The sequence below is a fragment of the Streptomyces sp. NPDC014676 genome (genome assembly GCF_043084105.1).
Taxonomy (GTDB): domain Bacteria; phylum Actinomycetota; class Actinomycetes; order Streptomycetales; family Streptomycetaceae; genus Streptomyces.
In genome coordinates this window covers 747,755-802,666 of record NZ_JBIBZI010000002.1, presented here as the reverse complement: position 1 = coordinate 802,666, position 54,912 = coordinate 747,755, and the positions used below count along the sequence as shown (strand labels likewise).

The following is a 54,912-nucleotide window of genomic DNA, read 5'->3' as shown; positions in this document are numbered from 1 at the left end:
AGTCAGACACAGGAGGTGCCGCGCGCATGGCGCTCGACCAGTCCTTCGTGGGGCGGAGCTACCCGCCCACCGAGCCCTACGAGGTGGGCCGGGAGAAGATCCGCGAGTTCGCCGAGGCGGTGGGGGACACCAACCCGGCGTACACGGACGCGGAGGCCGCCAAGGCGCTCGGCCACCCCGATGTGATCGCCCCGCCCACCTTCGTGTTCTCGATCACCTTCAAGGCCGCCGGACAGGTCGTCGCCGACCCGCAGCTCGGCCTCGACTACAGCCGGGTGGTGCACGGCGACCAGAGGTTCGCCTACGTCCGTCCCGTGCGCGCCGGTGACCGGCTCACGGTCACCTCGACCATCGAGGCGGTCAAGTCGATGGCGGGCAACGACATACTGGACATCCGGGGCGAGGTGCACGACCAGGACGGCGAGCACGTCGTGACCGCCTGGACCAAGCTGGTGGCCCGCGCGGCCGAGGAGGCGTGAGCAACACCATGACGGCGAAGATCTCCTACGCCGACGTCGAGGTCGGCACCGAACTGCCCGCGCAGACGTTCCCCGTGACCCGGGCCACCCTCGTCCAGTACGCGGGCGCCTCCGGCGACTTCAACCCCATCCACTGGAACGAGAAGTTCGCCAAGGAGGTCGGCCTCCCCGACGTCATCGCGCACGGCATGTTCACCATGGCCGAGGCGATCCGCGTGGTGACCGACTGGACGGGCGACCCGGGCGCGGTCGTCGAGTACGGCGTCCGCTTCACCCGGCCGGTCGTCGTCCCCGACGACGACCAGGGCGCCACCATCGAGGTCAGCGGCAAGGTCGTCGCCAAGCTCGACGACCACACGGTCCGCGTCGACCTCACCGCGACCAGCGCCGGACAGAAGGTGCTGGGCATGTCACGGGCGGTCGTCCGGCTGGGCTGAGCCGAGCCGGACACGGCGGGGACGGGGGCTTGTCGGTGCCGTCTCGTAGTCTTGGGCCCGTGCAGGAACTCCACGACGCCCCCCTGGCCCCGCTGACCACCTTCCGGCTGGGCGGCCCCGCGACCCGGCTGGTCACCGCGACGACCGACGACGAGGTGATCGCCGCCGTCCGCGAGGCCGACGACAGCGGTACGCCGCTGCTGGTCATCGGCGGCGGCTCCAACCTGGTCATCGGCGACAAGGGCTTCGACGGCACCGCCCTCGTCGTCGCCACCCGGGGCTTCACCCTGGACGGCGCGCACCTGGAGCTGGCCGCCGGCGAGGTGTGGACCGACGCCGTCGCCCGCACCGTGGAGGCGGGTCTCGCCGGCGTCGAGTGCCTGGCCGGCATCCCCGGCTCGGCGGGCGCCACCCCGATCCAGAACGTCGGGGCGTACGGCCAGGAGGTCTCCTCCACCCTCACCGAGGTCGTCGCCTACGACCGCCGCACCCGCGAGACCGTCACCCTCGGCAACGAGGAGTGCGCCTTCTCCTACCGCCACAGCCGCTTCAAGGCCGACCCCGAGCGCTACGTCGTCCTGCGGGTGCGCTTCCGGCTGGAGGACGCCGGCGGACTGTCCGGCCCGGTCAAGTACGCGGAGACGGCCCGCGTGCTCGGCGTGGTGCCCGGCGAGCGGGTCCCGCTGGCCACCGCCCGTGACACGGTGCTGAAGCTCCGCGCGGGCAAGGGCATGGTGCTGGACCCCGAGGACCACGACACCTGGTCGGCCGGCTCCTTCTTCACCAACCCGATCCTCGACGACGAGACGTTCGCCGCATTTCGTACGCGTGTACGGGAGCGGTTGGGGGAAGGCGTCGAGCCGCCCGCCTATCCCGCCGGCGAGGGACGGACCAAGACCTCCGCGGCCTGGCTGATCGACAAGGCCGGCTTCACCAAGGGGTACGGCAGCGGGCCCGCCCGCATCTCCACGAAGCACACCCTCGCGCTCACCAACCGCGGCGACGCCACCACGGAGGACCTGCTGGCCCTGGCCCGCGAGGTCGTGGCGGGCGTCCGGGAGGCGTTCGGGATCACCCTGGTGAACGAGCCCGTCATGGTCGGCGTCGGCCTCTGAACGGCACGGACCCCGCCGGGACCGCGTCATTCCGTTGCCGCGCCCGGCCCGTCGCGCGTATCCCTGACGTCATGAGGGAGCCTCCGTGCGGCTGAGGGTGGACGAGTTCCGGCCGCGCGCCGGCCGGTACGCCTTCCGGGTCGTCCAGCCGCGCCCCGCGCTGCGGCACACCACGCTCAGCGACCCGATGCGCGGCTGGGGCCACCTGGTCGGGGACCACGACGGACTGGCGCGCCTCGCCGGGCTGTTCTCCTTCGCGGCGTACTCCCCGCACACGGTCGTCCACGTCCCCCTCCGGCGGAGTGTGCCCCGGGACCACGCCCCGGGCGTGCCCGTCGACCTGGTGCTCGCCCACCAGTCGCTCGGGCTGCGGCCCTCCGTGTGGCCCGCCCTGCGCCGCGGACTCACTCAGGGCGTCCCGCGGACCGTCCGCACCGACGAACGGCGCACCGCGCGCCACGGCTCGGCCTGGGAGGAGCGCTGGGAGCGGCGCTGGGACCGCCTGCCCCGGGCCGACCGCATCCAGCTCGCCGTCCACGCCCGGACGCTGTTCCTGTCCGGCGCGCGGGACACCTTCGCCGCCGCGTCCCTGCAACTCGGCCGGGCGGCCGGCCACGGCCCGCTCGACAAGGGGGCGGGCAAGGGGTACGACGTGCTCGGCGCCTCGCTCACCACGCTGCTGCCCCTGTCCGGGGGACGGGGGACGGGGGACGGAGCTGGACATCGGCTTCCGGGCGTACTCGCCCCTGGCCCACTTCAGGCGGCCGGGGCGGCCAGCCAGGCGTCGACGCCCGACAGCAGCTTCTCCTTGACGTCCTGAGGCGCCGCCGACCCCCGTACGGACTGCCGGGCCAGCTCGGCGAGCTCCGCATCGGTGAAGCCGTGGTGCCGGCGGGCGATCTCGTACTGTGCCGCCAGCCGGGAACCGAACAGCAGCGGGTCGTCCGCGCCCAGCGCCATCGGCACGCCCGCCTCGAACAGCGTGCGCAGCGGCACGTCCTCCGGCTTGTCGTACACGCCGAGGGCGACGTTCGACGCCGGGCACACCTCGCAGGTGACGCCCCGGTCCGCGAGGCGCTTCAGCAGCCGCGGGTCCTCGGCCGCCCGCACACCGTGCCCGATCCGGTGCGCCTCCAGGTCGTCCAGGCAGTCCCGCACCGACGCGGGGCCCGTCAGCTCGCCCCCGTGCGGGGCCGACAGCAGCCCGCCCTCGCGCGCGATGGCGAACGCCCGGTCGAAGTCGCGGGCCATCCCGCGCCGTTCGTCGTTGGAGAGCCCGAAGCCGACGATCCCCCGGTCGGCGTAGCGCACGGCCAGCCGGGCCAGCGTGCGGGCGTCCAGGGGGTGCTTCATACGGTTGGCGGCCACCAGCACCCGCATGCCGAGCCCGGTGTCGCGGGACGCCGAGTCCACCGCGTCGAGGATGATCTCCAGCGCCGGGATCAGCCCGCCCAGCCGGGGCGCGTACGACGTCGGGTCGACCTGGATCTCCAGCCAGCCGGAGCCGTCCCGTACGTCCTCCTCCGCCGCCTCCCGCACCAGCCGCTGGATGTCCTCGGGCTCCCTCAGGCACGAGCGCGCCGCGTCGTACAGCCGCTGGAAGCGGAACCAGCCGCGCTCGTCCGTGGCCCGCAGTTTCGGCGATTCCCCACTGGTCAGCGCGTCGGTGAGCGCCTCGGGCAGGCGCACGCCGTACTTGTCGGCCAGTTCCAGCAGAGTGGTGGGCCGCATGGACCCGGTGAAGTGCAGGTGCAGATGGGCTTTCGGCAGTTCAGAGAGATCACGTACACGCTCCATTCGCCGATCCTGCCGCACGTCCGCGCCGTCCCGGTAGGGCTTTCCCCTTTCGTGGTCTTGCTCGCACAAACAAACAGGGGCGCACGGGAAGAGACCCGGGCGCCCCTGGGGCGGAAGGACGACGTCAGTCGCGCGCCTCCGCCAGCAGCTTCTGGATCCGGCTCACGCCCTCGACGAGGTCCTCGTCGCCCAGCGCGTACGACAGCCGCAGGTAGCCCGGCGTGCCGAACGCCTCACCCGGCACCACCGCGACCTCGGCCTCCTCCAGGATGAGCGCGGCCAGCTCGACCGAGCTCTGCGGCCGCTTGCCCCGGATCTCCTTGCCGATCAGCGCCTTCACCGAGGGGTAGGCGTAGAACGCGCCCTCGGGCTCCGGGCAGACCACGCCGTCGATCTCGTCGAGCATCCGGACGATGGTCTTGCGCCGCCGGTCGAACGCCTCCCGCATCGTCGCGACCGCGTCCAGGTCGCCCGAGACGGCGGCCAGTGCGGCCACCTGGGCGACGTTGGACACGTTCGACGTGGCGTGCGACTGGAGGTTGGTCGCGGCCTTCACCACGTCCTTCGGGCCGATGATCCAGCCGACCCGCCAGCCCGTCATCGCGTACGTCTTCGCCACACCGTTGACCACGATGCACTTGTCGCGCAGCTCGGGCAGGAGCGCGGGCAGCGACACGGACACGGCGTCGCCGTAGACCAGGTGCTCGTAGATCTCGTCGGTCAGCACCCACAGGCCGTGCTCGACGGCCCACTTGCCGATCGCCTCGGTCTCGGCCTCGCCGTAGACCGCGCCGGTCGGGTTCGACGGGGAGACGAACAGGACGACCTTCGTCTTCTCGGTGCGGGCCGCCTCCAGCTGCTCCACGCTCACCCGGTAGCCGGTCGTCTCGTCGGCGACCACCTCGACCGGGACACCGCCGGCCAGCCGGATCGACTCCGGGTACGTCGTCCAGTACGGCGCCGGGACGATGACCTCGTCGCCCGGGTCGAGGATCGCGGCGAAGGCCTCGTAGATGGCCTGCTTGCCGCCGTTGGTGACCAGGATCTGCGACGGGTCGACCTCGTAGCCGGAGTCGCGCAGCGTCTTGGCGGCGATCGCGGCCTTCAGCTCCGGCAGACCGCCGGCCGGCGTGTACCGGTGGTACTTCGGGTTCTTGCAGGCCTCGATCGCGGCCTCGACGATGTAGTCCGGCGTCGGGAAGTCGGGCTCACCGGCGCCGAAGCCGATCACCGGTCGCCCGGCGGCCTTGAGGGCCTTGGCCTTGGCGTCCACGGCGAGGGTGGCGGACTCGGAGATCGCGCCGACTCGGGCGGAGACCCGGCGCTCGGTGGGAGGGGTTGCAGCGCTCATGGAGCCCATCGTTCCAGACCGGAAACCCACGCGGCACGGGGGTTTCACGTACTGAACAACACCGGGCAAACCCCTGAACACCAGTCCGGATCGACGCCGCCGGTCCGCCGCGGGCGGGACGATCTCCAGCCGGAGCGGTGACCGCCGGATACTTTCTGTTCGACGCCCGGCCCAGGAACACGTACACTCTCACCTCGTTGGCCTTCAGCGGCCCGCACTCAGCCGGTGCACACCAAGCATCCGGTCGGATGCGGTACGTTGGGGGACACACAAAGGGTCGTAGCTCAATTGGTAGAGCACTGGTCTCCAAAACCAGCGGTTGGGGGTTCAAGTCCCTCCGGCCCTGCTACACACACCTTCGCCAGGATGTGTGCGCATGTACGTACAGCAATGCACCGCCGTGCGGGCTCTGACCGGGCGCGGCACGGCCACGACCCGGAATCAGGTGAGGACGAGTGACGGACGCCGTGGGCTCCATCGACATGCCTGATGCCCAGGACGAGGCGCCGGACTCCAAGAAGACCCGCAAGGGCGGCAAGCGGGCCAAGAAGGGTCCGCTGAAGCGTCTCGCGCTCTTCTACCGCCAGATCATCGCGGAGCTCCGCAAGGTCGTCTGGCCGACCCGCAACCAGCTGACGTCGTACACGACCGCCGTGATCGTCTTCGTCGTCGTGATGATCGGTCTGGTCACCCTGATCGACTATGGTCTCAGCCACGCCGCCAAGTACGTCTTCGGCTGAGCCGAGAGCGAAGAGCGCCGAGGTATCCGGCGCTCCTTTTCGCATGTTCCACCCCTTGTATCCAGGAAGAAGCAGCCACCGTGTCTGACCCGAACGTGAACGACGCCGTTGAGCCTTACGGCGAAGGGGCCGAGTCCGCCGAGGACGCGCTCGCCGCCGTCGAGGGCGCGGACGTCGAGGACACCGAGGCCTTCGACGAGGCCGAGGCTGCCGACACCACCGCGGACGAGAGCGCCGAGGCGGACGAGACCACCGAGGCCGAGGAAGCGGCCGAGGAGGCCGAAGAGCCCGAGGACGACCGCGACCCCGTCGAGAAGCTCCGCGACGAACTGCGGACGCTGCCCGGCGAGTGGTACGTCATCCACACGTACGCGGGTTACGAGAACCGGGTGAAGACCAACCTGGAGCAGCGCGCCGTCTCGCTGAACGTCGAGGACTACATCTTCCAGGCCGAGGTGCCGCAGGAAGAGGTCGTCCAGATCAAGAACGGCGACCGCAAGACGATCAAGCAGAACAAGCTCCCGGGCTACGTCCTGGTCCGTATGGACCTGACGAACGAGTCCTGGGGCGTCGTCCGCAACACCCCCGGTGTCACCGGTTTCGTGGGCAACGCCTACGACCCGTACCCGCTGACGCTGGACGAGATCGTCAAGATGCTCGCCCCGGAGGCCGAGGAGAAGGCCGCCCGCGAGGCCGCCGAGGCCGAGGGCAAGCCGGCCCCGCAGCGCAAGGTCGAGGTCCAGGTGCTGGACTTCGAGGTCGGCGACTCGGTCACCGTCACCGACGGCCCGTTCGCCACGCTGCAGGCGACCATCAACGAGATCAACCCCGACTCCAAGAAGGTCAAGGGCCTGGTGGAGATCTTCGGCCGGGAGACGCCGGTCGAGCTCTCCTTCGACCAGATCCAGAAGAACTAGTCCAGGACAGTCCTTCTGGCACACAGCTTCCGAACAGGTCAGGCGGGCGTGCGAGCGTCCGCCTGACCTGCTCGGTTTTCAGCCGCGCATCTATACCCGTTATCGTTGTGCGGTATGCCTGCGTCCGGGTTGTCCCATGACGCGGGCAGGACCCGAACCGAAAGGACCCGGAGAGTCATGCCTCCCAAGAAGAAGAAGGTCACGGGGCTCATCAAGCTCCAGATCCAGGCCGGTGCCGCGAACCCGGCCCCGCCGGTCGGCCCCGCGCTGGGTCAGCACGGCGTGAACATCATGGAGTTCTGCAAGGCCTACAACGCCGCGACCGAGTCGCAGCGCGGCTGGGTCATCCCGGTGGAGATCACGGTCTACGAGGACCGTTCCTTCACCTTCGTCACCAAGACCCCGCCGGCAGCCAAGATGATCCTCAAGGCCGCGGGTGTGGAGAAGGGCTCCGGCGAGCCGCACAAGACCAAGGTCGCGAAGATCACCGCCGACCAGGTCCGTGAGATCGCCACGACCAAGATGCCCGACCTCAACGCCAACGACCTGGACGCCGCGTCGAAGATCATCGCCGGCACCGCCCGTTCCATGGGCATCACGGTCGAGGGCTGACCTCCACCCCCGTAAGCCAAGCAGTAGTGGAAGGGCCTGCTCGGCCCGGACCACGACTCCTCGACAATTCACAGGAGCTTTCAGTGAGCAAGCGCAGCAAGTCTCTCCGCGCTGCGGACGCCAAGATCGACCGGGAGAAGCTGTACGCCCCGCTCGAGGCCGTCCGTCTCGCCAAGGAGACGTCCACGACCAAGTTCGACGGCACCGTCGAGGTCGCCTTCCGTCTGGGTGTCGACCCGCGCAAGGCCGACCAGATGGTCCGTGGCACCGTGAACCTCCCGCACGGCACCGGTAAGACCGCCCGGGTCCTGGTCTTCGCGACCGGTGACCGTGCCGAGGCCGCGCGTGCCGCGGGCGCCGACATCGTCGGCGCCGACGAGCTGATCGACGAGGTGTCGAAGGGCCGTCTGGACTTCGACGCCGTCGTCGCCACCCCGGACCTCATGGGCAAGGTCGGCCGCCTCGGCCGCGTGCTCGGTCCCCGTGGCCTGATGCCGAACCCGAAGACCGGCACCGTGACCCCGGACGTCACCAAGGCCGTCAACGACATCAAGGGCGGCAAGATCGAGTTCCGCGTCGACAAGCACTCGAACCTGCACTTCATCATCGGCAAGACGTCGTTCGACGACACCAAGCTGGTGGAGAACTACGCCGCGGCGCTGGAGGAGATCCTCCGTCTGAAGCCGTCCGCCGCCAAGGGTCGCTACATCAAGAAGGCCGCCATCACCACCACGATGGGCCCCGGCATTCCGCTCGACTCCAACCGCACCCGCAACCTCCTCGTCGAGGAGGACCCGGCCGCCGTCTGAGCCGGGCGGGCCGGGTGACCGGCCCGTGCACACCGCGGAAAACCCGTCCCCGCGTCTCGTCCGAGGCGCGGGGACGGGTTTTTTCGTACGACAGTGTCAGTGGCGTGGGCTACCTTTTTTCTGACTTCACAGGTGTGACACAGCGAAACAACCAGGGGTGGGATTCATGGGCATGGCCGCATGGAAGCGCGCGGGTGTCTGTCTGACGGCCGCGGCCGTCGTCGTGGGCGTCGCGGGCTGTCAGGACGGTGACGGGGGCGGGACGAAGAAGAAGGCCGCCGACTCGGCGAAGACCGAGGTCCAGACGCAGAACGAGATGACGGAGGTCCTCCAGGCGGCCTTCAGGAACACCTCGGAGGCCAAGTCCTCCAAGGTCCGGATGACCATGGAGATGCCGGCCGGTCTGGACGGCGGCGGCACCATGGAGATGTCCGGTGTGCAGGGCTGGGACCCGGCCGTCATGGACGTCACCATGAAGGGCTCCGCGCTCACGGCGGACGACCCGGAGGCCCCCGAGCAGGTCCGCATGATCATGCTGGACCAGGCCATGTACATGGACATGGGCACGGAGCAGGCTGCCGAGATGGACGGCAAGCGCTGGATGAAGATGGACTTCGGTGCCATCGCCGAGGCGTCCGGCGATCCGGAGATCCAGAAGCAGATGACCGGCGGCATGGAGAACATGAACCAGGACCCGGCGCAGCAGCTCGCCCTGCTGCTCGGGTCGGAGAACCTGAAGCACGTGGGTCCTGAGAAGGTCGACGGAGTCCAGACGCAGCACTACAAGGGCACGCTGACCATCGAGGAGATGCTCGACGCCAACAAGGCGCTCGACGGCGTGTTCACCGCGCAGGAGCGCGAGCAGCTCGTCGCCAACATGAAGAAGACGGGCCTGAAGGGGTACGACACCGAGGTCTGGGTCAACGAGGACAACTACCCGGCCAAGATGGTCGTCGGCATGCAGATGGACGCCGGCGCGATGAAGATGACGGCGCACTACTCCGACTACGGCGCCGCCGCCGACGTCGAGGCGCCGCCGGCGAAGGACACCTTCGACTTCATGGAGATGATGAAGGAGCTGGAGGGCCTGGAGGCGGACCCCGAGGCCGGCCTCGACGCCTGATGCCCCCGATCGGCCGATTTGCTTGACGCCGATCCGTTCGCGTACTCTTCCACAGAAGCCAAAGACCGCTGGTCGTTGCCGTGCGCTCGTCAGAGTTCACGGTGGCCGAAGGATCCGCTGAACTGCGGACGACCCGCGCAGGTGTCAGTGGAAGAGTTCCCGGAGCTCGCTGCCGCGAGGACGCGAGTGACCGGTCGAGCTACGCCCCGTGCGCCTGCGCCGGGGCGTTTCGTTTTCCCCAGTCCTCCTTCGGGTCCGCGCGGTCCGAATCACCCGGAAGGAGGCCGAGGCTCTATGGCGAGGCCCGACAAGGCTGCCGCGGTTGCCGAGCTGACGGACAAGTTCCGCAGCTCCAACGCCGCCGTGCTGACCGAGTACCGCGGTCTCACCGTGGCGCAGCTCAAGACGCTGCGTCGTTCGCTCGGTGAGAACGCCCAGTACGCCGTGGTGAAGAACACGCTGACCAAGATTGCGGCCAACGAGGCTGGGATCACGCTCGACGACCAGCTCTTCGCTGGCCCGACGGCAGTCGCCTTCGTCACCGGTGACCCGGTGGAGTCGGCGAAGGGTCTTCGTGACTTCGCCAAGGACAACCCGAATCTCGTCATCAAGGGCGGTGTCCTTGACGGCAAGGCGCTGTCCGCCGACGAGATCAAGAAGCTTGCGGACCTCGAGTCCCGCGAGGTTCTGCTCGCCAAGCTGGCGGGCGCTTTCAAGGGCAAGCAGACGCAGACTGCTCAGCTCTTCCAGGCGCTCCCCTCGAAGCTCGTCCGCACCGTGGACGCGCTCCGTGCCAAGCAGGACGAGCAGGGCGGTGCCGAGTAATTCGGCTCGCTTTCCGATCCTCGCCGCACGCACCGCGTGAGGTGAGGGTCGACGCGGGCCCGACGTACGCCCGCCTCACCCCGTACATCCGGCACCTGCCGAATTAGTGGAAGGACCGCCATCATGGCGAAGCTCAGCCAGGAAGACCTGCTCGCGCAGTTCGAGGAGATGACCCTCATCGAGCTCTCCGAGTTCGTGAAGGCCTTCGAGGAGAAGTTCGACGTCACCGCCGCCGCGGCCGTCGCCGTCGCCGCGGGCCCGGCCCAGGGTGGCCCGGCCGCCCCGGCCGAGGAGGAGAAGGACGAGTTCGACGTCATCCTCACCGGTGCCGGCGACAAGAAGATCCAGGTCATCAAGGTCGTGCGTGAGCTGACCTCCCTGGGTCTGAAGGAGGCCAAGGACCTCGTGGACGGCGCCCCGAAGCCCGTCCTCGAGAAGGTCGCCAAGGACGCCGCCGAGAAGGCCGCCGAGTCCCTCAAGGGCGCCGGCGCCTCCGTCGAGGTCAAGTAACACCTCCGGGGTCCCCACGGGTCCCCTGCGCGTCCCCAGGGACGTGTAACGCTCAAGCGCTGAGGAGCGATCATCCATCCGGGTGGTCGCTCCTCGGCGTATGAGGGGTCCGGCGGCGGCTGCCTTGCACCTGTGACGGCGGGGAGTAAGGTGATCTTCGTTGTGCCTCCGGGGACCTCGAAGATCTGCCTGGTGGCGGGCGGTTCCGGCAAGGGGGCCTTGACGAACCGCACGCAGCGCGCAATTCTCAGGACGCGTCGCCACAAGGATCCGGATCCGAGGCATGGATCGGCGGCAAAGAGGGCAGTATGAACGTGCGTTGAGGGCAGCGCCTTGTCGCAGGAGTTGAGAAGAACGAGGGCCTCCACCGGTTCCGTAAACCGGCATTGGACATCAGTGTGCCAAATGGCTACACTGACCCTTTGCGCTGCCTGTTAGCTGTCCCCTGCCCGTCACCAGGGGCATGCCCTCGCTCGAGCACCGACGACTAGATCATCTCTGACCTGGGATGTCTGTCTCTCTGCCCAGTGGGGGGCCGGTACGCGCGTAGTGAGTCCGAGCCCTCGGAAGGACCCCCTCTTGGCCGCCTCGCGCAACGCCTCGACCGCGAATACGAACAACGGTGCCAGCACCGCCCCGCTGCGCATCTCCTTTGCAAAGATCAAGGAGCCTCTCGAGGTTCCGAACCTGCTCGCGCTGCAGACCGAAAGCTTCGACTGGCTGCTCGGGAACACCGCTTGGCAGAGTCGGGTCGAGGAGGCTCTCGAGAGCGGGCACGACGTCCCCACCAAGTCCGGTCTGGAGGAGATCTTCGAAGAGATCTCCCCGATCGAGGACTTCTCCGGGTCGATGTCGCTGACCTTCCGCGACCACCGCTTCGAGCCGCCGAAGAACTCCATCGACGAGTGCAAGGAGCGCGACTTCACGTACGCGGCCCCGCTCTTCGTCACCGCCGAGTTCACCAACAACGAGACCGGCGAGATCAAGTCCCAGACCGTCTTCATGGGCGACTTCCCGCTCATGACGAACAAGGGCACCTTCGTCATCAACGGCACCGAGCGTGTCGTGGTGTCGCAGCTCGTCCGTTCGCCGGGTGTCTACTTCGACTCCTCCATCGACAAGACGTCCGACAAGGACATCTTCTCCGCCAAGATCATCCCGTCCCGGGGTGCCTGGCTGGAGATGGAGATCGACAAGCGCGACATGGTCGGTGTCCGCATCGACCGCAAGCGCAAGCAGTCCGTCACCGTCCTCCTGAAGGCGCTCGGCTGGACCACCGAGCAGATCCTCGAGGAGTTCGGCGAGTACGAGTCCATGCGCGCCACCCTGGAGAAGGACCACACCCAGGGCCAGGACGACGCGCTGCTCGACATCTACCGCAAGCTGCGTCCGGGCGAGCCCCCCACGCGTGAGGCCGCGCAGACGCTGCTCGAGAACCTCTACTTCAACCCCAAGCGCTACGACCTCGCCAAGGTCGGCCGCTACAAGGTGAACAAGAAGCTCGGCGGGGACGAGCCGCTGGACGCCGGCGTGCTCACCACCGACGACATCATCGCCACCATCAAGTACCTGGTGAAGCTGCACGCCGGTGAGACCGAGACGGTCGGCGAGTCCGGTCGCTCGATCATGGTCGAGACCGACGACATCGACCACTTCGGCAACCGCCGTATCCGCAACGTCGGCGAGCTGATCCAGAACCAGGTCCGTACGGGTCTCGCCCGTATGGAGCGCGTCGTGCGCGAGCGCATGACCACCCAGGACGTCGAGGCGATCACGCCGCAGACCCTGATCAACATCCGGCCGGTCGTCGCCTCCATCAAGGAGTTCTTCGGCACCAGCCAGCTGTCGCAGTTCATGGACCAGAACAACCCGCTGTCGGGGCTGACGCACAAGCGTCGTCTGAACGCCCTCGGCCCGGGTGGTCTCTCCCGTGAGCGGGCCGGCTTCGAGGTCCGTGACGTGCACCCGTCGCACTACGGCCGCATGTGCCCGATCGAGACGCCCGAAGGCCCGAACATCGGTCTGATCGGTTCGCTCGCCTCGTACGGCCGGATCAACCCGTTCGGCTTCATCGAGACGCCGTACCGCAAGGTCGTCGAGGGCCAGGTCACCGACGAGGTCGACTACCTGACCGCCGACGAGGAGGACCGCTTCGTCATCGCGCAGGCCAACGCCCCGCTCAACGACGACATGCGGTTCGTGGAGAACCGGATCCTGGTCCGCCGCCGTGGCGGCGAGGTCGACTACGTCCCCGGTGACGACGTCGACTACATGGACGTCTCGCCGCGCCAGATGGTGTCGGTCGCGACCGCCATGATCCCGTTCCTCGAGCACGACGACGCCAACCGCGCCCTCATGGGCGCGAACATGATGCGCCAGGCCGTGCCGCTGATCAAAAGCGAGTCCCCGCTCGTCGGCACCGGCATGGAGTACCGCTCCGCCGTCGACGCCGGCGACGTGGTCAAGGCCGAGAAGGACGGTGTGGTCCAGGAGGTCTCCGCGGACTACATCACCACCGCCAACGACGACGGCACGTACATCACGTACCGCCTGGCCAAGTTCTCCCGGTCCAACCAGGGCACCTCGGTCAACCAGAAGGTCATCGTCAACGAGGGCGACCGGATCATCACCGGCCAGGTCCTCGCCGACGGCCCGGCCACCGAGAACGGCGAGATGGCGCTCGGCAAGAACCTGCTGGTCGCGTTCATGCCGTGGGAGGGTCACAACTACGAGGACGCGATCATCCTGTCGCAGCGCCTCGTGCAGGACGACGTCCTCTCCTCGATCCACATCGAGGAGCACGAGGTCGACGCCCGTGACACCAAGCTCGGCCCCGAGGAGATCACCCGGGACATCCCGAACGTCTCCGAGGAGGTCCTCGCCGACCTCGACGAGCGCGGCATCATCCGCATCGGCGCCGAGGTCATCGCCGGTGACATCCTCGTCGGCAAGGTCACGCCCAAGGGTGAGACCGAGCTGACCCCCGAGGAGCGCCTGCTCCGCGCGATCTTCGGTGAGAAGGCCCGTGAGGTCCGTGACACCTCGCTGAAGGTGCCGCACGGCGAGACCGGCAAGGTCATCGGCGTGCGCGTCTTCGACCGCGAGGAGGGCGACGAGCTTCCCCCCGGTGTCAACCAGCTGGTGCGCGTCTACGTCGCGCAGAAGCGCAAGATCACCGACGGTGACAAGCTCGCCGGCCGTCACGGCAACAAGGGTGTCATCTCCAAGATCAACCCGATCGAGGACATGCCGTTCCTGGAGGACGGCACCCCGGTCGACATCATCCTCAACCCGCTGGGTGTCCCGTCCCGAATGAACCCGGGACAGGTCCTGGAGATCCACCTCGGCTGGCTCGCCAGCCGCGGCTGGGACGTCTCCGGCCTCGCGGAGGAGTGGGCCGAGCGGCTCCAGGCCATCGGCGCCGACAAGGTCGAGCCCGGCACCAACGTCGCCACCCCGGTCTTCGACGGTGCGCGTGAGGACGAGCTCGCGGGTCTGCTCCAGCACACCATCCCGAACCGCGACGGCGAGCGCATGGTGCTCCCGTCCGGCAAGGCACGGCTGTACGACGGCCGCTCGGGCGAGCCGTTCCCGGAGCCGATCTCGGTCGGCTACATGTACATCCTGAAGCTGCACCACCTGGTCGACGACAAGCTGCACGCGCGTTCGACCGGTCCGTACTCCATGATCACCCAGCAGCCGCTGGGCGGTAAGGCTCAGTTCGGTGGCCAGCGGTTCGGCGAGATGGAGGTGTGGGCACTCGAGGCGTACGGCGCCGCCTACGCGCTCCAGGAGCTGCTGACCATCAAGTCCGACGACGTGACCGGCCGCGTGAAGGTCTACGAGGCCATCGTCAAGGGCGAGAACATCCCCGAGCCCGGCATCCCCGAGTCCTTCAAGGTGCTCATCAAGGAGATGCAGTCCCTGTGCCTGAACGTGGAGGTGCTGTCCAGCGACGGTATGTCCATCGAGATGCGTGACACCGACGAGGACGTCTTCCGCGCTGCGGAGGAGCTCGGCATCGACCTGTCCCGGCGCGAGCCGAGCAGCGTCGAAGAGGTCTGACGGGAGTGGGGCGGCCTTCCCCGTGAAGGCCGCCCGCCCCAGGACCCCCGTTTCAGACCCCAAGACTTACAACCCTGAGAGGGATTGACGCATAGTGCTCGACGTCAACTTCTTCGACGAGCTCCGGATCGGCCTGGCCACCGCTGACGACATCCGTCAGTGGAGCCACGGCGAGGTCAAGAAGCCCGAGACCATCAACTACCGCACCCTCAAGCCCGAGAAGGACGGACTCTTCTGCGAGAAGATCTTCGGTCCGACCCGGGACTGGGAGTGCTACTGCGGCAAGTACAAGCGCGTCCGCTTCAAGGGCATCATCTGTGAGCGCTGTGGCGTCGAGGTCACGCGCGCCAAGGTGCGCCGCGAGCGGATGGGCCACATCGAACTGGCCGCGCCCGTCACGCACATCTGGTACTTCAAGGGCGTCCCGTCGCGTCTGGGCTACCTGCTCGACCTCGCCCCGAAGGACCTGGAGAAGGTCATCTACTTCGCGGCGTACATGATCACGTACGTCGACGAGGAGCGCCGCACCCGCGACCTGCCCTCGCTGGAGGCCCACGTCTCCGTCGAGCGCCAGCAGATCGAGAACCGCCGCGACGCCGACCTCGAGGCCCGTGCCAAGAAGCTCGAGACCGACCTGGCCGAGCTGGAGGCCGAGGGCGCCAAGGCCGACGTGCGCCGCAAGGTGCGCGAGGGTGCCGAGCGCGAGATGAAGCAGCTGCGCGACCGCGCGCAGCGCGAGATCGACCGTCTCGACGAGGTGTGGACCCGGTTCAAGAACCTCAAGGTCCAGGACCTCGAGGGCGACGAGCTGCTCTACCGCGAGCTGCGCGACCGCTTCGGCACGTACTTCGACGGCTCGATGGGTGCCGCGGCGCTGCAGAAGCGCCTGGAGTCCTTCGACCTCGAGGAGGAGGCCGAGCGCCTCCGCGAGATCATCCGCACCGGCAAGGGCCAGAAGAAGACCCGTGCGCTCAAGCGGCTGAAGGTCGTCTCCGCGTTCCTGCAGACGTCCAACAGCCCCAAGGGCATGGTGCTCGACTGCGTGCCGGTCATCCCGCCGGACCTGCGTCCGATGGTGCAGCTGGACGGTGGCCGCTTCGCGACCTCCGACCTCAACGACCTGTACCGCCGCGTCATCAACCGCAACAACCGCCTGAAGCGGCTTCTCGACCTCGGCGCGCCCGAGATCATCGTGAACAACGAGAAGCGCATGCTCCAGGAGGCCGTCGACGCGCTCTTCGACAACGGCCGCCGCGGCCGCCCGGTGACGGGCCCCGGCAACCGTCCGCTGAAGTCGCTGTCCGACATGCTCAAGGGCAAGCAGGGCCGCTTCCGTCAGAACCTGCTCGGCAAGCGGGTCGACTACTCGGCGCGTTCCGTCATCGTCGTCGGCCCGCAGCTCAAGCTGCACCAGTGCGGTCTGCCGAAGGCCATGGCGCTGGAGCTCTTCAAGCCGTTCGTGATGAAGCGCCTGGTCGACCTGAACCACGCGCAGAACATCAAGTCGGCCAAGCGCATGGTCGAGCGCGGCCGCACGGTCGTGTACGACGTGCTCGAAGAGGTCATCGCGGAGCACCCGGTCCTGCTGAACCGCGCTCCCACCCTGCACCGCCTCGGCATCCAGGCCTTCGAGCCGCAGCTGGTCGAGGGCAAGGCCATCCAGATCCACCCGCTCGTCTGCACCGCGTTCAACGCGGACTTCGACGGTGACCAGATGGCCGTGCACCTGCCGCTGTCCGCGGAGGCGCAGGCCGAGGCCCGCATCCTGATGCTGTCCTCGAACAACATCCTCAAGCCGGCCGACGGCCGTCCGGTGACGATGCCGACCCAGGACATGGTCCTCGGTCTGTTCTTCCTCACCACCGACGGCGAGATGCGCGACCTCAAGGGCGAGGGCCGTTCCTTCGCCTCGGTCGCGGAGGCGATCATGGCCTTCGACGCGGGCGAGCTGTCGCTCCAGTCGAGGATCGACATCCGCTTCCCGGTCGGCACCATCCCGCCGCGTGGCTGGACCCCGCCGGCGCGCGAGGAGGGTGAGCCCGAGTGGCAGCAGGGTGACAGCTTCCGGCTGAACACCACCCTGGGCCGCGCGCTCTTCAACGAGCTGCTGCCCGAGGACTACCCGTTCGTCGACTACGAGGTCGGCAAGAAGCAGCTCTCCGAGATCGTCAACGACCTCGCCGAGCGCTACCCGAAGGTCATCGTGGCGGCGACGCTCGACAACCTGAAGGCGTCCGGCTTCTTCTGGGCCACCCGCTCCGGCGTCACCGTCGCCATCTCCGACGTCGTCGTCCCCGAGGCGAAGAAGGAGATCGTCAAGGGCTACGAGGCGCAGGACGAGAAGGTCCAGAAGCAGTACGAGCGCGGTCTGATCACCAAGGACGAGCGCACGCAGGAGCTCATCAACATCTGGACCAAGGCGACCAACGAGGTCGCCGAGGCGATGAACGACAACTTCCCGAAGACCAACCCGATCTTCATGATGGTGAACTCGGGCGCACGAGGCAACATGATGCAGATGCGTCAGATCGCCGGTATGCGTGGTCTGGTGTCGAACGCGAAGAACGAGACGATCCCGCGTCCGATCAAGGCGTCGTTCCGTGAGGGCCTGTCCGTGCTGGAGTACTTCATCTCCACGCACGGTGCCCGTAAGGGTCTGGCGGACACCGCTCTGCGTACCGCCGACTCGGGTTACCTCACCCGTCGTCTGGTCGACGTCTCCCAGGACGTCATCATCCGCGAGGAGGACTGCGGCACCGACCGCGGTCTGCGTCTCAAGATCGCGAGCCGGGACGAGACGGGCGTGCTCCGCAAGGAGGGCGACGTCGAGACCTCCGTGTACGCGCGCTGCCTCGCCGAGGACATCGTGGTCGACGGACAGGTGCTGGCCCCGGCCGGCACCGACCTGGGCGACGTCCTCATCGAGGAGCTCGTCTCCCGCGGCGTCGAGGAGGTCAAGACCCGTTCGGTCCTGACCTGCGAGTCCGCCGTCGGCACCTGCGCGATGTGCTACGGCCGTTCGCTGGCCACCGGCAAGCTGGTCGACATCGGTGAGGCGGTCGGCATCATCGCCGCCCAGTCCATCGGTGAGCCCGGTACCCAGCTCACGATGCGTACCTTCCACACCGGTGGTGTGGCCGGTGACGACATCACCCAGGGTCTGCCCCGTGTCGTCGAGCTCTTCGAGGCCCGTACGCCGAAGGGTGTCGCCCCGATCTCCGAGGCCTCCGGCCGCGTGCGGATCGAGGAGACCGAGAAGACCAAGAAGATCGTCGTCACCCCGGACGACGGCAGCGACGAGACGGCGTTCCCGATCTCGAAGCGCGCCAAGGTCCTGGTCGGCGAGGGCGACCACGTCGAGGTGGGCCAGCAGCTCACCGTGGGTGCCACCAACCCGCACGACGTGCTGCGCATCCTGGGTCAGCGTGCCGTCCAGGTCCACCTGGTCGGCGAGGTCCAGAAGGTCTACAACTCGCAGGGTGTGTCGATCCACGACAAGCACATCGAGATCATCATCCGGCAGATGCTCCGCCGTGTGACGATCATCGAGTCGGGCGACGCGGAGCTGCTGCCCGGCGAGCTGGTCGAGCGCTCGAAGTTCGAGACCGAGAACCGTCGTGTGGTCCAGGAGGGCGGTCACCCGGCCTCCGGTCGTCCGCAGCTGATGGGTATCACCAAGGCCTCGCTGGCGACGGAGTCCTGGCTGTCGGCCGCCTCCTTCCAGGAGACGACCCGAGTGCTGACGGACGCGGCGATCAACGCCAAGTCCGACAGCCTCATCGGCCTCAAGGAGAACGTCATCATCGGTAAGCTCATCCCGGCCGGTACGGGTCTGTCCCGCTACCGCAACATCCGGGTCGAGCCGACCGAGGAGGCCAAGGCCGCGATGTACTCGGCCGTCGGCTACGACGACATCGACTACTCGCCGTTCGGCACGGGCTCCGGCCAGGCCGTTCCGCTGGAGGACTACGACTACGGTCCGTACAACCAGTAAGGCGTACGTCTGAAGCGCTGAGGGGCGGTCACTCCGTACGGGGTGGCCGCCCCTCGGCGTCGTGTGCCGAAGCCGTGCCGGAACGGCCGCCCGGGCGCATCATGGAGGGACCCGGTATGACGGGGGAGGTGGCGCCCGGTGTCGTATTCGCCGTATCCGCAGGGGCAGCCCTGGCAGCAGGGGCACGGTGTGCCGCAGCCGTGGGCCGGGCAGCCGTGGGCCGGCCGGGCCGCTCCGCCGATGCTCGCCTCGCACGCCGACCGGGAGCGGGCCGTGGACGTCCTCAGGGCCGGGTACGGGGAGGGACGGCTGGAGAAGCCCGAGTTCGACCGGAGGGTCGCGCGGGCGTACGCCGCCCGTACGGTGGGGGAGCTGGCGCTGCTGGTGGCCGACCTGCCGCAGGGGCCCGTACCGCATGCGGTGCCCGCCGTGCCGGCGGTGTTCCGGCCGGTGCCCCGGGCGCGGGTGAACGGCAAGGCGGTCGCCTCCGCCGTCTGCGGCGGGCTCTGCCTGGTCACCTTCGGGCTCACCGGCATCCCGGCGGTGATCCTGGGGCACGCGGCGCGGGCCGAGATCGCGCGCACGGGGGAGGAGGGCGACGGACTGGCGCTGACCGGTCTGGCGCTCGGCTGGCTGGCGAACGGGGCGTGGGTGGTCCTGATGCTGCTGTCGTTCGCGCTCGCGCTGGCCTCCGGTTGACAAGCGAGGACCGGCGTGTTCCGCCTGGCGGCGCGGGTCGGCCCCATTTGTTTTGACCGCAGCGAATGCGATAGGTACGCTCAGACCTTGTGCCTGGGGTGTGCCCTGGCCTTCGTGCGTGCCATCACACCGCACCGGGGGCCGCTGAACGGCCACCGCAATCCACACGTTCTTTCCGCCTCGCGGCGGGAGTTCGCGGGATTCGACACACCCGACCGCGTGGGTCGGTGACGTTCCAGGTTAGCTTCACCATTCGGCACACAGAAACCGGAGAAGTAGTGCCTACGATCCAGCAGCTGGTCCGCAAGGGCCGGCAGGACAAGGTCGAGAAGAACAAGACGCCCGCACTCGAGGGTTCCCCTCAGCGTCGTGGCGTCTGCACGCGTGTGTTCACGACCACCCCGAAGAAGCCGAACTCGGCCCTGCGTAAGGTCGCGCGTGTGCGTCTGACCAGCGGGATCGAGGTCACTGCTTACATTCCGGGTGAGGGACACAACCTGCAGGAGCACTCCATCGTGCTCGTGCGCGGCGGCCGTGTGAAGGACCTGCCGGGTGTTCGCTACAAGATCATCCGCGGTTCCCTCGACACCCAGGGTGTCAAGAACCGCAAGCAGGCTCGCAGCCGTTACGGCGCCAAGAAGGAGAAGTAAGAATGCCTCGTAAGGGCCCCGCCCCGAAGCGCCCGGTCATCATCGACCCGGTCTACGGTTCTCCTCTGGTGACCTCCCTGATCAACAAGGTGCTGCTCAACGGCAAGCGCTCCACCGCCGAGCGCATCGTCTACGGCGCCATGGAGGGTCTGCGTGAGAAGACGGGCAACGACCCGATCATCACGCTGAAGCGCGCGCTGGAGAACATCAAGCCGACCCTCGAGGTCAAGTCCCGCCGTGTCGGTGGTGCGACGTACCAGGTTCCGATCGAGGTCAAGCCCGGTCGTGCCAACACGCTCGCGCTGCGCTGGCTGGTCGGTTACTCCCGCGCCCGTCGCGAGAAGACCATGACCGAGCGTCTGCTCAACGAGCTTCTCGACGCCTCCAACGGCCTGGGTGCCGCTGTGAAGAAGCGCGAGGACACGCACAAGATGGCCGAGTCCAACAAGGCCTTCGCGCACTACCGCTGGTAGTCGCTACCCACATCGAGACCGAGAGAAGACTGAAGCCTTATGGCTACCACTTCACTTGACCTGGCCAGGGTCCGCAACATCGGGATCATGGCCCACATCGACGCGGGCAAGACGACCACCACCGAGCGGATCCTGTTCTACACCGGTGTGTCGTACAAGATCGGTGAGGTCCACGACGGCGCCGCCACCATGGACTGGATGGAGCAGGAGCAGGAGCGTGGCATCACGATCACGTCCGCTGCCACCACCTGCCACTGGCCGCTCGAGGACAACGACTACACGATCAACATCATCGACACCCCGGGGCACGTCGACTTCACCGTCGAGGTGGAGCGCTCCCTGCGCGTGCTCGACGGTGCCGTGACCGTGTTCGACGGTGTCGCCGGTGTCGAGCCGCAGTCCGAGACGGTGTGGCGTCAGGCCGACCGTTACGGCGTCCCGCGCATCTGCTTCGTCAACAAGCTGGACCGTACCGGCGCCGAGTTCCACCGCTGCGTGGACATGATCTCGGACCGCCTGGGCGCCCAGCCGCTCGTCATGCAGCTCCCGATCGGTGCCGAGGCCGACTTCCAGGGCGTCGTGGACCTGGTCCGCATGAAGGCGCTCGTGTGGTCCGCCGAGGCCGCCAAGGGCGAGATGTACGACATCGTCGACATCCCGGCCACGCACACCGAGGCCGCCGAGGAGTGGCGCGGCAAGCTGGTCGAGGCCGTCGCCGAGAACGACGAAGAGATCATGGAGCTGTACCTGGAGGGCCAGGAGCCCACCGAGGAGCAGCTGTACGCCGCGATCCGTCGCATCACCATCGCGTCCGGCAAGTCCAGCGACACCACGGTCACCCCGGTGTTCTGCGGCACCGCGTTCAAGAACAAGGGCGTCCAGCCCCTGCTCGACGCGGTCGTGCGCTACCTGCCGACCCCGCTCGACGTCGAGGCCATCGAGGGTCACGACCCGAAGGACGCCGAGGTCGTCGTCAAGCGCAAGCCGTCCGAGGACGAGCCGCTGGCCGCGCTCGCGTTCAAGATCATGAGCGACCCGCACCTCGGCAAGCTCACCTTCGTCCGGGTCTACTCGGGCCGCCTGGAGTCCGGCACCGCCGTGCTGAACTCCGTCAAGGGCAAGAAGGAGCGCATCGGCAAGATCTACCGCATGCACGCCAACAAGCGTGAGGAGATCGAGTCGGTGGGCGCCGGCGACATCGTCGCCGTCATGGGCCTGAAGCAGACCACCACCGGTGAGACGCTGTCCGACGACAAGAACCCGGTCATCCTGGAGTCCATGGACTTCCCGGCGCCGGTCATCCAGGTCGCCATCGAGCCCAAGTCGAAGGGCGACCAGGAGAAGCTGGGCGTCGCGATCCAGCGTCTGGCCGAGGAGGACCCGTCCTTCCAGGTCCACTCGGACGAGGAGACGGGCCAGACCATCATCGGTGGTATGGGCGAGCTGCACCTCGAGGTGCTGGTCGACCGTATGCGCCGTGAGTTCAAGGTCGAGGCCAACGTCGGCAAGCCCCAGGTCGCCTACCGCGAGACGATCCGCAAGGCCGTCGAGCGCGTGGACTACACCCACAAGAAGCAGACCGGTGGTACCGGTCAGTTCGCCAAGGTGCAGATCGCGATCGAGCCGATCGAGGGCGGCGACGCCAGTTACGAGTTCGTGAACAAGGTGACCGGTGGCCGCATCCCGAAGGAGTACATCCCTTCGGTGGACGCCGGCGCCCAGGAGGCCATGCAGTTCGGCATCCTGGCCGGCTACGAGATGACGGGCGTCCGCGTCACGCTCATCGACGGTGGCTACCACGAGGTCGACTCCTCCGAGCTCGCGTTCAAGATCGCCGGTTCGCAGGCCTTCAAGGAGGCCGCGCGCAAGGCTTCGCCCGTGCTCCTGGAGCCGATGATGGCCGTCGAGGTCACCACGCCCGAGGACTACATGGGTGAGGTCATCGGCGACATCAACTCCCGCCGTGGCCAGATCCAGGCCATGGAGGAGCGGGCCGGTGCCCGCGTCGTGAAGGGGCTCGTGCCCCTTTCGGAGATGTTCGGCTACGTCGGCGACCTGCGCAGCAAGACGTCCGGCCGTGCCAGCTACTCCATGCAGTTCGACTCCTACGCCGAGGTTCCGCGGAACGTCGCCGAGGAGATCATCGCGAAGGCCAAGGGCGAGTAACGGACTCCGTTTAACGGACCCCGTATCCACGCTTTAGGCTTGACCCCGGAGCCTGCAAGGGGCATTCCGCCGTCAACCCGGTGGAATGCCCCGGGCCCGGGTTTCCCAGCAAAGATCACCTGGCGCCGATGAAGTAAGGCGTACAGAACCACTCCACAGGAGGACCCCAGTGGCGAAGGCGAAGTTCGAGCGGACTAAGCCGCACGTCAACATCGGCACCATCGGTCACATCGACCACGGTAAGACGACCCTCACGGCCGCCATTACCAAGGTGCTGCACGACGCGTACCCGGACCTGAACGAGGCCTCGGCCTTCGACCAGATCGACAAGGCTCCCGAAGAGCGCCAGCGCGGTATCACCATCTCCATCGCGCACGTCGAGTACCAGACCGAGACGCGTCACTACGCCCACGTCGACTGCCCCGGTCACGCGGACTACATCAAGAACATGATCACGGGTGCGGCGCAGATGGACGGCGCCATCCTCGTGGTCGCCGCCACCGACGGCCCGATGCCGCAGACCAAGGAGCACGTGCTCCTGGCCCGCCAGGTCGGCGTCCCGTACATCGTCGTCGCCCTGAACAAGGCCGACATGGTGGACGACGAGGAGATCCTGGAGCTCGTCGAGCTCGAGGTCCGTGAGCTGCTCTCCGAGTACGAGTTCCCGGGCGACGACCTGCCGGTCGTCAAGGTCTCGGCGCTCAAGGCCCTCGAGGGCGACAAGGAGTGGGGCCAGACCGTCCTCGACCTGATGAAGGCCGTCGACGAGAACATCCCGCAGCCCGAGCGCGACGTCGACAAGCCGTTCCTGATGCCGATCGAGGACGTCTTCACGATCACCGGTCGTGGCACCGTCGTCACCGGTCGTATCGAGCGTGGTGTCCTCAAGGTCAACGAGACCGTCGACATCGTGGGCATCAAGCCGGAGAAGACCACCACCACGGTCACCGGCATCGAGATGTTCCGCAAGCTGCTCGACGAGGGCCAGGCCGGTGAGAACGTCGGTCTGCTGCTCCGCGGCATCAAGCGCGAGGACGTCGAGCGCGGCCAGGTCATCATCAAGCCCGGTTCGGTCACCCCGCACACCGAGTTCGAGGCCCAGGCCTACATCCTGTCGAAGGACGAGGGTGGCCGTCACACCCCCTTCTTCAACAACTACCGCCCGCAGTTCTACTTCCGTACGACGGACGTGACCGGCGTCGTGACCCTCCCCGAGGGCACCGAGATGGTCATGCCGGGTGACAACACCGAGATGAAGGTGGAGCTCATCCAGCCCGTCGCCATGGAGGAGGGCCTGAAGTTCGCCATCCGTGAGGGTGGCCGGACCGTGGGCGCCGGCCAGGTCACCAAGATCAACAAATGAGCTTGCTGATCTGACCTGGTAGCTCCTGCCGCGAGCACCTGAGAGGGCCCGTACGACTTCGGTCGTACGGGCCCTTTCGTCTGCGCGGCGCTTTGGGGCGTCAACGCGGCGCCGGGCAGGTCGCTCGGTCGCGTGAACAGTGCCGCATATGTACGCGGCGTATGCCATCACGCCCATAGGTTCGCCGCATGGTCAGCTCATCCCATGAGGCCCTGCACCGGATCTTCCAGCAGGAACCGGGTCTCTTCGCACGCGTCGCCAGGAACCTCGGCGTCGCCTTCCCTCCACCCGTGTCCGCCTCCGAACTCTCCACCGACCTCACGGAGACCCGGCCGCTGGAGCGGCGGGTGGACACGTTGCTGCGCATGGACACCGAGGACGGCAGTTTCGTCCTGGCCGTGGAGTCGCAGAGCCAGCCGAGCCCGCACAAGCCGGCCAGCTGGGCCTACTACTTGTCCCACGTGTACGCCAAGTACCGCGTCCCGCCGGTACTGCTCGTCGTGTGCCCGGACCGGAAGACGGCGGCCTGGGCGGCCCAGCAGTTCGACATCGGCCCACGCCAGTGGCCCTCGCTCACGCTGCGGCCGCTGGTCCTGGGGCCCGACGACCTGCCGGTGATCGACAGTCCCGACGAAGCGGCCCGTGACATCCCGCTCACGATCCTGTCGGCGGCTCTCCACCGCTGCGAGCCGGAAGCCGATGCCATACTGAATGCGCTGGCAAAGGCGCTGAAAGGCCTGTCGGCCGACGACGAGAACACCGCAGGCACCTTCATCGAACTCATGGAACAAGGCCTCGGCACGACGCAGGCCGCGGATCTCTGGAGGCATCTCATGGCCGTCGACCTCTCGTTCTTCCAGTCGCAGACCGCCCAGCAGCTCCGGGCCGAGGGCGAGGCGAGGGGCGAGGCGAGGGGCCAGGCGAAGGCCGTTCTGGTTCTGCTGGGTCACCGGGGTGTCGAGGTCAGCGAGGAGGACCGGGAGCGGATCATCGGCTGCGGTGACCCTGACGTACTGGACCTGTGGCTCACGAGGGCCCTCACCGCGACGTCGACGGCGGAGATCTTCGCGTCGGCCGGTGAGGCGGGGCTCGCGGACTGATGGACCTTTCCTGGTTCCAGTCGCGGACCGCCCAGCAGCTCCGGGCCGAGGGCGAGGCGAGGGGCGAGGCGAGGGGCGAGGCGAGGGGCCAGGCGAGGGGCCAGGCGAAGGCCGTTCTGGTTCTGCTGGGTCACCGGGGTGTCGAGGTCGGCGAGGAGGACCGGGAACGCATCGCAGGCTGCTGGGACCTCGACACACTGAACGTCTGGTTCATCCGGGCCATCACGGCGACGTCGGCCGCCGAACTCTTCGACGGCGAGGCGGACTGAGCCTGCTCAGTGGGGCAGCGCCGTCCCGAGGGCATCGCCGTCGCTCCCCGCCGCGAAACCCGGCCGTCCCTCGGTGAGAGGCCAGGCCGGCTCCCGCTCGGACCAGGAGGCGCAGGTCGTCACCCGGGCGTCGGGTGTCACGTCCGCCGGCCGGTCCACCAAGGGCGCCCGGCAGGGCGCCGTGGGTGCCGCCCAGCCGGAAGCACGCTGTCGCGTGCGGGGTGCGGGCGAACCGGCCGCCTCCTGCCACGACTCGGTTACCGCCGGCAGCGCGATCCGGCTGCGTTCCAGCACCGGTTCGCCCAGTGCGATGGCCCGCACTCCGTGCCGGCCACGCTCGAACGGTTCACCGCCCAGGGCACGTTCGATCCGCTCGAGCCGCGGGCCGGCGCGGGTCGCGCCGGCCCTAACATCGTCGCCGCCCTGGTGGGACTGCCGGCGTCGACGACCGCCCGAATGGTCTTCAGGCGCCGCAACTCCAGCTCCATGAAGGGAGCCTGCGGCGTGAGAGGGGCGGGGCGGGAGTGTTGGTACGGACCTGATGCCCTGTCGGCCGTCGGCGCGGACATGACCTGTGCACGGGTATTGACGCGCGGCTCGGCCAGACCTTAGCGTCCGCCCATCCCTAATGTTTCGGATTCGACTTCGAAACATTCGAGAACGACGATGGGAATGAGACTCCCCGCATGAGATCCATTCGTTTCGCCACCGTGGCCCTCGCCACCGCCGCCCTGGCCCTGCCGCTCATGGCGGGCTCGGCCGCCGCCGACCCGTCCGCCGGCGAGAAGGCCGCGCCGCACTCCCACGCCACGTCCGACCGGCTGCGTGAAGCCGCTCCCGAGGGCTTCGTCGTGGGCACCGCGGTGGCGGGCGGCGGCCACCACCTGGAGCAGGACTACCCGGACCCCTTCACGCACGACAAGGAGTACCGGAAGATCCTGGGACGCCAGTTCAGCTCGGTCTCCCCCGAGAACCAGATGAAGTGGGACTACATCCACCCCGAACGGGACCGCTACGACTTCGCGCAGGCCGACGCCATCGTCGCGTTCGCCAAGCGGAACCACCAGGTCGTACGCGGCCACACCCTGCTGTGGCACAGCCAGAACCCGGCATGGCTGGAGGAGGGCGACTTCTCGAAGGAGGAGCTGCGCACCATCCTGCGCGAGCACGTCACCACCGTCGTCGGCCGCTACGCCGGCAAGATCCAGCAGTGGGACGTCGCCAACGAGATATTCGACGACCAGGGCAACCTGCGCACCCAGGACAACATCTGGATCCGCGAGCTGGGCCCGGGCATCGTCGCGGACGTCTTCCGGTGGGTCCACGAGATCGACCCGAAGGCGAAGCTGTTCTTCAACGACTACAACGTCGAGAGCGTCAACGCCAAGAGCGACGCCTACTACGCCCTCATCCAGGACCTGCTCGACCAGGGCGTCCCCGTTCACGGCTTCTCCGTCCAGGGCCACCTGAGCACGCGGTACGGCTTCCCGGGCGACCTGGAGGACAACCTGCGCCGGTTCGACGCGCTCGGCCTGGAGACCGCCGTCACCGAGCTGGACGTCCGCATGGACGTCCCCGAGGGCGGCGCGCCCACCGAGGCGCAGGAGCGGCAGCAGGCCGACTACTACCAGCGGACCCTGGAGGCGTGCCTGGCCGTCGACGGCTGCAACTCGTTCACCATCTGGGGCTTCACCGACAAGTACTCGTGGGTTCCGGTGTTCTTCGAGGGCGAGGGCTTCGCGAACGTCATGACCGCCGACTTCGAGCGCAAGCCCGCCTTCTACGCCCTGCGGGACACGCTGAAGGAGGCGGCCCGGGAGGACGACTGCAAGAAGGGCCACAAGCACCGGAAGGGCTGAGTACACCCACCGGACACCCCCGGACCGGACACCCCCGGACCGGACACCCCCGGACCGGACACCCCCGGACCGGACACCCCCGGACCGGCCGCGCGCGGCCGGTCCGGGGGCGGTCCCCCTCCTGACGCCCGACGGGGCTCACCCCTTGCGGGCCACCGCCACGTACGCCCCGCTGTGGACACCCTCCTGCCCGGGAACCGGCTCACCGAGCTCCGGGTGCCACTCCTCGGCCGCCACGATGCCGGGGTCGACGATCTCCAGCCCCTCGAAGAAGCGGGCGAACCGGTCCCGGCTGCGCATGTCCATGGTGAGCCCGCCCGCCCGGTACAGGTCGGTCACCTTCTTCGACGCCTCCTCCGGGTGGAAGTCGGGCGTCAGGTGGGACATGACCAGGTAACTGCCCGGCGCCAGCGCCTCCTTGAGCCGCTCCACCAGCTCGTACGCCCCGTCCTCGTCGCCGATGAAGTGCAGCAGCGCGATCAGGGAGAGCGCGACCGGCCGCTCGAAGTCCAGCGTCTTCCGGGCGCGCTCGATGATGGCGGCGGTGTCACGGGCGTCCGCCTGCACGTAGTCGACGACCCCTTCGGGAGTGCCGCGCAGCAGTGCCTCGGCGTGGACGAGGACGATGGGGTCGTTGTCGCAGTACACGACCCGTGCGTCGGCGGCGGTCCCCTGGGCCACCTGGTGCAGGTTCGGCTCCGTCGGGATGCCGGTCCCGATGTCGAGGAACTGGCGCACGCCCTGGCCGGCCGTCCAGCGGGTGGCACGGTGCATGAACGCCCTGTTCATCCGCGCCATGACCGGAATGGGCGGCGCGAACGCCACGAGCTGCCTGCCCAGCTCCTCGTCCACCGGGTAGTTGTCCTTGCCGCCGAGGAACCAGTCGTACATCCGCGCGGGATGCGGCTTGCCGGTGTCGATCCGTATCGGAGCGTCCATGCCGGACTCCTGCTGATCCACGTCGATTCCCCTTGTCCCGCACGCCAGTTGACCTTTTCCGGTCGTGATCGTCACGATAACCGGGCTTTGTGCGGCGCGATGCGCCGGGCAGGTCGGGGTGTTGGGTGAGGTGGTTGCCGATCACCACGAAGCGGGTGGTGTGGCGGGTGTTGTCGTGGATGACGCCGCCGGTGTGGTGACGGGATCGGGTCGGTTTGCCGGCGGGGGCTGACCGGGCGCGTGGGGGGCGCGCTAGGGTTTTGGGTACCCATCGGTAAGGTCTTCCTCTTCCTTGGTGGTCAGGCCCTCGCACTGGGAGTGGAGTCCCGGCGGGGGCCGAAGTCTTTTTCGGGTGGTGTGCGCTGAGCGTAGAGGTGCCGAGGGGGCGGAAATCCAGCCGAGCCGGTGATGTTCACCCGCCCGAGTGGCTGGACGCCTCGGACGGGAAAGGGTGGGGCTTGGCGGGGTGCTTTTCCCCGAGTTCTTCCCTCGGGAAGGCACCGACGGCACCGGAGCCTCAGATCTCGGGTTCCGGTGCCGTGAGCCGTAGCTCGGCCCAGACGGTCTTGCGCGGGAAGCGGTCCTCGGTCACGCCCCAACGGTCCGAGAGCGCCTCCACGAGCAGCAGGCCGCGGCCCGACTCGGTGTCGGGGGAGGGGGGTTGGGGCTCGGGCAGGCGTTCGCCCCGGGTGTCGGTGACCTCGATACGGAGGGTGTGGTCCACCACGTAGAACTCAAGGCGGAAGTCCCGGCCCGGGACGCGGCCGTGGGTGACGGCGTTGGTGGCCAGTTCGGCCACGACGTGGCGCGCGGCGTCCGAGTCGTATCCCCAGCTCCGGAACTGGGCGTCCGTGAGGAGGCGGGCGAGGCGGGCACTGCGCGGGGTGGCGGACAGCAGCACGCTGAAGTGGGGCAAGAGGCTGGTCGGTTGAGCCGTGATGCCGGCGGTTTCCTGATGCACGGCATTCAGCGTGAGGGCTTGCGTCCGTCGCCGTGCGTGATTGCGGAGGCGCGTGCCGTGACTGTCGGTGACGTGTCCGAGGCTGTCGGCGTTGTCGGCGTGGGGAGAGCGAAGAGGGCTCGGTGTCCACACCGAGCCCTCTTCGCGACTGCCGCTCAACTGCTGGAGAAGCCGGCTCCGCCGCCCCTGCTCACCGCTCGGGGACCTGGATGCTGACGTACCAGCGGACGGATTCCTCCGTCACCACGGTGAAGTGGAGCTTTCGGGCCGCTTGCAGATTCATCTGGTTCGCGGTTCTCTCCACCTTCACGCCGGAACATCCCAGGGGGAACTCCCCGATGCCTTCGAGGGAGATTTCCAGGTCGACCGGCTTCGAACGTGAAATGCAGTTCACCTTGATCCAGGATTCCCCCTTCGGCAGTTCGATCGTGCCGAATTGCCGGGCGCCGCGGTGAGGGCCTTCGGAGAGGGTCTCCTTGTATCCGGCGTCCACCTCGGGGGCGGTCAGCGGTTCCTGGGGAGGTGGCGCGACAGTCGACCGGGACGGGTCCGGAACGTCGGGCCCGTCCGAGCCGTCCCCGCTCGTGCAGGAGGTCAACACCCCGCACAGGACGGCCGCCGTGAGGAAGGCCGCACCACGGGACCGCATCAGGAACTCGTTTCCCAGTACTTGAACCCGACGGTCTTGTTGGCGACGTCGGCCTCCCCGTACGAGATCTGGGTCTTCTTGCAGTTGGGGAGCTCGTAGTACTTCTGCCACTTGACGTGGTGACCCCACGAGCCGAACTGCGCGTTGCCGTACTTGTTGGGACTGATGTCGCGCCGGTACTGGTGCTGCGTCTCCCAGGACACCTCCTTGACCGACTCGCGGCTCACCTCGGCCTTCGCCTCGGCCACGATGCCGCTGACGGACACCCCTCCGCCGGCCGTGATCTTGGTTCCCACGGATCCGGCCTTCACCCGTGTCAGAACCATGGTCCCCCCGCGGCCGTCCTTGTAGATCGGTCCCTTGCCCAGGTGCTTCTTCGACTGGGCGTAGATGTCGGTCTTCCACCCCCCGCCGCAGACACCCGACGGCGCGAATTCCGGAGAATCCGCCAAGGCGATTCCCGGAGTCGCAGTGGTAATGGCGCACATGGCCACGAATGCGAATGCGGCGCGCTTCATTGTTTCCCCCAAGTGGAACTCGCGTATGGCCGGGGGCTGGTCAACCCGCCCGGCTTATTGGTCATGATCAGATCATGGTTCGATCCGCATGGGGAAGTATCCGTCCATCCCGTTATCCAGTCGTTATTGCTTGAGTTTCTTTTGAGCTTTCGTGAAAGGGGTGTTGGCGGTCCCCTTTCCCTTGCTTCAGGGAAGGGTAATTCAATTCAATTTTGAAGCAGCTTGAGGGCGCCGCCCCTCCGGGATTTCGGTGACCGGGGAGGGGGTCGGTCGCACGCGTCCGGTGGAACGTAGTGCACAAAAGTATGAATTATGCGTTTCTCTCACTGGTGGTTCTGTCGCGATCTCACGTGATTGGTGGCGGATCTCTCCGTGTGGGATGACTGTCCGCTGCTTGTCCGGTGCTGTCCGGACTGTCGGGGTGGTTGGTACGGGTAGGGCGCCGCGGTACGGCGCGGGACGACGGAGGGGTGCGGCATGGCGGCGGTGGACGGTGAGGCGGTACGGCCCAGGGGTGAGGCGGACGAGCCGGGGTGGGAGGTGGACCCGGACGACGAGTGGGGTGTCGCCGTCATCACCACGGTGGGGCGTCAGTTGAAGCTGCGGCGCGAGGCGGCGGGGATGCGGGCCGGCCAGTTCGGGGCGGCGATCGGGTACGGGGAGGACCTCGTCTACAAGGTCGAGGGCGGGAAGCGGATCCCCCAGCGGGAGTATCTGGACAGGGCCGACGAGGTGCTGGGGGCGGGTGGGCTGCTCTCGGCGGCCTGGGAGGACGTGAAGAAGGTCCGGTATCCGAAGAGCGTGCGGGCGCTGGCGGAACTGGAGGCCAAGGCGGTCGAGCTGGGTGTGTACATCGGGCTCAGCATTCATGGGTTGTTGCAGACGCCGGAGCATGCGCGGGCCCTGTTCGACGCATGGCAACCGCCGTATTAGGAGGAGGAGGCTGAGAGCCTGGTGGCTGCTCATATGGCTCGGAAGTCGATCTTCGAACGGTGCCCTGCTCCAGCTCTCAGCTTCGTCCTGGAAGAGGCGACGCTGCGTCGGCGTGTCGGGGGCACAATGGTCTGGCGACAGCAGCTCGAACACCTGCTGGAGGTAGGGCGGTTGCGTAATGTCACGTTGCAGGTGATGCCTACCGGTGCGGGGGCTCACCCTGGGCTGGACGGCAGGATCGAGGTGTTGAAGTTCGCCGACGGTACGGCAGCAGGCCGTTCCGACGGCGCGTTCGGCGGTCGGCCGACCTTCGATCCGAAGCAGCTGCGGATCCTAGAGCTGCGGTATGGGACGATCCGGGCGCAGGCTCTCACTCCTCGGGAGACGCTGGCCTTCATCGAGCAAGTGCTGGGAGAGACATGATCCGCAAAACTTCTACGGGGGACGTTTCTGAACTGGCTTGGTTCAAGAGCAGTTACAGCGACGGCCCCGATGGCAACTCCTGCGTGGAGATCGCGATAGCGCCCCGCACCATTCACGTCCGCGACTCCAAGAACGTGGCAGGCCCTCGGCTCGCGCTCACGCCCGACGCGTGGGCGAACTTCGTGACGTACGCCTCGGAGCGCTGACACTCCAACGGCACGCGTCTCACGCCCGGTTGCCACCGGGAGTGGGGCGCGTCGACGTGTGGGCCCCCGGGAACGGTGTCAACCACAGGCATACGGCGGAGAGCACCCGGTGGCCGGCGTATCCCAGGTCCGGGCCGGACGACGGGTCGGCGCGACGCTCGTAGTGTCATGCGCAAGTCGAACGGCGACCTGTCGGCCGACGACCGGCGTCCAGACGCTTACGGAGGGCTGGTAGCCGCAGCCGAGACGGGCGGCGTACGCGGCCGCCGACGCCGGCACCGTCGGGACCGGCAGCCGTCGTCGTACCGCCAGGGGCGGCGCGGTCAGGCAGGCCAGGACGTAGCCGAGTCCGTCGAACGCGTGCCGGCCGGGCGGCCGGTAGCAGGCGCCCGTGAGGCGGCCGACCACCGCGAAGTCGAGGGCGATGACGACGTCGGTCGGCAATGGCCGTGAACGAGACAGGGCCACCGCGGGATGCCGTGGCCGGCAGGGGTGATCGGGCACCGGCCCGCCGTCCCGTTTTCTGCACGCCAAGTCTCAAATGGCGGACGATCCGGCTCGACCCTTGGTGTCGAGTTAACACAGGAGTAACACTGAGAGGGTCGGCCGACCTGTCGTATACGACCGGGGCGGCCGCTGTCCTGCGCGCGGCAACGGCGCCGAGCGCCCATCACCGGCTATCTGTACCGGTGTCAGCCGCGCCAGAAAGGGACCCTGTGACCTCACGACCCGATCCCAAGACCTCGCTCGACCTGCTGCGTGCCGAGATCGAGCGCCGCAACCCGGCGGAGCCCGAGTTCCACCAGGCCGCGCGCGAGGTGCTGGACACCCTCGCCCCGGTGCTCGCGGCGCGCCCCGAGTACGCCGAGCCGGGGCTCGTCGAACGGCTGGTCGAGCCGGAGCGGCAGATCATGTTCCGGGTGCCGTGGCAGGACGACCAGGGCCGGGTCCACGTCAACCGGGGCTTCCGGATCGAATACAACAGCGCCCTCGGCCCCTACAAGGGCGGTCTGCGCTTCCACCCCTCCGTGAACCTGGGGATCATCAAGTTCCTGGGCTTCGAGCAGATCTTCAAGAACGCGCTGACCGGTCTCGGTATCGGCGGCGGCAAGGGCGGCAGCGACTTCGACCCGCAGGGCCGCAGCGACGCCGAGGTCATGCGCTTCTGCCAGTCCTTCATGACCGAGCTGTACCGGCACATCGGTGAGTACACCGACATCCCGGCCGGTGACATCGGCGTCGGCGCCCGCGAGATCGGCTACCTGTTCGGCCAGTACCGACGGATCACCAACCGCTGGGAGGGCGGCGTGCTCACCGGCAAGAGCGCGGGCTGGGGCGGCTCGCTGATCCGCCCGGAGGCGACCGGATACGGCAACGTGCTGTTCGCGGAGGCCATGCTGCGCGCCCGCGGCGAGGACCTGGAGGGCCAGACCGCGGTCGTCTCCGGCTCCGGCAACGTCGCGATCTACACCATCCAGAAGCTGACCGCCCTCGGCGCCAACCCCGTGACCTGCTCCGACTCCAGCGGCTACGTCGTCGACGAGAAGGGCATCGACCTGGAGCTGCTGCGCCGGATCAAGGAGGTCGAGCGCGGCCGGGTGAGCGACTACGCCGAGCGCCGGGGCGCCTCCGCGCGGTTCGTGCCCGGCGGGCGGGTCTGGGAGGTCCCGGCCGACGTCGCCCTGCCGTCGGCGACCCAGAACGAACTGAACGCCGTCGACGCCGACGCCCTCATCCGCAACGGCGTGAAGGCGGTCTCCGAGGGCGCCAACATGCCGACGACGCCGGAGGCCGTGCAGCTCTTCCAGCGGGCCGGCGTCGCCTTCGGCCCCGGCAAGGCGGCCAACGCGGGCGGGGTCGCGGTCAGCGCGCTGGAGATGACGCAGAACGCGTCGCGCACGTCGTGGAAGGCCGACCAGGTCGAGGACGAGCTGGCCCGCATCATGACCGACATCCACACCACCTGCGCCGAGACCGCCGAGCGCTACGGCGCCCCCGGCGACTACGTGGCCGGCGCGAACATCGCCGGCTTCGAGCGGGTGGCGGACGCGATGCTCGCACAGGGCGTCATCTGACGCACGGGTGAACACGCCGTCAACGCCGCATGGGGCGAAGGCGGCGACTCGCCGAAAGTACTACCGCTGACGTACGCGTTGTTTTTGTCTGGGCGGATGAGCAGTACGGCGGACAGTGGAATATCGAGACCCGAGCGAGTCGCGGAACGTGCGGCGGGAGGGTTGAAGCGACCGCTCCCGCCGCCCGCCGCGCCCTCGCCGGCCGGGACCGCCCCCCGGTCGGCGACGCCCGCACGCCCGGCGAAGCCCGCACGGCCGGGCGGCCGCCTGTACGTCATCGACGGCATCCGCCTGCTCGCCGCGCTGATGGTGGCCGCGCACCACTACGTCGGCACCTGGCGGGTCGACCAGCCAGGCAACCTGATCTGGGACCGGCCGGTCTCCGACATCATGCCGACGGTGTTCCGGGTCGCCTCCTACGGCTGGGTCGGCGTCGAGATCTTCTTCGTGATCAGCGGCTTCGTGATCTGCATGTCGTGCTGGGGCCGCACCCCGCGCCAGTTCTTCGTCTCCCGCGTGATCCGCCTCTACCCGGCGTACTGGTTCGCGGTCCTGTTCACCACGGCCGTCCTGATCGCCCTACCGGGAGTGTGGGAACGCCTGCGCCTGCGCGAGGTCCTCCTCAACCTCACCATGCTCCAGGCCGGCTCGGACGTACCGAACGTCGACGGCGTCTACTGGACCCTCTGGTCGGAGCTGCGCTTCTACCTGCTCTTCCTGGTCGTGGTCGCCATGGGCCTGACCTACCGCAGGGTCGTGGTCTTCTGCTGCGTGTGGGGCGCGGCGGCGATGCTCGCGCCGGTCGCCGACCTCCACCTGCTGGAACTGGCCGCCAACCCGGAAGGCGCCTGGTACTTCATCGCGGGCCTCGCCCTCTACCTCATGCACCGCTACGGCCAGGACCTCCTCCTGTGGGGAATCCTCGCCATGGCCTGGCTGATGGGGCAGCTGGAGCTGGGCAACCGCATCGAGAAGGTGGAGCACGTCTCCAGCTGGCGCGGCAGCGTGGCGATCTTCACCGTCTTCCTGCTCTTCATGGTCGCCGTCGCCCTCGGCCACACCGACCGCATCCGCTGGAAGTGGCTGGTCACGGCCGGCGCCATGACGTACCCCCTCTACCTGATCCACTACGCGGCCGGCACGACACTGATCAACCGCCTCCACGGCACGATGGACGCCCGGCTCCTGGTGGCCGTGGTCATCACCGGCTTCCTGGTACTGAGCTACCTGATCCACCGCCTCGTGGAACGCCCGGTGTCCCGGCTGCTGAAGAGAGGGCTGGACACGTCGTTCGCGCGCATGCGGAACGCCGGGGACGCCTGACCCGGTCCGTGGGGTGCCGCCGCCCCCGGCGACAGTGAGCAGGCGCGTGGGCGGCAGCCCCGCCTCCAGGTCCGGGGCATCGACGACCGGGCCGGCGCGCGTGCGTCCGGCCCCGGCCCCTCCCCGACGGCCCGGACGGCCGGGAACCGGCACCCGGGGAGGGCGTCAGCCCGACGACTCGACGATCTCCTGCGTGCCGAGCACCGACAGCAGATCCAGCAGCCCCGCGCTGTCCGTACCGACGGCCGGAGTGAACCAGAGCAGCCGCTGACGGCCGTCCTCGCTGAACAGGTTCAGGCAGTTGACCTCGATCAGGCCCAGCACGCCGTGCCGGAGCCGTTTCCGGTCGTCCCGCCGGAAGGCCACGTCATGGTCGGCCCACAGCGCGGCGAACTCCGGTGAGACGTCGAGCAGCGTACGGATCATCGACCGGGCCTCGGGGTCCTTCGGGTCCCGCCTCGCGGCGGCGGCCCGCAGATCCGCGACGAAGGAGCGGGACTGCCTCTCGTGGTCGGCCTCGGGGTACAGGTTCCGGGCCTCCGGCTCGGTGAACCACCGGTGGACGAAGCTGGCCCGGGGCCCCCGCAGACCGGACTGGTCGCCGAGCAGCGCGACCGCCAGCGGATTCTGTACGAGGGTGACGTGCAGGTCGGTGATCACCTGCGCGGGCGTCGAGGTCATGCGGTCGAGCAGGTCGAGCATGCCGGGGTGCACGTGCGAGGCGGGCCCGCCCTGCACGGGTACCGGCCGGTCCGCGAGCCGGTACAGGTAGTCCCGCTCGTCGGCGGACAGCCGCAGCGCCCTCGCCAGCGCGGCGAGCATCTGCTCGGACGGCTGGGACCCGGCGCCGCGCTCCAGCTCGTTGTAGTAGTCCACGGACGCCCCGGAGAGCTGGGCGACCTCCTCACGGCGCAACCCCGGTACCCGGCGGCGCGGTCCGGCCGGGAGTCCGACGTCGGCCGGGCGGATGCGCCCGCGCCGCGAACGCAGGAATGCCCCCAGCTCGGCGTACTTCACAGCGCTCATGCCCCCCATTCTGCGTCCGGCGGGGCCGGTGACCCAGGGGATGGCATCCCCTGGATGCGCCGGCCGGCCCGGCGCATCGTGGAGGCATGACCACGAACAACGAGCACCAGCACATGCCCGCACCGGAGGCCGCACGGGTCGCCGTCGTCACCGGCGGATCCCGCGGCATCGGCCGGGCGGTCTCGCGGAAACTCGCCGAGGACGGCCTGGCCGTCGTCGTGAACTACGCCCGCGACGCCTCGGCCGCCGACGAGACGGTGGCGGCGATCACCGAGGCCGGCGGACGGGCGATCGCCGTACAGGCGGACGTGGCGGAGGAGAAGGAGGTCGCCGCGCTGTTCGACCGGGCGGAGGCGGAGTTCGGCGGCGTCGACGTGGTCGTGAACGCGGCCGGGCGGATGACCCTGTCGCCCATCGCCGACCTGGACCTGACGGCGCTCGACGCTATGTACCGCACCAACGTCCGCGGCACCTTCGTGGTGGCCCAGCAGGCCGCGCGGCGCGTGCGGGCGGGGGGCTCGTTCGTGGGGTTCTCGACCTCCGTGGTGGGCACGCAGTTCCCCGCCTACGGCGCGTACGCGGCGAGCAAGGGCGCCGTGGAGGCGATGACGCTGATCCTGGCACGTGAGCTGCGCGGCAGGGACGTCACCGTGAACACCGTGGCCCCCGGCCCGACGGCCACGGACCTGTTCCTCACCGGCAAGAGCCCCGAGCAGATCGACCAACTGGCCAAGACGCCGCCGCTGGAGCGGCTGGGCACGCCGGACGACATCGCCGCCGTGGTCGCCTTCCTCGGCAGCCCCGCCGGGCACTGGGTGAACGGCCAGATCCTGCGGGCCAACGGCGGCATGGTCTGACGACGGCACGACGGCGAACCCACCAGCACCCCCGACAGGAGACACCCATGCCTTTCGCCCAGTTCAAGGTCCCCGCGGGCACCCTCACCGCCGAGGACAAGAAGAAGCTCGTCGAGCGCACCACCGACCTCTACGCGGAGATCTACGGGGAACGGGCCCGCCCCACCACCGTCGTCCTCGTCGAGGAGGTCCCCGACGGCGGCTGGGGCGTCGCCGGCAACGTCCTCACGGCCGCGATGCTGAACGGCGCCGCCTGAGCGGACACCGTCGGCTCCGGGCGGACGGCGGACGCGATGCCCGCGCGGGGCGTCATCCGACACACCCGCGTCACGCCGTCACGCCGTCACGGAGTGGGGATGCCGGCCGGACGGGCCGGGCGCCCGAAGCGGGCGGGGACGCCCGGTGAGTACAGCACGCTCACCGGCTCCCCGGCCGGCCTCGGCAGACCGGCCGCGCCGACCAGGTCCTCCTCGCACTCCAGCAGCTCGGCCCGGTGCAGGGGCCAGCGCGGATGCGCGTTGGGCAGGTACATCGACCGCCCGAAGAAGGCGCCGTGCATGCCCCAGCGGGCGGTCAGGAAGTGCTCCACCTCGGTCGGCTCCTCGATCCGCTCACCTTTGCGCACGGTGATACGGCCGCCGGCGCCCCGCGGACCGGGCCAGCGCCGGGAGGCGGTGTACGTCACCGTGCCGCCGTCGAGGTGCTCCACGCGCATCCGGGACCAGAGGTACGGCATCCGGAACCCCAGCCGGCCGACCGCCACCGGGATCAGCCGGGAGGCGTCCAGGGAGAGGAAGACGACCCCGCGCCGCCCGTGCGCGTCCACCGAGTACAGGCGGACGTTGGTCTCCGGGAAGTTTCCGAGATAAGGGACGCCCGGCAGCCGCAGCCACCCCACGCGGTGCATCCGGAACGCGACGAGACCGACGTACGTGACCCCGTCCAGGGTGTCCGGCACGGTGCCCGGCGGCAGCAGCGGGGCCACGTCGGCCGGGTCCACCGCCCAGTGGACGAACGTCAGGTCCAGCCACGACTGGGTGAGCAGCGGACGCGCGATCGCCTCCGGCGGGTCGGGCGTGATCGGCTGCGGCGGTGTCGGCGGCACCGCGCCAGTATCGCGGAGGGCACCGACAGCCGTACGGCACGACGGAAGAACGTGGCGGACACCACGATGTACCCCACACGGCCCTGGCGACCGGCGAGACCCCTCGGGAAAGCTCGATGCCATGCGGAAGCTCTCCCTCGACGCCCTCGCCCGCGAACACCTGGAACGCGCCGCCACCGCCTCCCACGGCCGCAGCGCCACCACCGTCCACGGCGGCCACGAGCACACCCTGCGCCAGACCCTCCTCGCGCTGACCGCCGGCACCGCCCTCGCCGACCACGACAGCCCCGGCGAGGCCACCCTGCTGGTCCTGCGCGGCCGCGTCCGCCTCACCAGCGGCGACATCGACTGGGAGGGCCGCACCGGCGACCTCATCGTCATCCCTCCCGCCCGCCACGGCCTGGAGGCCCTGGAGGACGCGGCGGTACTCCTCACGGTCGCCAAACAGGGCTGAGCGCTCCGCCGCGGCAGTACGGCGGTATGCCGTCGGTCGTCTGCCGCCCGAGGCACCGTCATGGCCGGTCGCGCCCACGCGGCGGTAACCGCACGCCGGTACGGTCCCGCGCCCCTGAGGGGCGTCCCGTCGCGGATCTCCGCCTGAAGGCGCAGAACCGTACGAGCCGGATTCCGTCCCACGCATGGTCCCCTCGGTGGCACGATGTCGGAACGGATGATCGAACATGTCGACCGAAGGGGGACGCCGGCGTCATGGCCCGCCACATGGAGGCGCTGACCGTCGAGGACACGGCCGGACGACTGCGGGCGATCGGCGACGAGCTGTCGGAGCGGTTCTACGAACGCGCCGACGTCGTGCGGACGCTGCTGGTGACCCTGCTGGCCGGGCAGCACTCGCTGCTGCTCGGACCGCCCGGGACGGCGAAGTCCGAGATGGCGCGGGAGCTCACGGGCCGGATCGAGGGCGCCGCCTACTGGGAGATCCTGCTGTCGAAGTTCACCGCGCCGACGCGGATGTTCGGCCCCATCGACGTCGCCGCCCTGGCCCGGGGCGAGTACCGCCAGGTCTACGACGGCCGCGCCACCACCGCCCACGTCGCGTTCATCGACGAGATCTTCAAGTGCTCCACGGCGGCGCTGAACGAGACCCTCGGCTACCTCAACGAGCGGATCTACCACCCCGAGAACGGCGGCGAACCGATCCGCTGCCCCCTCATCGGGGCCATCACCGCCAGCAACGAACTCCCCAGCGGGGAGGACTCGGCCGCGATCTACGACCGGCTGCTGGTACGGATCGAGGTCGGCTACCTGGAGGACCCCTCCAACTTCGCCGCGCTCGTCCGCTCCGCCGTCCACCGCCCGGCCGCCCCGGCCCGGACGACCATCGAGCTGAGCGCGCTGCGGCACGCCGTGACCGACGCCGTACCGGCCGTGGACGTCCCCGACGCGATCGTGGACGCGGTGTGCACCCTGCGGGCCGCCCTGCGCCGCAAGGAACTCGTCGCCTCCGACCGCCGCTGGCGGCAGGCGGTCGGCCTGCTCCAGGCCTCCGCGTACCTCGACGGCCGTACGGCGGTCGCCGAGACCGACCTGCCGGTGCTGACCCATGTGCTGTGGGACTCCCCGGCCCAGCGCCCGACCGTCGAACGCGAGGTGCTGCACCTGGTCAACCCCGACGCCAAGGAGGCGCTCGACCTGGCCGACACCATCGAGGAGCTGGAGGCCCAGCTCGACGCCATGGCCGGACAGTCCCGCGAGGCGCTGAGCGAGTGGGTCATCAAGAAGGCGCACCACCAGCTCGCCACGGCCGGCAGACGGCTGGAGGAACTGAGGGCCGAGGCGGTGGGCGCCGGCCGCTCGACCACCGCCATCGACCGGGTCGCCGGCCGCCAGCGCGCCGTCCGCGCCCGCGTCCTCACCGAGGCCCTCGGCGTGGACGCGAGCATGGTGCAGACGCAGCTCTGAGGGCACCGTGGACGAGCTCGCGACCAGGGCCGGGGCATGGCTCGCCCGGACCGTCGCCGCCCCCGCCCCCGAACGGCACACCGCCGCCGTGGTCGCGGACCGGTTCGACCGCATCACCTGGCACGACACCTACGAGCAGTCGGCCGCCCTGCGCGATCTGGCGACGGAGCTGGGCGACCACCACGACCGCCACGGCCACCACACCGCCGACCTCCTCACCGACGTGTTCCTGGCCGCGTACAAGACCGGCCCCAAGCTGCGCGAACCGGCCGCGATGGACCCCTCCCGGCTGGTCAACCACCGGATCATGACCGCCCTGATGGAGTCACCGGAGTTCGCCGGGCTGCGCCGGGAGACGGCCGGCGATCCCTACGCCGCCGCCATGGCCGTCCTCGCCCAGGCCGGCGCGCTGCGCGGGCTGCTGGAACGCGCCCGGGACGCGCAGGAGCGGGGCGAGCGGGCCCAGCAGGCCCAGCGGGCCGCCGAGGCGGCGGCGACCGCCGTGGACGAGACGCTCCAGGAGGCCGCCGACGAGGCCGACGAGGCCGGCACCGCGCGGGCCGCCGACGCCGTACGCCGGGCGATCGAGACCGCCGAAGCGGCCGAGGCGGCCGCGGCCGCGGCACGGCAGGCCGCCCTGGCCGCCGCGACGGCCGTCCCCGGGATCCGCGCCACCGCACGCGGCGCCGCGGCGCGGGCCGCGGAGACCGTCCGGCGGGAGGCCGCGCTGATGCGGGCGTGGGGAGTCGGATCCGGCGCACTGGAGCGGATGCAGTTCGCCGAACGCGCCCGCCTCGCCGAACGGCTGCGCACCGGCCGCCTCGCCGAATGGGCCGACCTGATCGGCCGGTTCCGGCAGATGGCGAGCGGCGAGCGCGCCCGCAAGGTGGAGAACGCCACCGGGGAACTGGTCGGCGTCACCCTCGGCGACGACCTCTCCCGCGTCATCCCCTCGGAACTGGCCCACCTCGGCCTGCCCGAGCTGCGCGCGGTGTTCGCCGCCCGCTACGCCGCCGGGGAACTGATGCTCTACGACAGCCGGGGCGAGCGGACCACCGGCCGGGGCGCGATCATCGCCTGCGTGGACACCTCGCACTCCATGTACGAGGAGGGGCCCGGCGGAATCACCCGGGAGGCCTGGTCCAAGGCGTGCGCCCTGGCCCTGCTCGACCAGGCCCGCGCCGCCGGACGCGACTTCGTCGGCATCCTGTTCTCCGCACCCGGCAGGCTCCAGGTCTTCCGCTTCCCGGCGGACGAGCCGGCCCCCGTCGAGCGGACCGTCGACTTCGCCGAGACCTTCCTCGGCGGCGGCACCAGCTACCAGACCCCGCTGTCGGCGGCGGGCGAACTGCTGGAGGCGGAATTCGACGACACCGCCCGCATGCGCGGCGACATCGTGATGATCACCGACGACGACTGCGGCGTCACCGAGCAGTGGACACGCGCCTGGAACGACACCCGGCACCGGCTCGGCTTCCGGGTCTTCGGCCTGGTCATCGGCGCCCCGCGCGCCGCCGCGGCCGACTCGGTCATGGAGGCCCTGTGCGACAACCTCCGCCTCATCGAGGACCTCACCGACGTCCACAGCACCGCCGACCTCTTCCGCGTGATCTGACGATCAGGAGCCGATCGGACGCGTCGTGCGGGCTGCCGCTCGGTGCCCCGGCCGCACGGGTTCGCCGGGTTGCGGTCAGGCCGCGGCTCTGAGAGGGCGTCCGTCCCGGCGGATGCCTTTCCCGCTTCGGACGCGGGCGCGTTCCTCGCGTTCGGCGGCCAGGACGTCGCCGGGGTGGTGGGAGCCGGCGATGACGAACTCCGCCCTCCATGAGGGACAGGGGAGCGCCGGTGCTTCGCGGCGCGGGAATCGTCCCGTCGGGCGTTTGATCCGCGTCACCTTCGGGGTAATGTCTTCCGCTCGATTGGCCAGCCCCGGTCCCCGTGTGGCAGACTGTCCGAGTTGCTCGGTCGAGTGTTGATGCTGCGCGCCTCCCGCCGGGAGGACCGGAAGCGAGTCCCACAGTACTCGTCGTTCCTGATCAGGGGCGGACGTACGGGAATCTTCCGGGAAGTGGAGCGCGGCACCGGCCAGGCACCCGGTGGGCCTTTCGCCCCCGGTCCGCGGTTCTGGTAGGGCCGTGTCAATCCCGCGGGGATGTTCGTACAAGGGACATTCATGTCAGCGGGAGTACGACACGCCCGACCGCGTGGGTCGGAGGACGAGACCTGGAGCACCGGGTTCCGGAGCGTAAAGAGAGACAGGACTACGAAGTAGCCATGGCGGGACAGAAGATCCGCATCCGGCTCAAGGCCTACGACCACGAGGTCATCGACTCCTCGGCGAAGAAGATCGTCGAGACGGTGACCCGCACTGGTGCGTCGGTCGCGGGCCCGGTGCCGCTGCCCACTGAGAAGAACGTGTACTGCGTCATCAAGTCGCCGCACAAGTACAAGGACTCGCGCGAGCACTTCGAGATGCGCACGCACAAGCGCCTGATCGACATCCTCGACCCGACCCCCAAGACCGTTGACTCTCTGATGCGACTCGACCTCCCGGCCGGTGTCGACATCGAGATCAAGCTCTGAAGGCCGGTGATCTGAGAATGGCTAAGCAGATCAAGGGCATCCTGGGCGAGAAGCTCGGCATGACGCAGGTGTGGGACGAGAACAACCGTGTTGTTCCGGTCACCGTCGTCAAGGCCGGCCCCAACGTCGTCACCCAGGTCCGCACGAACGACGTCGACGGCTACGAGTCGGTCCAGATCGCCTTCGGCGAGATCGACCCGCGCAAGGTGAACAAGCCCCTCAAGGGCCACTTCGCCAAGGCCGACGTCACCCCCCGTCGTCACCTCGTCGAGATCCGCACGTCGGACGCCTCCGAGTACACGCTGGGCCAGGAAGTCACCGCTGAGGTCTTCGAGTCGGGCGTGAAGGTCGACGTCACCGGCAAGAGCAAGGGCAAGGGCTTCGCCGGTGTCATGAAGCGTCACAACTTCAAGGGCCTCGGCGCCGGACACGGCACCCAGCGCAAGCACCGCTCGCCCGGTTCCATCGGTGGCTGCGCCACCCCGGGTCGTGTGTTCAAGGGCCTGCGCATGGCGGGCCGTATGGGCAACGAGCGGGTCACCACCCAGAACCTGACCGTCCACGCCGTTGACGCGGAGAAGGGTCTGCTGCTCATCAAGGGCGCGGTTCCCGGTCCGAACGGCGGCCTCGTCCTGGTCCGCACCGCGGCCAAGGGGGCCTGAGGTAACCGATGAGCACTGTTGACATCCTTTCGCCCGCGGGCGACAAGGCCGGTACCGTCGAGCTCCCCGCGGAGATCTTCGGCGTTGAGAAGGTCAGCATCCCGCTGATCCACCAGGTCGTCGTCGCGCAGCTGGCCGCCGCCCGCCAGGGCACCCACAAGACCAAGACCCGCGGCGAAGTCCGTGGCGGTGGCAAGAAGCCCTACCGTCAGAAGGGCACCGGCCGCGCCCGTCAGGGCTCGACCCGCGCGCCGCAGTTCGCCGGTGGTGGCGTCGTGCACGGTCCCGTGCCGCGCGACTACTCCCAGCGCACCCCCAAGAAGATGAAGGCTGCCGCCCTGCGTCACGCCCTCACCGACCGGGCGCGCCACAACCGCATTCACGTCGTCTCCGGCGTGATCGAGGGCGAGACCCCCTCCACGAAGGCCGCCAGGTCGCTGTTCGGCAAGATCTCGGAGCGCAAGAACCTGCTCCTGGTCGTCGACCGCGCCGACGAGGCCGCGTGGCTGTCCGCCCGCAACCTGCCCCAGGTCCACATCCTGGAGCCGGGCCAGCTGAACACGTACGACGTTCTCGTCTCGGACGACGTGGTCTTCACCAAGGCCGCTTTCGAGTCCTTCGTCGCCGGCCCGAACAAGGCCAACGACAACGAAGGGAGCGAGGTCTGATGGCTGCCCGTCACCCCTCCATCGCCTCCAAGGCGGCCAAGAAGGCCAAGGCCGCGCGCGTCGCCAAGGCGCGCCGCCACGAGGCCGAAGGCAAGAACACCGTCGTCACCCCGGCGAGCAAGGCGTTCACGGACCCCCGTGACGTCCTGCTGAAGCCGGTCGTGTCCGAGAAGAGCTACGCGCTCATCGACGAGAACAAGTACACGTTCATCGTCGCGCCGGGCTCCAACAAGACCCAGATCAAGGAGGCCGTCCAGGCGGTCTTCGAGGTCAAGGTCACCGGGGTCAACACGATCAACCGCATCGGCAAGCGCAAGCGCACCAAGACCGGCTTCGGTCAGCGTGCGGCGACCAAGCGCGCGATCGTGACCCTCGCTGAGGGCGACCGTATCGACATCTTCGGCGGTCCGACCGCGTAAGCGGTCAGGATCGTTCGATATCGGACGAGGACTGAGAAATGGGTATCCGCAAGTACAAGCCGACGACTCCGGGCCGTCGTGGCTCCAGCGTCGCCGACTTCGTCGAGGTCACGCGGTCCACGCCGGAGAAGTCGCTGGTCCGTCCCCTGCACAGCAAGGGCGGCCGTAACAATTCCGGTCGTGTGACCGTCCGCCACCAGGGCGGTGGCCACAAGCGCGCCTACCGCGTGATCGACTTCCGTCGTCACGACAAGGACGGCGTGCCGGCGAAGGTCGCGCACATCGAGTACGACCCCAACCGCACCGCGCGCATCGCGCTGCTGCACTACGCCGACGGCGAGAAGCGCTACATCCTCGCCCCGCGCAACCTGCAGCAGGGCGACCGCGTGGAGAACGGTCCCGGGGCCGACATCAAGCCGGGCAACAACCTGGCCCTCCGCAACATCCCGGTCGGTACCACGATCCACGCGATCGAGCTCCGTCCCGGTGGCGGTGCCAAGTTCGCCCGCTCCGCCGGTGCCTCCGTGCAGCTGCTCGCGAAGGAGGGCACGATGGCCCACCTGCGCATGCCGTCCGGAGAGATCCGCCTGGTCGACCAGCGCTGCCGCGCCACGGTCGGCGAGGTCGGCAACGCCGAGCAGTCGAACATCAACTGGGGCAAGGCGGGCCGTAAGCGGTGGCTGGGCGTCCGCCCGACCGTCCGTGGTGTCGTCATGAACCCGGTCGACCACCCGCACGGTGGTGGTGAGGGCCGTACCTCCGGTGGCCGCCACCCCGTGTCCCCGTGGGGCAAGAAGGAAGGCCGTACTCGTTCGCCCAAGAAGGCGTCGAACAAGTACATCGTCCGCCGCCGCAAGACGAACAAGAAGCGCTAAGGACGGGTTGAGATGCCTCGTAGCTTGAAGAAGGGACCCTTCGTCGACGACCACCTGATCAAGAAGGTGGACGCGCAGAACGAAGCCGGTACCAAGAACGTCATCAAGACCTGGTCCCGTCGCTCGATGATCGTCCCGGCGATGCTGGGCCACACGATCGCGGTGCACAACGGCAAGACCCACATCCCGGTGTTTGTCACCGAGTCCATGGTCGGCCACAAGCTCGGCGAGTTCTCGCCGACGCGCACCTTCCGGGGTCACGTCAAGGACGACCGGAAGTCGAAGCGCCGCTAGTCAGCGGGGTGGATTGACCATGACAAACACTGAAGGGACAACCATGGAAGCCAGGGCCCAGGCGCGGTACATCCGCGTCACGCCCATGAAGGCCCGCCGCGTGGTGGACCTCATCCGTGGCATGGACGCCACGGAGGCTCAGGCGGTCCTGCGTTTCGCCCCGCAGGCCGCGAGCGTGCCGGTCGGCAAGGTGCTGGACAGCGCCATCGCCAACGCCGCGCACAACTACGACCACACCGACGCCGACAGCCTCTACATCTCCGAGGCGTACGTCGACGAGGGCCCGACCCTGAAGCGGTTCCGTCCGCGCGCCCAGGGCCGTGCCTACCGGATCCGCAAGCGGACCAGCCACATCACCGTGGTCGTCAGCAGCAAGGAAGGAACCCGGTAATGGGCCAGAAGGTAAACCCGCACGGGTTCCGGCTCGGTGTCACGACCGACTTCAAGTCGCGTTGGTACGCCGACAAGCTGTACAAGGACTACGTCAAGGAAGACGTCGCCATCCGTCGGATGATGACGTCCGGCATGGAGCGCGCCGGCATCTCGAAGGTGGAGATCGAGCGCACCCGTGACCGCGTGCGTGTGGACATCCACACCGCCCGTCCCGGCATCGTCATCGGCCGCCGCGGCGCCGAGGCCGACCGCATCCGCGGTGACCTGGAGAAGCTGACCGGCAAGCAGGTCCAGCTGAACATCCTCGAGGTCAAGAGCCCCGAGACGGACGCTCAGCTGGTGGCCCAGGCCGTCGCCGAGCAGCTCTCCTCCCGCGTCTCCTTCCGTCGCGCCATGCGCAAGAGCATGCAGGGCACGATGAAGGCCGGCGCCAAGGGCATCAAGATCCAGTGCGGTGGCCGCCTCGGTGGCGCCGAGATGTCCCGCTCGGAGTTCTACCGCGAGGGCCGCGTGCCCCTGCACACGCTCCGCGCGAACGTGGACTACGGCTTCTTCGAGGCCAAGACGACCTTCGGCCGCATCGGCGTGAAGGTCTGGATCTACAAGGGCGACGTCAAGAACATCGCCGAGGTCCGCGCCGAGAACGCCGCTGCCCGTGCGGGTAACCGCCCGGCCCGCGGTGGCGCCGACCGCCCGGCCCGTGGTGGCCGTGGTGGCGAGCGCGGCGGTCGCGGCCGCAAGCCGCAGCAGGCTCCCGCTGCCGAGGCCCCCAAGGCCGACGCTCCGGCTGCCGCTCCGGCTGAGAGCACCGGAACGGAGGCCTGACCGACATGCTGATCCCCCGTAGGGTCAAGCACCGCAAGCAGCACCACCCGAAGCGCCGCGGTATGGCCAAGGGTGGTACGACGGTCGCGTTCGGCGAGTACGGCATCCAGGCCCTCACGCCGGCGTACGTGACCAACCGCCAGATCGAGGCGGCCCGTATCGCGATGACCCGCCACATCAAGCGTGGCGGCAAGGTCTGGATCAACATCTACCCGGACCGCCCGCTCACGAAGAAGCCGGCCGAGACCCGCATGGGTTCCGGTAAGGGTTCTCCGGAGTGGTGGATCGCGAACGTGCACCCGGGTCGGGTCATGTTCGAGCTGTCCTACCCCAACGAGAAGATCGCCCGTGAGGCGCTGACCCGTGCGGCCCACAAGCTGCCGATGAAGTGCCGGATCGTCAAGCGCGAGGCAGGTGAAGCGTGATGTCGGCCGGTACCAAGGCGTCCGAGCTGCGCGAGCTGGGCAACGAGGAGCTTCTCGCGAAGCTCCGCGAGGCCAAGGAAGAACTGTTCAACCTCCGCTTCCAGGCGGCGACCGGACAGCTCGAGAACCATGGCCGTCTGAAGGCGGTCCGCAAGGACATCGCGCGGATCTACACCCTGATGCGCGAGCGCGAGCTGGGCATCGAGACGGTGGAGAACGCATGAGCGAGAACAACGTGACTGAGACGAACACCGAGGCTCGGGGCGACCGCAAGACCCGCGAGGGCATCGTCGTCAGCGACAAGATGGACAAGACCGTCGTCGTCGCTGTCGAGGACCGCAAGAAGCACGCGCTGTACGGCAAGGTCATCCGCAGCACGAGCAAGCTCAAGGCCCACGACGAGCAGAACGCCGCCGGCGTCGGCGACCGCGTCCTCCTGATGGAGACCCGGCCGCTGTCCGCCACGAAGCACTGGCGCATCGTCGAGATCCTCGAGAAGGCCAAGTAGGTAATTCCCGCACGGGAATTCCCCAGTACGTTCCCGCGGGGCATTCCTCGCAGGACAGTTCCGCCAGGCTCCGACGGGGTTGAGCGATCAACCCCGTCGGGGAACCGGCAGACAAACAGGAGATAGACGTGATCCAGCAGGAGTCGCGACTGCGTGTCGCCGACAACACGGGTGCGAAGGAAGTCCTCTGCATCCGTGTGCTCGGTGGCTCCGGTCGCCGCTACGCGGGCATCGGTGACGTCATCGTCGCCACCGTCAAGGACGCGATCCCCGGTGGCAACGTGAAGAAGGGTGACGTCGTCAAGGCGGTCATCGTTCGCACCGTCAAGGAGCGCCGCCGTCCGGACGGCTCGTACATCCGCTTCGACGAGAACGCCGCCGTCATTCTGAAGAACGACGGCGACCCTCGCGGCACCCGTATCTTCGGCCCCGTCGGCCGTGAGCTGCGCGAGAAGAAGTTCATGAAGATCATCTCCCTCGCGCCGGAGGTGCTGTGAGCATGAAGATCAAGAAGGGCGACCTGGTCCAGGTCATCACCGGCAAGGACAAGGGCAAGCAGGGCAAGGTCATCGCGGCCTACCCCCGCGAGGACCGCGTCCTGGTCGAGGGTGTCAACCGGGTCAAGAAGCACACCAAGGCCGGCCCGACCGCCGGCGGCTCGCAGGCCGGCGGCATCGTGACCACCGAGGCCCCGGTCCACGTCTCCAACGTCCAGCTGGTCGTGGAGAAGGACGGCAAGAAGGTCGTCACGCGCGTCGGTTACCGCTTCGACGACGAAGGCAACAAGATCCGCGTTGCCAAGCGGACGGGTGAGGACATCTGATGACGACCACCACCACTCCGCGTCTGAAGACGAAGTACCGCGAGGAGATCGCGGGCAAGCTGCGCGAGCAGTTCTCCTACGAGAACGTCATGCAGGTTCCCGGCCTCGTCAAGATCGTGGTCAACATGGGTGTGGGCGACGCCGCCCGCGACTCCAAGCTGATCGAGGGCGCCATCCGCGACCTCACCACGATCACCGGTCAGAAGCCGGCCGTCACCAAGGCCCGCAAGTCCATCGCGCAGTTCAAGCTGCGCGAGGGCCAGCCGATCGGTGCCCACGTCACGCTCCGTGGCGACCGCATGTGGGAGTTCCTGGACCGCACCCTGTCGCTCGCGCTGCCGCGCATCCGCGACTTCCGCGGCCTGTCCCCCAAGCAGTTCGACGGCCGTGGCAACTACACCTTCGGTCTCACGGAGCAGGTCATGTTCCACGAGATCGACCAGGACAAGATCGACCGCACCCGGGGTATGGACATCACCGTGGTGACCACGGCGACCAACGACGAAGAGGGCCGCGCCCTTCTCCGTCACCTCGGCTTCCCCTTCAAGGAGGCGTGAGCGAGATGGCGAAGAAGGCTCTGATCGCGAAGGCTGCTCGCAAGCCCAAGTTCGGTGTGCGTGGCTACACCCGCTGCCAGCGCTGTGGCCGCCCGCACTCCGTGTACCGCAAGTTCGGCCTGTGCCGCGTGTGCCTTCGTGAGATGGCTCACCGCGGCGAGCTGCCGGGCGTGACCAAGAGCTCCTGGTAGTCCCGGTAATTCCGGACTCCCAGGGCTCTCGGTAAGCAATGGGAACGGCAGGAGGCCCGCTCCGTATGGCTTAGGCTTGCGGGGTTGGGCACCTGCCGTGCCCGTACGCCACGCGGGCGGCTGCCCGCCAATGTTTGCTTACTACGCCGTAGGTCCACCGCGCCGCACCCGTCCCGTCTCGGATCGGGGAGAGGGATGGCGCACCAGGAAACCCCGGCGAGAGAGGCCGAAGGCCAATTCATGACCATGACTGATCCGATCGCAGACATGCTTACGCGTCTGCGGAACGCGAACTCGGCGTACCACGACTCCGTGGCGATGCCGCACTCGAAGATCAAGTCGCACATCGCGGAGATCCTCCAGCAGGAGGGCTTCATCACGGGCTGGAAGACCGAGGACGCCGAGGTCGGCAAGAACCTCGTCCTCGAGCTGAAGTTCGGCCCGAACCGTGAGCGCTCCATCGCGGGCATCAAGCGGATCTCCAAGCCCGGTCTCCGGGTGTACGCGAAGTCCACCAACCTGCCGAAGGTGCTGGGCGGCCTCGGCGTGGCGATCATCTCCACGTCGCACGGGCTCCTCACCGACAAGCAGGCCGGCAAGAAGGGCGTGGGTGGGGAAGTCCTCGCCTACGTCTGGTAGCGGAAGGGAACGGAGGAAACAGCTATGTCGCGCATCGGCAAGCTCCCCATCGCGGTTCCCGCCGGCGTGGACGTCACCATCGACGGCCGTACGGTCGCGGTCAAGGGCCCCAAGGGCACGCTGACCCACACCGTCGTGGCGCCGATCGAGATCGCCAAGGGTGAGGACGGCGTGCTGAACGTCACCCGCCCCAACGACGAGCGTCAGAGCAAGGCCCTGCACGGCCTGTCCCGCACGCTGGTGGCGAACATGATCACCGGCGTGACCCAGGGTTACGTGAAGAAGCTCGAGATCAGCGGTGTCGGTTACCGCGTTGTCGCCAAGGGTTCGAACCTGGAGTTCTCCCTCGGCTACAGCCACTCGATCACCGTCGAGGCCCCCGAGGGCATCACCTTCAAGGTGGAGTCCCCGACCCGTTTCTCGGTCGAGGGCATCGACAAGCAGAAGGTCGGCGAGGTTGCGGCCAACATCCGCAAGCTGCGCAAGCCCGACCCGTACAAGGCCAAGGGCGTCAAGTACGAGGGCGAAGTCATCCGCCGCAAGGTCGGAAAGGCGGGTAAGTAAGCCATGGCATACGGGCAGAAGATCCTCAAGGGCGACGCCTACAAGCGCGCCGCGATCAAGCGCCGCCACATCCGGATCCGCAAGCGGATCGCGGGTACCGCGGAGCGCCCCCGTCTGGTCGTGACCCGCTCCAACCGCCACATCGTGGCGCAGGTGATCGACGACCTGAAGGGTCACACCCTGGCGTCGGCGTCCACCCTGGACGCGTCGGTCCGCGGTGGCGAGGGCGACAAGTCCGCGCAGGCCAAGCAGGTCGGCGCCCTGGTCGCCGAGCGCGCCAAGGCCGCCGGTGTCGAGGCCGTCGTGTTCGACCGTGGTGGTAACCAGTACGCCGGGCGCATCGCCGCTCTGGCGGACGCCGCCCGCGAAGCCGGCCTGAAGTTCTGAGCCGGTTCCGAGCTAGCGGAAACAGAGAGAGGTAATTCCAATGGCTGGACCCCAGCGCCGCGGTGGCGGTGCCGGTGGCGGCGAGCGGCGGGACCGGAAGGGCCGTGACGGCGGCGCAGCTGCCGCCGAGAAGACCGCGTACGTTGAGCGCGTCGTCGCGATCAACCGCGTCGCCAAGGTTGTGAAGGGTGGTCGTCGCTTCAGCTTCACCGCGCTGGTCGTGGTGGGCGACGGTGACGGCACCGTGGGTGTCGGATACGGCAAGGCCAAGGAGGTGCCGGCCGCCATCGCCAAGGGCGTTGAGGAGGCCAAGAAGCACTTCTTCAAGGTCCCCCGCATCCAGGGCACCATCCCGCACCCCATCCAGGGTGAGAAGGCTGCCGGCGTCGTGCTGCTCAAGCCCGCGTCGCCCGGTACCGGTGTGATCGCCGGTGGTCCGGTGCGCGCCGTGCTCGAGTGCGCCGGTATCCACGACGTGCTGTCGAAGTCGCTCGGCTCCGACAACGCGATCAACATCGTGCACGCGACCGTGGCGGCCCTCAAGGGCCTGCAGCGTCCCGAGGAGATCGCGGCCCGCCGCGGTCTGCCGCTCGAGGACGTCGCCCCCGCGGCTCTGCTCCGCGCACGTGCCGGGGCGGGTGTGTGATCATGGCACAGCTCAAGATCACGCAGGTCAAGTCCTACATCGGCAGCAAGCAGAACCACCGTGACACCCTGCGTTCGCTCGGCCTGAAGAAGGTCAACGACGTGGTCGTCAAGGAGGACCGCCCCGAGTTCCGCGGCATGGTGCACACCGTCCGCCACCTCGTGACGGTCGAGGAGGTCGACTGATCATGGCGGAGAACAACCCGCTCAAGATCCACAACCTCCGTCCCGCCCCCGGCGCCAAGACCGCCAAGACCCGTGTCGGTCGTGGTGAGGCGTCGAAGGGTAAGACGGCCGGTCGTGGTACGAAGGGCACCAAGGCCCGTTACCAGGTTCCGGAGCGCTTCGAGGGTGGCCAGATGCCGCTCCACATGCGCCTCCCGAAGCTGAAGGGCTTCAAGAACCCGTTCAAGACCGAGTACCAGGTCGTGAACCTCGACAAGCTGGCCGCGCTGTACCCCGAGGGTGGCGAGGTCACCGTCGAGGGCCTGGTGGCCAAGGGTGCCGTGCGCAAGAACAGCCTCGTCAAGGTCCTCGGCCAGGGCGAGATCTCCGTGGCGCTGCAGGTGACGGTCGACGCCGTCTCCGGCTCCGCCAAGGAGAAGATCACCGCCGCCGGCGGTACCGTCACCGAGCTCGTCTGACCCGTTCAGGTGTCTCGATGACGTAGAGCGATCCCGACCGGGGATACCCCACATTTGGGGTATCCCCGGTTGGTCGTTCCTAGGGCGGCATGGTCGCCGGTAAGGTGGCCTGCGCTGCCCACTGACCTCGGGCGCCCCAAGCGGGCACTCAGGGCGGCAGTTGACCGTTACGTATTCGTCCTTAGTCGGAATCTCAAGACCGTCACCCTTGACGCAGTTGCGCGGGGGGTCGCAGGAGGCACCGTGCTCACCGCGTTCGCCCGGGCGTTCAAGACGCCCGACCTGCGCAAGAAGCTGCTCTTCACGCTCGGCATCATCGTGGTGTACCGGATCGGTACCAACGTTCCCATTCCGGGCGTCGACTACCGCAACGTCCAGACCTGTATCGACAACGCCGAAGCCAACTCGGGTCTGTTCGGTCTGGTCAACATGTTCAGCGGCGGGGCTCTGCTCCAGATCACGATCTTCGCGCTGGGCATCATGCCCTACATCACCGCGTCGATCATCCTGCAGCTGCTGACCGTGGTGATCCCGCGCCTGGAAGCCCTCAAGAAGGAGGGCCAGTCCGGTACGGCGAAGATCACGCAGTACACCCGTTACCTGACGGTGGCGCTGGCCATCCTCCAGGGCACCGGTCTGGTGGCCACCGCCCGCAGCGGCGCCCTGTTCCAGGGCTGCCCGGTCGCGAGCCAGATCGTCCCGGACCAGTCGATCTTCGTGACCATCACCATGGTCATCACCATGACCGCCGGTACGGCCGTCGTCATGTGGCTCGGTGAGCTCATCACCGACCGCGGCATCGGCAACGGCATGTCGATCCTGATGTTCATCTCGATCGCCGCGACCTTCCCCTCCGCCCTGTGGGCCATCAAGGAGCAGGGCAGCCTCGCGGACGGCTGGATCGAGTTCGGCACCGTGATGCTCGTCGGGTTCGTCATGGTCGGCCTGGTCGTCTTCGTGGAGCAGGCCCAGCGCCGGATCCCCGTGCAGTACGCCAAGCGCATGGTCGGACGCCGTTCCTACGGCGGTACGTCGACGTACATCCCGCTCAAGGTGAACCAGGCGGGCGTCATCCCCGTCATCTTCGCCGCGTCGCTGCTGTACATCCCGGCGCTGATCGTCCAGTTCTCCAGCTCGACGGCGGGCTGGGCGACGTGGGTCGAGGCGAATCTCGCCAACCCCGCGGCCACGGCGCACATCGTCCTGTACTTCCTCCTGATCGTGTTCTTCGCCTTCTTCTACGTGGCGATCTCCTTCAACCCCGAGGAAGTCGCCGACAACATGAAGAAGTATGGTGGCTTCATCCCGGGCATCCGGGCTGGCCGACCGACCGCTGAGTACCTCAGCTACGTACTCAACCGGATCACCTGGCCGGGTTCGCTGTACTTGGGTCTGATCTCTCTCGTGCCGACAATGGCGTTGGCTGGTTTCGGGGCGAACCAGAACTTCCCGTTCGGCGGGACCAGCATCCTGATCATCGTGGGTGTCGGTCTCGAGACGGTGAGGCAGATCGAGAGCCAGCTCCAGCAGCGCAATTACGAAGGGTTCCTCCGCTGATGCGAATCGTCCTCGTCGGGCCGCCGGGTGCCGGTAAGGGTACGCAGGCCACCCGCCTTGCCGAGAAACTGCGCATCCCGCACATTTCGACAGGCGACCTGTTCCGCGCCAACATCAGCCGGCAGACCGAACTGGGGAAGCTCGCGAAGTCCTACATGGACGCGGGCAATCTCGTCCCCGACGAGGTCACCATCGCCATGGCCAAGGACCGGATGGAGCAGCCCGACGCCGAGGGCGGCTTCCTGCTGGACGGCTTCCCGCGCAACGTGTCGCAGGCCGAGGCGCTGGACGAGCTGCTGCAGACCGAGGGCATCAAGCTGGACGCGGTCCTCGATCTGGAGGCCCCCGAGGACGAGGTCGTCAAGCGGATCGCCGGGCGGCGGATCTGCCGCAACGAGTCCGCGCACGTGTTCCACGTGACGTACAGCCCGCCGAAGCAGGAGGGCGTGTGCGACGTCTGTGGTGGTGAGCTGTACCAGCGGGACGACGACTCCGAGGACACCGTGCGGACGCGGCTGGAGGTCTACCACACGCAGACCGAGCCGATCATCGACTACTACCGGGCGCAGGGGCTGGTCGTGACCATCTCCGCGATGGGTCCCGTCGACGAGGTCACGGGGCGGGCGCTGGAGGCGCTGAAGAACGGCGAGTAGTTCCTGTACGTCGGTCGCGGCCGCGGTTCCTGTGGGTAAGGGGCCGCGGCTGTGGCTTGGCCGGGGGTGTTCGCGCGGCCCGGCGTCCGCGGGGTGCCTCGCCCGCTCCCGGCTTCTCCCCGCTCCCGGCTTCGCCCGGGCGGGGGAACCCCATCGCCCTGGGGGGGCACCTCCCAGGCCCTTGAGGCACCGGGGGAGGCGCGATCACCCGTGATCGCGAGGGGCGGGCCCCGTATCGTTGGAAGCGTCCGTACTTCTTTCCCCAGGTCCCAGAAAGGCCGTCGTCCCCATGGTGCAGATCAAGAGCCCTGA

The 54,912-nt window shown here is 68.5% G+C and carries 62 protein-coding genes, 1 tRNA gene and 2 pseudogenes (1 of these 65 running past the window's edge); 55 read left to right on the top strand and 10 right to left on the bottom strand.

All coding sequences use genetic code 11. The features are described from left to right. The first annotated feature begins 26 nt into the window (after positions 1-26). The 4 genes from ACF1DX_RS08135 (at position 27) to ACF1DX_RS08120 (ending at position 2,851) form a co-directional block, all read left to right on the top strand. Positions 27-479 (top strand): MaoC family dehydratase N-terminal domain-containing protein, encoded by a 453-nt coding sequence (locus ACF1DX_RS08135; RefSeq protein ID WP_391790343.1) that lies wholly within the window; start codon positions 27-29, stop codon positions 477-479. 8 nt (positions 480-487) lie between these two features. Next, positions 488-916 (top strand): MaoC family dehydratase, encoded by a 429-nt coding sequence (locus ACF1DX_RS08130; protein ID WP_391790477.1) that lies wholly within the window; start codon positions 488-490, stop codon positions 914-916. Positions 917-975: 59 nt separating this feature from the next. Beyond that, positions 976-2,031, top strand: a complete 1,056-nt coding sequence (locus tag ACF1DX_RS08125) for a UDP-N-acetylmuramate dehydrogenase (RefSeq protein ID WP_391790342.1) — start codon at positions 976-978, stop codon at positions 2,029-2,031. Between the two features lie 85 nt (positions 2,032-2,116). Continuing rightward, a complete protein-coding gene (locus tag ACF1DX_RS08120) occupies positions 2,117-2,851 on the top strand; it encodes a hypothetical protein (RefSeq protein ID WP_391790341.1) in 735 nt (244 codons plus the stop codon). Here ACF1DX_RS08120 and ACF1DX_RS08115 read toward each other — a convergent pair. Beyond that, positions 2,788-3,828 carry an adenosine deaminase gene (locus ACF1DX_RS08115; protein WP_391790340.1) on the bottom strand — a complete coding sequence of 347 codons (1,041 nt, stop codon included), beginning with the start codon at positions 3,826-3,828 and terminating at the stop codon, positions 2,788-2,790. The genes ACF1DX_RS08120 and ACF1DX_RS08115 overlap by 64 nt on opposite strands. A gap of 124 nt (positions 3,829-3,952) precedes the next feature. Continuing rightward, entirely contained in the window at positions 3,953-5,179 is a 1,227-nt protein-coding gene (locus ACF1DX_RS08110) for a pyridoxal phosphate-dependent aminotransferase (RefSeq protein ID WP_391790339.1), read from the bottom strand. Positions 5,180-5,452: 273 nt separating this feature from the next. Between ACF1DX_RS08110 and ACF1DX_RS08105 the strand changes: the two genes are divergently transcribed. The 17 genes from ACF1DX_RS08105 (at position 5,453) to ACF1DX_RS08025 (ending at position 25,494) form a co-directional block, all read left to right on the top strand. Then, positions 5,453-5,525, top strand: a tRNA-Trp gene (locus ACF1DX_RS08105). Positions 5,526-5,634: 109 nt separating this feature from the next. After that, positions 5,635-5,919 carry a preprotein translocase subunit SecE gene (secE, locus tag ACF1DX_RS08100; RefSeq protein ID WP_030823461.1) on the top strand — a complete coding sequence of 95 codons (285 nt, stop codon included), beginning with the start codon at positions 5,635-5,637 and terminating at the stop codon, positions 5,917-5,919. Between the two features lie 80 nt (positions 5,920-5,999). Then, positions 6,000-6,836: a transcription termination/antitermination protein NusG gene (gene nusG, locus ACF1DX_RS08095; RefSeq protein WP_391790338.1), complete on the top strand. Its 837-nt coding sequence runs from the start codon at positions 6,000-6,002 to the stop codon at positions 6,834-6,836. Positions 6,837-7,013: 177 nt separating this feature from the next. Further along, the gene (gene rplK, locus ACF1DX_RS08090; protein ID WP_073932788.1) at positions 7,014-7,448 is read left to right on the top strand and encodes a 50S ribosomal protein L11; all 435 of its coding nucleotides are present in this window, start codon (positions 7,014-7,016) and stop codon (positions 7,446-7,448) included. A gap of 83 nt (positions 7,449-7,531) precedes the next feature. Further along, positions 7,532-8,257, top strand: a complete 726-nt coding sequence (gene rplA, locus ACF1DX_RS08085; protein WP_004927356.1) for a 50S ribosomal protein L1 — start codon at positions 7,532-7,534, stop codon at positions 8,255-8,257. Positions 8,258-8,423: 166 nt separating this feature from the next. Further along, a complete protein-coding gene (locus ACF1DX_RS08080; RefSeq protein ID WP_391790337.1) occupies positions 8,424-9,380 on the top strand; it encodes a hypothetical protein in 957 nt (318 codons plus the stop codon). Between the two features lie 294 nt (positions 9,381-9,674). Further along, complete coding sequence (gene rplJ / locus ACF1DX_RS08075; protein ID WP_030860896.1) at positions 9,675-10,205, top strand: 50S ribosomal protein L10; 531 nt, start codon at positions 9,675-9,677, stop codon at positions 10,203-10,205. Between the two features lie 123 nt (positions 10,206-10,328). After that, entirely contained in the window at positions 10,329-10,715 is a 387-nt protein-coding gene (gene rplL, locus ACF1DX_RS08070; RefSeq protein WP_361736851.1) for a 50S ribosomal protein L7/L12, read from the top strand. A gap of 579 nt (positions 10,716-11,294) precedes the next feature. Further along, the gene (gene rpoB, locus ACF1DX_RS08065) at positions 11,295-14,780 is read left to right on the top strand and encodes a DNA-directed RNA polymerase subunit beta (protein WP_391790336.1); all 3,486 of its coding nucleotides are present in this window, start codon (positions 11,295-11,297) and stop codon (positions 14,778-14,780) included. A 94-nt stretch (positions 14,781-14,874) separates the two neighbouring features. Continuing rightward, on the top strand, positions 14,875-18,774 hold the full coding sequence (locus ACF1DX_RS08060; protein WP_030860901.1) for a DNA-directed RNA polymerase subunit beta': 3,900 nt from the start codon (positions 14,875-14,877) through the stop codon (positions 18,772-18,774). 138 nt (positions 18,775-18,912) lie between these two features. After that, positions 18,913-19,473, top strand: a complete 561-nt coding sequence (locus ACF1DX_RS08055) for a DUF1707 and DUF4190 domain-containing protein (protein ID WP_391790335.1) — start codon at positions 18,913-18,915, stop codon at positions 19,471-19,473. A 278-nt stretch (positions 19,474-19,751) separates the two neighbouring features. Next, entirely contained in the window at positions 19,752-20,123 is a 372-nt protein-coding gene (gene rpsL / locus ACF1DX_RS08050; protein ID WP_003948652.1) for a 30S ribosomal protein S12, read from the top strand. Between the two features lie 2 nt (positions 20,124-20,125). Continuing rightward, the gene (gene rpsG, locus ACF1DX_RS08045; RefSeq protein WP_003992340.1) at positions 20,126-20,596 is read left to right on the top strand and encodes a 30S ribosomal protein S7; all 471 of its coding nucleotides are present in this window, start codon (positions 20,126-20,128) and stop codon (positions 20,594-20,596) included. Positions 20,597-20,635: 39 nt separating this feature from the next. After that, positions 20,636-22,762, top strand: a complete 2,127-nt coding sequence (gene fusA, locus ACF1DX_RS08040) for an elongation factor G (protein ID WP_030860905.1) — start codon at positions 20,636-20,638, stop codon at positions 22,760-22,762. A 169-nt stretch (positions 22,763-22,931) separates the two neighbouring features. Next, positions 22,932-24,125: an elongation factor Tu gene (gene tuf, locus ACF1DX_RS08035; protein WP_361348290.1), complete on the top strand. Its 1,194-nt coding sequence runs from the start codon at positions 22,932-22,934 to the stop codon at positions 24,123-24,125. 188 nt (positions 24,126-24,313) lie between these two features. Continuing rightward, positions 24,314-25,225: a hypothetical protein gene (locus tag ACF1DX_RS08030; protein ID WP_391790334.1), complete on the top strand. Its 912-nt coding sequence runs from the start codon at positions 24,314-24,316 to the stop codon at positions 25,223-25,225. Then, positions 25,225-25,494 carry a hypothetical protein gene (locus ACF1DX_RS08025; protein WP_391790333.1) on the top strand — a complete coding sequence of 90 codons (270 nt, stop codon included), beginning with the start codon at positions 25,225-25,227 and terminating at the stop codon, positions 25,492-25,494. Before ACF1DX_RS08030 ends, ACF1DX_RS08025 begins: the two co-directional genes overlap by 1 nt. 30 nt (positions 25,495-25,524) lie before the next feature. Here ACF1DX_RS08025 and ACF1DX_RS08020 read toward each other — a convergent pair. Next, a pseudogene (locus tag ACF1DX_RS08020) lies at positions 25,525-25,982 on the bottom strand (LysR family transcriptional regulator); the annotation flags it as partial. 198 nt (positions 25,983-26,180) lie between these two features. Here ACF1DX_RS08020 and ACF1DX_RS08015 point away from each other — a divergent pair. Further along, positions 26,181-27,353, top strand: a complete 1,173-nt coding sequence (locus ACF1DX_RS08015; protein WP_391790332.1) for an endo-1,4-beta-xylanase — start codon at positions 26,181-26,183, stop codon at positions 27,351-27,353. A gap of 138 nt (positions 27,354-27,491) precedes the next feature. On the opposite strand, the gene ACF1DX_RS08010 is transcribed toward ACF1DX_RS08015, so the two are convergent. The 4 genes from ACF1DX_RS08010 to ACF1DX_RS07995 all read right to left on the bottom strand — a co-directional run bounded on the left by ACF1DX_RS08010 (position 27,492) and on the right by ACF1DX_RS07995 (position 30,354). Next, positions 27,492-28,292: an SAM-dependent methyltransferase gene (locus ACF1DX_RS08010; RefSeq protein WP_391790331.1), complete on the bottom strand. Its 801-nt coding sequence runs from the start codon at positions 28,290-28,292 to the stop codon at positions 27,492-27,494. A gap of 517 nt (positions 28,293-28,809) precedes the next feature. Beyond that, entirely contained in the window at positions 28,810-29,262 is a 453-nt protein-coding gene (locus tag ACF1DX_RS08005) for an ATP-binding protein (RefSeq protein WP_391790476.1), read from the bottom strand. 181 nt (positions 29,263-29,443) lie between these two features. Next, positions 29,444-29,746, bottom strand: coding sequence for a hypothetical protein (locus ACF1DX_RS08000; RefSeq protein ID WP_391790330.1), 303 nt, complete (start codon positions 29,744-29,746; stop codon positions 29,444-29,446). Between the two features lie 155 nt (positions 29,747-29,901). Next, entirely contained in the window at positions 29,902-30,354 is a 453-nt protein-coding gene (locus tag ACF1DX_RS07995) for a hypothetical protein (protein WP_391790329.1), read from the bottom strand. A 543-nt stretch (positions 30,355-30,897) separates the two neighbouring features. Here ACF1DX_RS07995 and ACF1DX_RS07990 point away from each other — a divergent pair. Further along, positions 30,898-31,776, top strand: a pseudogene (locus ACF1DX_RS07990) (helix-turn-helix domain-containing protein). Beyond that, entirely contained in the window at positions 31,773-31,982 is a 210-nt protein-coding gene (locus ACF1DX_RS07985; RefSeq protein WP_391790328.1) for a DUF397 domain-containing protein, read from the top strand. Before ACF1DX_RS07990 ends, ACF1DX_RS07985 begins: the two are co-directional and overlap by 4 nt. Positions 31,983-32,060: 78 nt before the next feature. On the opposite strand, the gene ACF1DX_RS07980 is transcribed toward ACF1DX_RS07985, so the two are convergent. Beyond that, positions 32,061-32,426 carry a hypothetical protein gene (locus ACF1DX_RS07980; RefSeq protein WP_391790327.1) on the bottom strand — a complete coding sequence of 122 codons (366 nt, stop codon included), beginning with the start codon at positions 32,424-32,426 and terminating at the stop codon, positions 32,061-32,063. A gap of 272 nt (positions 32,427-32,698) precedes the next feature. Here ACF1DX_RS07980 and gdhA point away from each other — a divergent pair, with 272 nt between their 5' ends. Beyond that, complete coding sequence (gdhA, locus tag ACF1DX_RS07975) at positions 32,699-34,057, top strand: NADP-specific glutamate dehydrogenase (protein ID WP_391790326.1); 1,359 nt, start codon at positions 32,699-32,701, stop codon at positions 34,055-34,057. A 96-nt stretch (positions 34,058-34,153) separates the two neighbouring features. Then, positions 34,154-35,380: an acyltransferase family protein gene (locus tag ACF1DX_RS07970; protein WP_391790325.1), complete on the top strand. Its 1,227-nt coding sequence runs from the start codon at positions 34,154-34,156 to the stop codon at positions 35,378-35,380. 165 nt (positions 35,381-35,545) lie between these two features. Here the strand turns inward: ACF1DX_RS07970 and ACF1DX_RS07965 are convergent, their stop codons facing one another. Further along, positions 35,546-36,415, bottom strand: coding sequence for a helix-turn-helix transcriptional regulator (locus ACF1DX_RS07965; RefSeq protein WP_391790324.1), 870 nt, complete (start codon positions 36,413-36,415; stop codon positions 35,546-35,548). Positions 36,416-36,492: 77 nt separating this feature from the next. On the opposite strand from ACF1DX_RS07965, the gene ACF1DX_RS07960 reads away from it, so the two are divergent. After that, complete coding sequence (locus tag ACF1DX_RS07960) at positions 36,493-37,263, top strand: SDR family oxidoreductase (protein ID WP_391790323.1); 771 nt, start codon at positions 36,493-36,495, stop codon at positions 37,261-37,263. Positions 37,264-37,310: 47 nt separating this feature from the next. Continuing rightward, on the top strand, positions 37,311-37,520 hold the full coding sequence (locus ACF1DX_RS07955) for a 4-oxalocrotonate tautomerase family protein (protein ID WP_391790322.1): 210 nt from the start codon (positions 37,311-37,313) through the stop codon (positions 37,518-37,520). Positions 37,521-37,606: 86 nt separating this feature from the next. Here ACF1DX_RS07955 and ACF1DX_RS07950 read toward each other — a convergent pair whose 3' ends face one another. Further along, positions 37,607-38,368, bottom strand: a complete 762-nt coding sequence (locus tag ACF1DX_RS07950) for a YqjF family protein (RefSeq protein ID WP_391790321.1) — start codon at positions 38,366-38,368, stop codon at positions 37,607-37,609. 121 nt (positions 38,369-38,489) lie between these two features. Between ACF1DX_RS07950 and ACF1DX_RS07945 the strand changes: the two genes are divergently transcribed. The 27 genes from ACF1DX_RS07945 to map form a co-directional block, all read left to right on the top strand. Further along, positions 38,490-38,822: a cupin domain-containing protein gene (locus ACF1DX_RS07945; RefSeq protein ID WP_391790320.1), complete on the top strand. Its 333-nt coding sequence runs from the start codon at positions 38,490-38,492 to the stop codon at positions 38,820-38,822. A gap of 254 nt (positions 38,823-39,076) precedes the next feature. Beyond that, complete coding sequence (locus ACF1DX_RS07940) at positions 39,077-40,288, top strand: AAA family ATPase (RefSeq protein WP_391790319.1); 1,212 nt, start codon at positions 39,077-39,079, stop codon at positions 40,286-40,288. 7 nt (positions 40,289-40,295) lie between these two features. Continuing rightward, a complete protein-coding gene (locus ACF1DX_RS07935) occupies positions 40,296-41,903 on the top strand; it encodes a VWA domain-containing protein (protein WP_391790318.1) in 1,608 nt (535 codons plus the stop codon). A gap of 659 nt (positions 41,904-42,562) precedes the next feature. Continuing rightward, on the top strand, positions 42,563-42,871 hold the full coding sequence (gene rpsJ, locus ACF1DX_RS07930; RefSeq protein WP_003948644.1) for a 30S ribosomal protein S10: 309 nt from the start codon (positions 42,563-42,565) through the stop codon (positions 42,869-42,871). Positions 42,872-42,888: 17 nt separating this feature from the next. After that, positions 42,889-43,533, top strand: a complete 645-nt coding sequence (gene rplC / locus ACF1DX_RS07925) for a 50S ribosomal protein L3 (protein ID WP_004927290.1) — start codon at positions 42,889-42,891, stop codon at positions 43,531-43,533. Between the two features lie 8 nt (positions 43,534-43,541). Then, positions 43,542-44,201, top strand: a complete 660-nt coding sequence (gene rplD, locus ACF1DX_RS07920; RefSeq protein ID WP_030860967.1) for a 50S ribosomal protein L4 — start codon at positions 43,542-43,544, stop codon at positions 44,199-44,201. After that, positions 44,201-44,620 (top strand): 50S ribosomal protein L23, encoded by a 420-nt coding sequence (gene rplW, locus ACF1DX_RS07915; RefSeq protein WP_391790317.1) that lies wholly within the window; start codon positions 44,201-44,203, stop codon positions 44,618-44,620. Before rplD ends, rplW begins: the two co-directional genes overlap by 1 nt. A gap of 38 nt (positions 44,621-44,658) precedes the next feature. Next, positions 44,659-45,495 (top strand): 50S ribosomal protein L2, encoded by an 837-nt coding sequence (gene rplB, locus ACF1DX_RS07910; protein ID WP_030220992.1) that lies wholly within the window; start codon positions 44,659-44,661, stop codon positions 45,493-45,495. 12 nt (positions 45,496-45,507) lie between these two features. Continuing rightward, on the top strand, positions 45,508-45,789 hold the full coding sequence (rpsS, locus tag ACF1DX_RS07905) for a 30S ribosomal protein S19 (RefSeq protein WP_010036728.1): 282 nt from the start codon (positions 45,508-45,510) through the stop codon (positions 45,787-45,789). A 43-nt stretch (positions 45,790-45,832) separates the two neighbouring features. After that, positions 45,833-46,180 (top strand): 50S ribosomal protein L22, encoded by a 348-nt coding sequence (gene rplV, locus ACF1DX_RS07900; protein ID WP_019329637.1) that lies wholly within the window; start codon positions 45,833-45,835, stop codon positions 46,178-46,180. Then, the gene (gene rpsC, locus ACF1DX_RS07895) at positions 46,180-47,007 is read left to right on the top strand and encodes a 30S ribosomal protein S3 (protein WP_030860973.1); all 828 of its coding nucleotides are present in this window, start codon (positions 46,180-46,182) and stop codon (positions 47,005-47,007) included. The genes rplV and rpsC overlap by 1 nt, the downstream gene beginning before the upstream one ends. A gap of 5 nt (positions 47,008-47,012) precedes the next feature. Further along, positions 47,013-47,432 carry a 50S ribosomal protein L16 gene (rplP, locus tag ACF1DX_RS07890; RefSeq protein WP_007443989.1) on the top strand — a complete coding sequence of 140 codons (420 nt, stop codon included), beginning with the start codon at positions 47,013-47,015 and terminating at the stop codon, positions 47,430-47,432. Continuing rightward, positions 47,432-47,656, top strand: a complete 225-nt coding sequence (gene rpmC / locus ACF1DX_RS07885) for a 50S ribosomal protein L29 (protein WP_007494763.1) — start codon at positions 47,432-47,434, stop codon at positions 47,654-47,656. Before rplP ends, rpmC begins: the two co-directional genes overlap by 1 nt. Continuing rightward, complete coding sequence (gene rpsQ, locus ACF1DX_RS07880) at positions 47,653-47,940, top strand: 30S ribosomal protein S17 (protein ID WP_004927263.1); 288 nt, start codon at positions 47,653-47,655, stop codon at positions 47,938-47,940. Before rpmC ends, rpsQ begins: the two co-directional genes overlap by 4 nt. Before the next feature lie 128 nt (positions 47,941-48,068). Continuing rightward, entirely contained in the window at positions 48,069-48,437 is a 369-nt protein-coding gene (rplN, locus tag ACF1DX_RS07875) for a 50S ribosomal protein L14 (protein WP_030831680.1), read from the top strand. Positions 48,438-48,439: 2 nt separating this feature from the next. After that, complete coding sequence (rplX, locus tag ACF1DX_RS07870; RefSeq protein ID WP_030860979.1) at positions 48,440-48,763, top strand: 50S ribosomal protein L24; 324 nt, start codon at positions 48,440-48,442, stop codon at positions 48,761-48,763. Then, positions 48,763-49,320, top strand: a complete 558-nt coding sequence (rplE, locus tag ACF1DX_RS07865; RefSeq protein ID WP_030860981.1) for a 50S ribosomal protein L5 — start codon at positions 48,763-48,765, stop codon at positions 49,318-49,320. The genes rplX and rplE overlap by 1 nt, the downstream gene beginning before the upstream one ends. A 5-nt stretch (positions 49,321-49,325) precedes the next feature. Then, positions 49,326-49,511, top strand: a complete 186-nt coding sequence (locus tag ACF1DX_RS07860) for a type Z 30S ribosomal protein S14 (protein ID WP_003948630.1) — start codon at positions 49,326-49,328, stop codon at positions 49,509-49,511. Positions 49,512-49,751: 240 nt separating this feature from the next. Continuing rightward, positions 49,752-50,150 carry a 30S ribosomal protein S8 gene (gene rpsH / locus ACF1DX_RS07855; RefSeq protein ID WP_030831671.1) on the top strand — a complete coding sequence of 133 codons (399 nt, stop codon included), beginning with the start codon at positions 49,752-49,754 and terminating at the stop codon, positions 50,148-50,150. A gap of 24 nt (positions 50,151-50,174) precedes the next feature. Further along, complete coding sequence (gene rplF / locus ACF1DX_RS07850) at positions 50,175-50,714, top strand: 50S ribosomal protein L6 (protein ID WP_030860985.1); 540 nt, start codon at positions 50,175-50,177, stop codon at positions 50,712-50,714. Between the two features lie 3 nt (positions 50,715-50,717). After that, a complete protein-coding gene (gene rplR / locus ACF1DX_RS07845) occupies positions 50,718-51,101 on the top strand; it encodes a 50S ribosomal protein L18 (RefSeq protein WP_030860987.1) in 384 nt (127 codons plus the stop codon). A 40-nt stretch (positions 51,102-51,141) separates the two neighbouring features. Beyond that, positions 51,142-51,747 carry a 30S ribosomal protein S5 gene (rpsE, locus tag ACF1DX_RS07840; RefSeq protein WP_030860989.1) on the top strand — a complete coding sequence of 202 codons (606 nt, stop codon included), beginning with the start codon at positions 51,142-51,144 and terminating at the stop codon, positions 51,745-51,747. A 2-nt stretch (positions 51,748-51,749) separates the two neighbouring features. Next, positions 51,750-51,932 carry a 50S ribosomal protein L30 gene (gene rpmD, locus ACF1DX_RS07835; RefSeq protein ID WP_004984515.1) on the top strand — a complete coding sequence of 61 codons (183 nt, stop codon included), beginning with the start codon at positions 51,750-51,752 and terminating at the stop codon, positions 51,930-51,932. A gap of 2 nt (positions 51,933-51,934) precedes the next feature. Then, complete coding sequence (rplO, locus tag ACF1DX_RS07830) at positions 51,935-52,390, top strand: 50S ribosomal protein L15 (protein ID WP_067018996.1); 456 nt, start codon at positions 51,935-51,937, stop codon at positions 52,388-52,390. A gap of 243 nt (positions 52,391-52,633) precedes the next feature. Next, complete coding sequence (gene secY, locus ACF1DX_RS07825) at positions 52,634-53,947, top strand: preprotein translocase subunit SecY (RefSeq protein ID WP_030860993.1); 1,314 nt, start codon at positions 52,634-52,636, stop codon at positions 53,945-53,947. Next, positions 53,947-54,600: an adenylate kinase gene (locus tag ACF1DX_RS07820; protein WP_391790316.1), complete on the top strand. Its 654-nt coding sequence runs from the start codon at positions 53,947-53,949 to the stop codon at positions 54,598-54,600. Before secY ends, ACF1DX_RS07820 begins: the two co-directional genes overlap by 1 nt. 289 nt (positions 54,601-54,889) lie before the next feature. Then, on the top strand, positions 54,890-54,912 hold the 5' end (the start) of the coding sequence (map, locus tag ACF1DX_RS07815) for a type I methionyl aminopeptidase (protein WP_030860997.1). The gene runs 814 nt beyond the window's last position; the window shows 23 of its 837 coding nt (coding positions 1-23); its start codon is at positions 54,890-54,892; its stop codon lies beyond the right edge, outside the window.

Bases quoted from the DNA above. Each gene is read 5' to 3' on its own strand.
- ACF1DX_RS08135 (WP_391790343.1), top strand. From the start codon at position 27: ATGGCGCTCGACCAGTCCTTCGTGGGGCGGAGCTACCCGCCCACCGAG.
- ACF1DX_RS08130 (WP_391790477.1), top strand. From the start codon at position 488: ATGACGGCGAAGATCTCCTACGCCGACGTCGAGGTCGGCACCGAACTG.
- ACF1DX_RS08115 (WP_391790340.1), bottom strand. From the start codon at position 3,828: ATGGAGCGTGTACGTGATCTCTCTGAACTGCCGAAAGCCCATCTGCAC.
- ACF1DX_RS08110 (WP_391790339.1), bottom strand. From the start codon at position 5,179: ATGAGCGCTGCAACCCCTCCCACCGAGCGCCGGGTCTCCGCCCGAGTC.
- rplK (WP_073932788.1), top strand. From the start codon at position 7,014: ATGCCTCCCAAGAAGAAGAAGGTCACGGGGCTCATCAAGCTCCAGATC.
- ACF1DX_RS08080 (WP_391790337.1), top strand. From the start codon at position 8,424: ATGGGCATGGCCGCATGGAAGCGCGCGGGTGTCTGTCTGACGGCCGCG.
- rplJ (WP_030860896.1), top strand. From the start codon at position 9,675: ATGGCGAGGCCCGACAAGGCTGCCGCGGTTGCCGAGCTGACGGACAAG.
- rplL (WP_361736851.1), top strand. From the start codon at position 10,329: ATGGCGAAGCTCAGCCAGGAAGACCTGCTCGCGCAGTTCGAGGAGATG.
- rpsG (WP_003992340.1), top strand. From the start codon at position 20,126: ATGCCTCGTAAGGGCCCCGCCCCGAAGCGCCCGGTCATCATCGACCCG.
- fusA (WP_030860905.1), top strand. From the start codon at position 20,636: ATGGCTACCACTTCACTTGACCTGGCCAGGGTCCGCAACATCGGGATC.
- ACF1DX_RS08030 (WP_391790334.1), top strand. From the start codon at position 24,314: ATGGTCAGCTCATCCCATGAGGCCCTGCACCGGATCTTCCAGCAGGAA.
- ACF1DX_RS08025 (WP_391790333.1), top strand. From the start codon at position 25,225: ATGGACCTTTCCTGGTTCCAGTCGCGGACCGCCCAGCAGCTCCGGGCC.
- ACF1DX_RS08015 (WP_391790332.1), top strand. From the start codon at position 26,181: ATGAGATCCATTCGTTTCGCCACCGTGGCCCTCGCCACCGCCGCCCTG.
- ACF1DX_RS08010 (WP_391790331.1), bottom strand. From the start codon at position 28,292: ATGGACGCTCCGATACGGATCGACACCGGCAAGCCGCATCCCGCGCGG.
- ACF1DX_RS07985 (WP_391790328.1), top strand. From the start codon at position 31,773: ATGATCCGCAAAACTTCTACGGGGGACGTTTCTGAACTGGCTTGGTTC.
- ACF1DX_RS07970 (WP_391790325.1), top strand. From the start codon at position 34,154: ATGAGCAGTACGGCGGACAGTGGAATATCGAGACCCGAGCGAGTCGCG.
- ACF1DX_RS07965 (WP_391790324.1), bottom strand. From the start codon at position 36,415: ATGGGGGGCATGAGCGCTGTGAAGTACGCCGAGCTGGGGGCATTCCTG.
- ACF1DX_RS07960 (WP_391790323.1), top strand. From the start codon at position 36,493: ATGACCACGAACAACGAGCACCAGCACATGCCCGCACCGGAGGCCGCA.
- ACF1DX_RS07955 (WP_391790322.1), top strand. From the start codon at position 37,311: ATGCCTTTCGCCCAGTTCAAGGTCCCCGCGGGCACCCTCACCGCCGAG.
- ACF1DX_RS07945 (WP_391790320.1), top strand. From the start codon at position 38,490: ATGCGGAAGCTCTCCCTCGACGCCCTCGCCCGCGAACACCTGGAACGC.
- ACF1DX_RS07940 (WP_391790319.1), top strand. From the start codon at position 39,077: ATGGCCCGCCACATGGAGGCGCTGACCGTCGAGGACACGGCCGGACGA.
- rpsJ (WP_003948644.1), top strand. From the start codon at position 42,563: ATGGCGGGACAGAAGATCCGCATCCGGCTCAAGGCCTACGACCACGAG.
- rplC (WP_004927290.1), top strand. From the start codon at position 42,889: ATGGCTAAGCAGATCAAGGGCATCCTGGGCGAGAAGCTCGGCATGACG.
- rplD (WP_030860967.1), top strand. From the start codon at position 43,542: ATGAGCACTGTTGACATCCTTTCGCCCGCGGGCGACAAGGCCGGTACC.
- rplW (WP_391790317.1), top strand. From the start codon at position 44,201: ATGGCTGCCCGTCACCCCTCCATCGCCTCCAAGGCGGCCAAGAAGGCC.
- rplB (WP_030220992.1), top strand. From the start codon at position 44,659: ATGGGTATCCGCAAGTACAAGCCGACGACTCCGGGCCGTCGTGGCTCC.
- rpsS (WP_010036728.1), top strand. From the start codon at position 45,508: ATGCCTCGTAGCTTGAAGAAGGGACCCTTCGTCGACGACCACCTGATC.
- rplV (WP_019329637.1), top strand. From the start codon at position 45,833: ATGGAAGCCAGGGCCCAGGCGCGGTACATCCGCGTCACGCCCATGAAG.
- rpsC (WP_030860973.1), top strand. From the start codon at position 46,180: ATGGGCCAGAAGGTAAACCCGCACGGGTTCCGGCTCGGTGTCACGACC.
- rplP (WP_007443989.1), top strand. From the start codon at position 47,013: ATGCTGATCCCCCGTAGGGTCAAGCACCGCAAGCAGCACCACCCGAAG.
- rpmC (WP_007494763.1), top strand. From the start codon at position 47,432: ATGTCGGCCGGTACCAAGGCGTCCGAGCTGCGCGAGCTGGGCAACGAG.
- rpsQ (WP_004927263.1), top strand. From the start codon at position 47,653: ATGAGCGAGAACAACGTGACTGAGACGAACACCGAGGCTCGGGGCGAC.
- rplX (WP_030860979.1), top strand. From the start codon at position 48,440: ATGAAGATCAAGAAGGGCGACCTGGTCCAGGTCATCACCGGCAAGGAC.
- rplE (WP_030860981.1), top strand. From the start codon at position 48,763: ATGACGACCACCACCACTCCGCGTCTGAAGACGAAGTACCGCGAGGAG.
- ACF1DX_RS07860 (WP_003948630.1), top strand. From the start codon at position 49,326: ATGGCGAAGAAGGCTCTGATCGCGAAGGCTGCTCGCAAGCCCAAGTTC.
- rpsH (WP_030831671.1), top strand. From the start codon at position 49,752: ATGACCATGACTGATCCGATCGCAGACATGCTTACGCGTCTGCGGAAC.
- rplF (WP_030860985.1), top strand. From the start codon at position 50,175: ATGTCGCGCATCGGCAAGCTCCCCATCGCGGTTCCCGCCGGCGTGGAC.
- rplR (WP_030860987.1), top strand. From the start codon at position 50,718: ATGGCATACGGGCAGAAGATCCTCAAGGGCGACGCCTACAAGCGCGCC.
- rpsE (WP_030860989.1), top strand. From the start codon at position 51,142: ATGGCTGGACCCCAGCGCCGCGGTGGCGGTGCCGGTGGCGGCGAGCGG.
- rpmD (WP_004984515.1), top strand. From the start codon at position 51,750: ATGGCACAGCTCAAGATCACGCAGGTCAAGTCCTACATCGGCAGCAAG.
- rplO (WP_067018996.1), top strand. From the start codon at position 51,935: ATGGCGGAGAACAACCCGCTCAAGATCCACAACCTCCGTCCCGCCCCC.
- ACF1DX_RS07820 (WP_391790316.1), top strand. From the start codon at position 53,947: ATGCGAATCGTCCTCGTCGGGCCGCCGGGTGCCGGTAAGGGTACGCAG.